Genomic DNA, 55,493 nt, shown 5'->3' with positions numbered 1-55,493 from the left:
AATCGCTCACCCCCAGGGTGGGCAAAACGGAACGAACCGTCAACAGCGCACCCGTCCGGGTGAGCTGACGCCCTCCCCGGGCACGGCCGCCGCCTCGGGCGTGCGGTCGACCTCGCACCAGATGCTCTTCCCGGCCCCCTCGGGCTGCCAGCCCCACCGGTCGGCGAGGCCGTCCACCAGCTCAAGGCCGCGCCCGTTGGTGTCCTCGCCGGCGGCGTGCCGGGGCCGGGGCGGCCGGTCGCTGCTGTCGGCGACCTCGACCCGCACCCCGCCCTCCGCCGCGAAGAGCATCCGCAGCACGGCGGGACAGCCCGTGTGCACCACCGCGTTGGTCACGAGCTCGGAGATGAGCAGCACCAGCGTCTCCGCCAGCGGCTCGTCCTCCCCTATCCCGGAGCCGGCCAGCCGTTTCCGGGCCCACCTGCGCGCACGCCCCACCTCCGCCGGGTCCGGCCCGACCTCCAACTGAACCTGAAGCACCTGCACCGTTCACACCATCCGAACCGGCGGACACACCTTTACGGAACGTGATTCCCTTGCGGGACAGCATGGTTGACGTACAGTCACCGCAACAAGCGCTTCGGGCATATTCCAGCGCGAAGGAGTACGCGTGGTCCATACTGTGCGACGCACGCGGCGGGGAGTCGAACGCGGGGCGCGACCCGGCCTCACAAGCACTCGCATCCCACGGAGAGTACCGGAGCGGGACGCCGACTCCGGCCCGTGACGACCCCCCGAAGGACACAACCCGATATCGACATTCCGCCCACGGGCACCGGGATTCGAACACGCTCCGTCACCAGTTCGGGGCCGGCGGCCCGGCTCAGAGGGCCGCGGCCACCTCCTCCGCGGCGCGATCCCCCGGCAGCACCAGCGCGGCCCGCACCCACGCCCGCTTCAGGTGCAGATGGACGTCCGCCTCCCAGGTGAACCCCATCCCGCCGTGCACCTGGAGACAGTCCCGCGCGTTGGCGACGGCCGCCTCGTCGGCGAGCAGCTTCGCCCCGGCGGTCTCCACCGGATCCCCGGTGACGGCGGCGGCGTGCACGGCCGCCCGGGCCAGCTCGGTCCGCACGAGCATCCCCGCGCAGAGGTGCTTCACCGCCTGGAAGCCGCCGATGACCTGCCCGAACTGCTCCCGCTGCCGCGCGTGGGAGACGGCGGCGTCGGTGCACCAGGCGGCGGTCCCGACCTGCTCGGCCGCGGTGAGCAGCACCGTCGCGCACGCTGCCGTGCCCCCGGCGCCGGGCACCCGGTGCAGGGGCGTCAGCGGGTCGACCGACCGCACGGGTAGGGCGCCGCCGACAGGCCCGACGACGACGTCGGCGGCGTCCAGCCAGGGCACCAGCCCCTCGGCGGAGACCTCCGTGACGACCGCCGTCCCCTCGGCCGCCCCCGGGACGGAGCCGGCCGCCACGTGCGTGGCGACGAGCGGCCCGGGCAGCAGCGCCCGCCCCGCCTCCTCGAAGACCAGCACGGCCTCCGGCGGCCCGAGCCCCACGCCGCCCTCGTCCTCCGGCAGGCACAGCGCGAAGAAGCCGGCCTCGCCGAGCTCCTTCCACAGCCCCCGGTCGAGGGCTCCGCCGCCCCCGTCCACGGCCGCCCGCAGCGCCTCCCGCCCGAAGCGCCCGTCGAGCAGCTCCCGCACCCCGCGGACGAGATCCCTCTGGTCCTGGCTCAGTCGGAAGTCCACGGTCCGGCTCACCGTCCCTTCGGCAGGCCGAGGATCCGCTCGGCGACGATGTTGCGCTGGATCTGGCTGGTGCCGGCGGCGATCGTGTACGAGAGGGAGGAGAGCCGGTCGAGGTTCCACTCCCGGTCGAGGTCGAGCGCGTCCGGGCCCAGGACCTCCGCGGCGGTGTCGTACAGCTCCTGGCGCGCGTGCGAGTAGTGCAGCTTGAAGACGGAGCCGCCGACGCCGGGGACGCCGCCGGTGGCCTGCGCCTCGCTGACGTTCCGCTGGGTGAGCCGCCACAGGGCCCGGAAGCCGGCGGCGAGCCGGCCGAGGCGGCGGCGCAGCGCCGGGTCGTCCCAGCGGCCGTTCTCCCGTGCCGTACGGGCGAGTTCGCCGAGGAGGCGGCGGCAGGCGACGACCTCGCCGACGAAGGCGGTGCCGCGCTCGAAGGAGAGGGTCACCATGGTGACCCGCCAGCCGTCGTTCTCCTCGCCGACGCGGTTGCCGACCGGCACCCGCACCTCGTCGAGGAAGAGCTCGGCGAACTCGGCGGATCCGGCGAGGGTCCGCAGCGGCCGCACGGTGACGCCGGGCGCGTCCATGGGCAGCGCGAGCCAGCTGATCCCCCGGTGCCGGGGCGCCTCCGGATCGGTCCGCACGAGGAGTTCGCACCAGTCGGCGACCTCGGCGTGCGAGGTCCAGATCTTCTGCCCGGTGACGACGTACGCGTCCCCGTCCCGTACCGCCCTGGTCCGCAGCGAGGCCAGGTCGGAGCCGGCGTCGGGTTCGCTGAAGCCCTGGCACCAGACCTCGTCGCCGCGCAGCACCGGCTCCAGCCAGCGGGCGCGCTGGGCGGGCGTGCCCTCGGCGGCGATGGTGGGTCCGGCGTGGAGGAGGCCGACGAAGTTCGCGCCGACGTAGGGCGCGCCGGCCCGCTCGGTCTCCTCCAGGAAGATCAGCCGCTGGGTGGGCGAGGCGTCCCAGTGGACGTGCCCGTACCCGGCGTCGTACAGGCGCCGCTGCCAGCCGCAGTCGTATGCCCTGCGGCCCGGCCAGTCGAGCGGGTCGGGCCGGTCCGGCAGGGTGGGCAGCGCGGCGGCGAGCCACTCCCGCAGTCCGGCCCGGAACCCCTCCTCCTCGTCGGTGTAGGAGAGGTCCATCAGACGATGCCCAGGCCGAGCATGCGGATGGCGTTGCCGCGCATCAGCTTGTAGACCGTCTCGTCGTCGAGGCCCCGGACGTGGTCGAGGGCGACCTCCTTGGTGTGCGGGAAGGTCGAGTCGACGTGCGGGTAGTCGGTCTCGAAGGTGGCGTTGTCCTGGCCGACGACGTCGAGCGAGGCGATGCCGTGCTTGTCGCGGAAGAAGCAGCAGAAGATCTGCCGGTAGTAGTACGTGGACGGCGGCTCGGGGATCAGGTCGCGAACCCCGCCCCACGCGCGGTGCTCCTCCCACACGTCGTCGGCGCGTTCGAGGGCGTACGGGATCCACCCCATCTGGCCCTCGCTGTAGGCGAGCTTGAGGCGGGGGAACTTCACGAGGACCCCGGAGAAGAGGAAGTCCATCATCGAGGCCATCGCGTTGTTGAAGCTGAGGCTGGCCTGGACGGCGGGGGGCGCGTCGGGGGACGCGGCGGGCATCTGGCTGCTGGAGCCGATGTGCATGTTCACCACCGTCCCGGTCTCCTGGCAGACCGCGAAGAACGGGTCCCAGTAGCCGGAGTGGATCGACGGCAGTCCGAGGTGGGTGGGGATCTCGGAGAAGGTGACGGCCTTGACGCCCCGGGCCGCGTTCCGCCGGATCTCGGCGACGGCGAGGCCGATGTCCCAGAGCGGGATGATGCAGAGCGGGATCAGCCGCCCGCCGCTGTCCCCGCACCACTCCTCGACCATCCAGTCGTTGTACGCGCGCACGCACGCGAGGGCGACCTCCTTGTCGTGCGCCTCGGCGAAGGTCTGCCCGCAGAAGCGCGGGAAGGTCGGGAAGCAGAGCGACGCCTCGACGTGGTTCAGGTCCATGTCCGCGAGCCGCGCCTTGGGGTCCCAGCACCCGCGCCGCATCTCCTCGCGGGTGATCCCCTCCAGGGTCATGTCGTCCCGGTCGAAGCCGACGGCCGCGATGTTCCGCTTGTACGGGAACCTGAGGTCCTCGTAGATCCACCAGTCGGTGGGGGGCCCGTCCGGGTCCATCGTGATCTGGTACTTCCCCCCGACGTACGCGAGCTCGCCGATCCCGGCGGTGAGCGCCCTGGGCCCCCGGTCCCGGTACTTCGCGGGCAGCCAGGTGTCGAAGAGGTGGGCGGGCTCGATCACGTGGTCGTCGACGCTGATGATGCGGGGCAGTTCGGTCATGACCCCTCCAGTTATCTGATGGATCGTCAGATCCCGATGAGGTCAGGCTAACCCCGGGGGTCTGGACCGACAAGGACCGGCCCTCTACGCTCTCCGCACGAACTGACGCTCCGTCAGGAATGGAGGCTCCGGTGACCGCCACCGATACCGCACGGGCCCGGGCGCTGGGCGAGTCCCGCACCCTCTGGGAGCTCGTCGAACGCCGCGCCGCCCTCACCCCCGACCGGCCCGTGCTGCTCCAGGAGGACCGCGTCCTCACCTTCGGCGGGCTGAGGGAGCGCGCCGAGCGGTGCGCCGCGGGGCTGTACGCCAGGGGAGTACGGCCCGGCACCGTCGTCGCCTGGCAGCTGCCCACCCGGATCGAGACGGCGGTGCTGTCGTTCGCGCTCGCCCGGCTCGGAGCCGTGCAGACCCCCGTCATCCCCTTCTACCGGGACAAGGAGGTCGGCTTCGCGCTGCGCGAGTCCAAGGCCGAGTTCTTCGCCGTGCCGGGGGTCTGGCGCGGCTTCGACCACACGGAGATGGCCCGCCGGCTCGGCGCGCGCGGGACCTTCCGGGCGTACGCCCCCGAGGACCTCCCCGACGGCGACCCGGAGACCCTCCCCGCCCCGCCCTCCTCCGGCACCGACGTCCGCTGGATCTACTGGACGTCCGGCACCACCTCGGACCCCAAGGGTGTCCTGCACACGGACCGTTCGCTGCTCGCGGGCGGCTCCTGCCTCGCCCACGCCCTGCGCCTCACCGCCGAGGACGTCGGCTCGATGGCCTTCCCGTACGCGCACATCGCCGGGCCCGACTACACGGTGATGCTGCTGCTGTACGGCTTCCCCGCCGTGATGCTGGAGCAGTTCGCCCTGCCCGGGTCGCTGGCCGAGTACCGGCGGCACGGGGTCACCGTCGCCGGCGGCTCCACCGCCTTCTACTCGATGTTCCTCGCCGAGCAGCGCAAGAACCCCGGCGAGCCCGTCATCCCCACCCTGCGGCTGCTCGCCGGCGGCGGCGCGCCCAAGCCGCCCGAGGTCTACCACGCGGTGCGCGCGGAGCTGGGCTGCCAGCTCACCCACGGCTACGGCATGACCGAGGTCCCCATGATCACCATGGGCGACCCCGAGGACACCACCGAGAACCTCGCCACCACCGAGGGCCGGCCGCCCGCCGCCATGGAGATCCGCGTCACCGACGGCGGGGAGATACGGCTCCGCGGCGAGGCCGTCTGCCGCGGCTACCTCGACCCGGCGCAGACCGCCGCCGCCTTCGACGAGGACGGCTTCCTCGTCACCGGCGACGTGGGACACCTCACCCCGAGCGGCCACCTCGTCCTCACCGGACGCGTGAAGGACATCATCATCCGCAAGGGCGAGAACATCTCGGCCAAGGAGATCGAGGACCTGCTCCACACCCACCCGGCCGTCGGCGACGCCGCCGTCATCGGCCTCCCGGACCCCGACCGCGGCGAACGGGTCTGCGCGGTCGTCGAACAGCCCGAGGGCGCCGCGCCGCTGACCCTGGAGGGCGTGACGGCCTTCCTGCGCGCGGCCGGGCTCTCCGTCCACAAGCTGCCGGAACAGCTGGAGGTGGTGGACGCCCTGCCGCGCAACGAGACCCTGCGGAAGGTGCTGAAGTACCGCCTCAGGGAGCGGTTCGGGGCAGGGGGGCGATAGGCGGCGGGGGCATCGTCGGGCTCGTCACGGGCTCGGGGAACAGTTCGGGGGCCCGCCCGGCGACGGCGGCCGGCACGTCCTCGTAGACCTCGAAGAGACGGGTGACGCCGAGCGCGGAGAAGACCCGCGCGACATGCCCGTTCCCGTTCCCGTTCCCTTCGCCGCCGTCGTGCCCGCTTCCGTGCCCGTGCCCGCTTCCGTGCGCGTGCCCGTCTCCGTGCGCGTGCCCGTCCCAGGCCCCGGCCCCGGTCCGCTCGCCGGGGAGGACCAGCCGCAGCCGGCCGCCGCAGGAACGCAGCAGCCGGCGGGCGGCGACCAGCACGCCGACCCCGCTGGAGTCGCAGAACCGCACGCCGGACAGGTCGACGACCAGGTCGTGCCGGCCCGCGGCGACGGCGTCGTGGACCCGCCGCCGTATCAGTGGCGAGGTCACCAGGTCCAGCTCCCCGCGCAGGCGCAGCACCGTCCATCCACCGCGGTCGTCCTCGTCGGCCTCGATCGTCGTCACGGACGGGCGCCTGCCCCCGAGGGCCTGGCCGAAACCCCCCGAGCCGGGTATGACGCTTTCCTTACCATCCGCTCCTGCGTGAAAACCGCACTTGCGGCAAACAGGCGTGCGTTGTCGGCCCCTCGCACTAGTTTGGGGAAGAGGACAGGACAGGACGGGACAGGAACCGACAGCGAACGAGCGGGCGCGGGACGCGGAAGCGGAAGGTGGAGGGCTCGAATGGCGACGGACACACCACCGCGCTGGGACCGCAGGATGCAGCAGCGCCTCGCGCGCGGCGAGGCCGCCGCCCTCGGCGAGCTGTACGACCGCTACGCCTCCCTCGTGCACAGCCTCGCCCACCGGGTCCTCGACGACGACCAGGCGGCCGACCAGGTCACCCGGGAGGTCTTCGGCTACATCTGGGAGAACCCCGAGGCGTACGACCCCCGGCAGGGCAACCTGCGCTCCTGGGTGGCCGGGCTGACCCAGCGCACGGCCGTGCACCGGCTGCGGCAGACCGAGGCGACGGCGTACGCGGAGACCGGCGTCGGCTCCGCCGAGGAGCTGGAGGCCAAGGTGCGCCGGGCCGCCGTCGCGGCCCGCGCCGACTACATCGTCACCTCCATGCCGGCCCCGCTCCGCAAGGCGCTCGAACTGGCGTACTTCCAGCGGCGGGACTACCGCCAGACCGCCGCCGACCTCTCCATCAGCCACGAGGAGGCCAGACGCCGGCTGCGGCTCGGCCTCCAGCTCCTCTCCACCGCCAACACCCGTCCGCTGGACGGGCCGCCGGGCGGCTACGGACGGGCGCTGTGACGGGGGCGAACGGCGAGGGCGACGACCTCGCACGCGCCCCGTGGATACCGGCCCCGAGGGAGTCGGCGGACGACCACGCGAACCTGTCGGAACCCCTCGCCCTCTCCCACACCGTGCTCAAGTCCCTCCTCGGGGCCTGGGCGCTTTCGGCGTGTTCGGCCGGGGAGACGCGGGCGGTCGAGGACCACCTCACCGTGTGCGCGCCGTGCGCGGACGAGGCGCTGCGGCTGCGCGACGCGGTGAGCCTCCTCCACGAGGACCGGGACCTCGACCTCGACCCCCTCCTGCGGTCCCGGGTCCTGGAGAACTGCCTGGGCCGCCGCCCGGCCCGCATCCCGGTGCCCGCGTGGGCGACGCCGTACGACGCGGAGACCGCCCGGCTCGACGCGCTGCTGCGGGACATCGGCGAGTCGGAGTGGCACGCCCCGGTCCGGCTCAAGTGGTACGAGGACGACCGCCCCGTGCGGCGGAAGTCGACGGTCGCGGGGGTCATCGGCCATCTCCTCGCCGTCGACGGCCTGGTGTCCGGCGCGCTCGGCCTCGCCGACCCGCTCGGCGTGGACGTGCCGGAGCTGTCCCCGGCGCAGCGGACGGAAGCCTTCTGGGAGTCCCTCACCCGCCCGCCGAACCGCTCCCTCCGGGTCCCCTGGCGGGACCAGAGCCACACCCTGATCCGCACGGTGTCCTTCGCGGGCCGCGGGGTCTCGGACCTGACCGTCACCTACGGCGACTTCGCCCTCCCCATGAAGGACGCCCTGCTGGAACGGGCCTTCGAGTGCTGGCTCCACGCGGACGACATCGCGAACGCGGTGGCCTACCCGTACGACCCGCCGAGCGGCCCCCACCTCCACGGCATGATCGACCTGGCGGCCCGTCTCCTGCCCGCGGCGGTCGCCCACCGCCGCCGCGCGGGCCGCGCGGCACCGCCCCGCCACCTCGTGGCGGCGGGCGCGCCGGGCCGCTCGCTCCACCTGGAGGTGGAGGGCGCGGGCGGCGGTCACTGGTACATCGCGCTCGACTCCCCGGCGGCGCTCGGCTCCCCCGACCACACGGTCGCGCAGGTCGCCATGGACGGCGTCGAGTTCTGCCAGCTCGTGGCCGGCCGCATCTCCCCCGAAGAGGCCGCCGCCGGCCAGGACGGCGACCGGGAGGCCATCAAGGACGTCCTCTCGGCAGCGGCCTCCCTCAGCCACCTGTAAACCCCTGCGGCGGCGGGCCCGCGGGGCGGACCCGCGGCGCCCCCGACGGAGCCGCGGGGCGGCGCCGTGGATCGGGTCAGGTGAAGATGACGGTGCGGCGGCCGTTGGGGAGGATCCGGCGCTCGGCGTGCCACTTGACGGCCCGCGCCAGCGCCTGGCACTCCACGTCGCGACCGATCGCCACCAGCTGGTCGGGGGTCACCTCGTGCCCCACCCGCTCGACCTCCTGCTCGATGATCGGGCCCTCGTCGAGGTCCGCCGTCACGTAGTGCGCCGTCGCCCCGATGAGCTTCACGCCGCGCGCGTGCGCCTGGTGGTACGGCTTCGCGCCCTTGAAGCTCGGCAGGAAGGAGTGGTGGATGTTGATGATCCGCCCGGAGAGCTGCTTGCAGAGGTCGTCCGACAGCACCTGCATGTAGCGCGCGAGGACGACCAGCTCGACGTTCGACTCCTCGACGAGCGCCAGCAGCTCCGCCTCCGCCTCCGCCTTCGTCTCCTTCGTCACGGGAATGTGCCGGAAGGGGATGTCGTACGACGCGACGAGCTCCGCGAAGTCCGTGTGGTTGGAGACGACCGCGACGATCTCGACCGGCAGCGCCCCGATGGACGACCGGAAGAGCAGGTCGTTGAGGCAGTGGCCGAACTTCGAGACCATCAGCACGACCCGCATGCGCTCCTCGGCGCGGTGGATCTGCCACTCCATCTGGAAGGAGTCGCCCACGGCCGCGAAGCTCGCCCGCAGCTTCTCCACCGTCACCGGCGCCTCCGCCGAGAAGTGGACCCGCATGAAGAAGAGACCCGTGTCCCGGTCTCCGAACTGCTGACTGTCCTCGATGTTGCATCCGGTGATGAAGAGGTAGCTCGACACGGCGTGCACGATGCCCTGCTTGTCCGGGCACGAGATGGTGAGGACGTACTGGTCGGTCATCGGGACAGCGTGCCACACCGCACGGCTCCGTCCGTACCCCCGTCCGCCCTCCGGAACGCCCCGCGGACGGCGGCTCCCGAAGCCACGCCGAACCCCACGGGGGACCCGGCGCGGGGCGTCACGCGCGCGTGAGGATCCTCAGCACGTCCAGCGAGCGCGGCGGCACGTCGGGGTCGTCCCCGTCGGCCGTCGCGAGCCGCACGTGCGCCTCGCGCGCCGCGTGGACCGCCTCGGGCCAGCCCGGGTGCTCCTGGTAGGCGGAGACGGGCGCGTCGGGACCGACCTGGTGCAGGATCCGCAGCACCCGCAGGACCGCGACGTCGACGAGTTGCGCCTCCCCCGAGTCGCGGAAGATCGAGCCGACGTACTTCTCGGCGGACCAGCTGTCGAGCCAGGTGTCCTCGACGAGCCGGTAGACGGCGTCGGTCACGTCCCCGTACCCCTCCTGGCCGGCGAGCCAGACGGACTGGTGGAACCCGGGGTCGGAGAGCATGTGCAGCGCCGAGCGCACATTGGTGCGCCAGCGCCACCACGGCATGTCGTTGAGCGGCATGCCGCCCATGGTGGAGGAGCGACGGCCGCGACGGGAAGAGTTAACCGAACCGGGGACGGTACTGGACATCGCTCGATCGTACGGTTCGCCACCGACAACCGGACCCGCACCCTCCTCTTAGGCCCTCCGACCCCCGCAATTCACCTTCATGTCACCATCCGTTGAACGGCGCTCACTCCCGCGTTACCCGTGGGGCGGAATCGTGCGTGCCCATGACCGGTAGGCGACTGTCCACTCTCCTCGCGTCCGTCACCGCCGCGGCGGCCGGCGCGTCGCTCCTCACCGGGTGTGGCGTGCTCCCTGGTGCCACGGGGGGCTCCAGGGAGCCCGTCACGGTGATGACCTGGGCCCCCGACCAGACCCGCGCGACCAACATGCCCGGCATGCCCGCCATGGCCCAGACGTACGCCCGCTGGGTGAACTCCCAGGGCGGCATCGACGGGCACGAACTGCGCGTCCTCACCTGCAACGAACAGAACACCCCGTCCGGCGCCGCCGCGTGCGCCCGCCGCGCGGTGCGCGAGAAGGCCGTCGCCGTCGTGGGCTCGTACAGCCAGAACGGCCGCGCCTTCATGGCCCCCCTCGAAGCCGCCGGCATCCCGTACATCGGGGGCTACGGCATCACCGAGGACGAGTTCACCAGCCCCCTCTCGTACCCCGTCAACGGCGGCCTGGCCTCGCTCCTCGCCGGGCACGGCATGCAGCTCGCCGCCGACTGCCACAAGGTCTCGCTGGTCCGCCCCGACACCCTCGCCGGCGACCGGCTGCCCAAGCTCCTCGACGCCGGCCTGAAGAAGGCGAGCAGGCGCGGCGCCGTCGACATCCCGGCCGTCGAGGACGCCACCGAGTACACCGCCCAGGCCGCCCGCGCCCGGGACAAGGCGGGCAAGGAGGACGGCTGCGTCGCCGCCGTCCTCGGCGAGCGGACCCAGACCTTCTTCGACTCCTTCCGCCGCCTCCCGGAGTCGACCGACGGCTCCCGGCCGGAGGGCGCCGACGACGAGGGGACCGGCCGGATCCGGATCTCGTCCGTCCTCGGCAGCGTCGGCCAGCCCGTCATCGACCGCACCGGCGGCACCCGCAGCCCCTTCGAGGGCGCCTACGTCACCGGCTGGTACCCGGAGGCGGGCGACAAGAGCTGGGGGCCGATGCGGAAGGTCATCCAGGAGCACGCCTTCGCCGACAACCGGGTCGACCCGAGCGACACCGGCGTGCAGACCACCTGGATCGCGTACACCGTCCTGAAGGAGGTCGTCGAGTCCCTCGGCACCGACACGATCACCCCCTCGCGCATCACCGAGGCCCTCGACCACGGCACCCGCGTGGAGACCGGCGGCCTCACCCCGCCGCTGCGCTGGATGTACGAGGACCTGCTCGGCGCCCCCGGCTTCCCGAGGATCGTCAACCACGAGGTGACGTTCCAGGTGGTCAGGAAGGGCCGGCTCGTCGCCCAGAAGCCCGGCTTCGTCGACGTCGGCCCCACCGTCACCAACAGGGGCTGACCGCCCCCGGCCCGCCTCCTACAGCTGGGTGGCGGACCGCTTCGTCAGTCCGTACTTCCCGGCGGTCGGGTTCCACAGCCCGGCCGCCTCCTTCTTGGCCGCGGTCGCCTCGACGCTCTTCTCGTTGGCCGCCTTGAAGCGGTTGGTCGACTTGGCCTGGCCGCCCTTGCAGGCGTTCTTGGCCTTCATCTGGTCCGCCCAGCCCGCGTAGTGGTCGTCGGCCGCCGCGGACGCCTGCCACGCGCGCGTGAGGGCCGCCGTCAGCGCCCCGTGGTCCGTGAGCTTGTCGACGCTCAGCGACTGGAGCTTGGTCACCAGGCTCCGCCGCTGCTCGGCCGCACCGCGCAGATCGGCGGCCGCCTTGTCGAGGTTCTTGCACTGCTTGATCGACTCGACCGAGCTGATCACCGTGTCCCGGCTGTCGTTGCTGGTGGCGAGGAGCTTGTCCAGCTCCTTCGCCTGCGGCTCGGCCGGGTCGTCCTTCTTCTCCGGCGCCGGGGAGGCGCCGTCGCCGGTCGCCGACGGCGCGGAGCTCGGGGCGACGCTCTGCCCGGCCTTGGGGTCCTTCTCCTCGTCGCCGCCGCTCAGCAGGGCGCCCACGCCGAGGCCGACGACCGCGCAGCCCACCACCACGGCCGCGATCAGCGCGACCGGCGACTTCCGGCGCGCCGGCTCCGGCTCGTCGTCGTAGTAGTACGCGTCCTGGTGGCCGCCGGGCGCCTGGTAACCGCCCCCGCCCTGGTAGCCGTACTGCTGCTGCGGCTGCGGCGGCTGGTGGTGCTGCTGCGGGTGCTGCTGGTGCTGCGGGTGCTGCTGGTACGGAGCCGGGGCCTGCTGCTGGTACGCCGGGGGCGCGGGCTGCGCCGGCGCCGAGTCCCGAAACAGGCTGTCGAACTCGGCGGGCGGCTGCGACGGCCCGGCGCCGCCGGGTATGGCCCCGCCCGGCACCGGTCCTCCGCCCGGTACGGGCGCGATGTACTGCGTCGCGTCCGAGGCCCCCGCCGGCGCCGGCGGCTGCGGCAGCCGGCCGGTCCCCAGGAACTGCGTCTGCGAGCCGTCGCCGGGGCCGCCCTGCGGCGGGACCGGCGCGATGTGCTGGGTGGCCTGCATGTCCGCGACCGGGGCGGCGGCCGGCGGCGGGTAGCCGTACCCGGCGGGCGGGCCCATCGGCGGCACGCCCCCCGGCACGGGCGCGATGTGCTGCGTCGCCTGCATGTCGCCGCCGTGCGCGGCGACCGGCGGCGGGTAGCCGTACCCGGCCGGCGGACCGGCGGGCGGCATCGCCCCGGGCGCGCCCTGCGGCTGCGGCGGGATCGGCGCGATGTACTGCGTGGCCTGGAGATCACCGGCGGCCGGCGCCTCGGGGGGCAGCGGCTGCGCGGGGGGCAGCGGCTGCCCGCCGGGCTGGGGCCGGCCGCCCGCGGGGCCCCAGGCACCGCCCCACGCCTGCGCGCCCCCCTGCTCCGGACCCTGTCCGTTCTGCGTCACCGGGACTCCTACTGATGGACCTACGGAATCGTCGGCTCACGCTACCGGGTGCGTCCGCCGCTCCGCACACACGTGTGAGCCCGGTAACACCCTTCGCACGGAACCCGGACGGCCCGCGGACCGTCCGCTCACGCCGCGTGCACCTCCAGACGCGCGTCGAACTCCCTGACCACCGCCTCGCCCGCGAACGGCTCCAGGCGCTCCCTCAGGTCCTCCAGGTACTCCGCTCCGCGCGACGACCGCAGGGTGCCGAGGAGTTCGAGCGCGCGCGTGCCCGTGCGGCAGGCCTCCTCCACCTCGCGCTGCTGTACGCGCGCGTGCGCCAGGAGCGCGAGCCCGATCGCCCGCCGTCGCGCCCGCCCCTCCGGATGCCCGGCCAGCGACTCCTCCGCCGCCCGGACCGCCGCGTCGGCGCGCCCCAGGTCCCGGTAGCAGTGCGCCAGTTCGTCCGCGAGGTAGGCCTGGTCGAAGTGGGCGATCCACGCCGGGTCGTCGCCGGACTCCGGATCGGCCGCCTCCAGCGCGCGTACGGCACGTCCCGCCGCCGATTCGAAGGCCCGCGCGTCGCCCATCAGCGCGTGCCCGCGCGCCTCCGCCGCCAGGAACATCGCCTCGGCCCGCGGCGGCACCCCGCCCCGGGTCCCCTCCTGCGCGGCGCGCGCCAACTGGGCGATCTCCCGGGGGTTGCCGAGCTCCGCCGCGAGGTGGCTCATCGACGCGGCCAGCACGTACCCTCCGTAGCCGCGGTCGCCGGCCGCCTGCGCGAGCCGCAGCGCCTGGATGTAGTACCGCTGCGCCAGGCCCGGTTCGCCCGTGTCGACGGCCATGTACCCGGCCAGCTCGGTCAGTCGGGCCACCGCGCCGAACAGCTCCCGGCCCACCGCCTCCCGGTAGGAGCCCGACAGCATCCCGGAGACCACGCTGTCGAGGTAGTGGACCACCACCGGGCGGACGTGCCCGCTGCCGAAGCGCCGGTCGAGGTCGACGAGCGCCGCCGTCATCTCCCGGACCGCCGCCACGTCGGCGCGGCCGACCCGGGCCCCGGCCGCGCGCGCCACCTGCGCGTCCGCGCCGGTGATCAGCCAGTCGCGGCTGGGCTCCACGAGCGCGGAGGCGGCGACCGCGGAACCGGTCAGGAACTCCCGGCGGCCCACGTCGCTGCGGTAGAGCTCGCAGACCTGCTCGATCGCGCCGAGCACGGTCGGCGCGAACTGGAGGCCGACGCCCGCCGCGAGGTTCCGGCCGTTGGCCATCCCCACCTCGTCGATCGTCACCGTCCGCCCCAGCTTGCGGCCGATGGCCTCCGCGATGATGCCGGGCGCCCGGCCGCGCGGCTGCTGGCCGCGCAGCCAGCGCGCCACCGAGGTCTTGTCGTACCGCAGGTCGAGGCCGCGCTCCGCGCCGACCATGTTGACCCTGCGGGCGAGCCCGGCGTTGGAACACGCGGACTCCTGGATGAGCGCCTGGAGCCGTTCGTTGGGCTGTCGCGGCACGAGTGGCCTGGCTGCCATGAGTGGAACCCCCAGACGGGACGGGTACGGACACGGACACGGAGTGATCACTGCCCTGCGGATATCAGGTCAATGCCGATGTGAACACGCGAAACCGGACAGACCGGTGGGCGGTTCCGCGGCACCCCGCCCCGCCCCGTGCCGTGTCCGCCCCGCCCTCTTCCGTACCCCTCACCCGCTCCCCGGTCCCCCGCGCGCCCCCGCGCGTGCACCCATGCGCCCCGCATGCAGGATCGATGCCTCACTCCCGGCGCCGCCGCGCCCGTAACCCCAGGTGACGGGGGCAGTTGTCTTCGACGTGGATGAGACCATCGGAGTCACGACGGAAGCCGCACAGATCCCCAAGCAGCGAGGCGAGCAGCTGCTCGACAGCGCCGTGCGGTATGCGGAAGAGCGGCACTGGGACGTGTTCCCGGGGACCTGGCTGGAAGCCGTCGAGGGCCGGGAGCGCTGCTCCTGCGGCACCGCCGACTGCCCCCTGCCCGGCGGACACGCCGTGAAGCCCGACTGGGCGACGCTGGCGACCGGGAGCGGAGTCGGCGCCCGGCGCATGTGGTCGAAGCAGCCGAAGTCCTCGATCCTCCTCCCCACCGGCCGCACCTTCGACGCGATCGAGGTGCCGGAGGCGGCTGGTTTCCTCGCGCTCGCCCGCATGGAGCGGATGGAGCTGACGCTGGGTCCCGTGACCTGCACCCCGGACCGCCGGATGTTCTTCTTCGTGCTGCCGGGCGCCTCCGCCAAGGTGCCCGACCTGATCCGCAAGCTCGGCTGGACCCCCGCCTCGCTCGACCTCACCACGCGTGGCGAGGGTCATTACGTGGCGGCGCCGCCCACCCGGATCGGCGGCCGGGGCGCGGTGCAGTGGGCGCGGCGCCCCACGCCCGCCAACCGCTGGCTGCCGGACGCGGAGGAGCTGATCAGCGCGCTCGCGTACGCGTGCGGGCGCGAGGCGGCGGAATCACGGTCCCGCCGTCAGTGACCTGGGGGTTTCTCCGGGTGGCCCCTTAGGCTGGCCCGAATGGCGCGAACAGCGCCGTACGGGGACAACCGAAGGGTTGACGGACCATGCCCGACCAGGCATTTGACGGGACGTTCGAACCGACGGGCGCCGCACTGGATACCTCCGGTGCGGCGCCCGCGGTGCAGGTGGAGGGGGTGTGGAAGCGGTTCGGGCAGCAGATCGCGGTCCACGGGATCGATCTGGTGCTGCCCGCGGGGAAGTTCATCGGGCTCGTCGGGCCCAACGGCGCCGGGAAGACCACCACCCTCTCCATGATCACCGGCCTGCTGCGGCCGGACGCGGGCCGGATCCGCGTGGCGGGCCACGACGTGTGGCAGGACCCCGAGTCGGTGGCGCGGGTGAAGGCCCGGATCGGCATCCTGCCGGAGGGGCTGCGGCTCTTCGAGCGACTCTCGGGCCGTGAACTCCTCGCGTACAGCGGGCGGTTGCGGGGGCTGCCGGGCGCGGAGGTGGACAAGCGGGCCACCCAGCTCCTGGACGTGCTGGACCTGGCGGGTTCGCAGCACAAGCTGGTCGTCGACTACTCGACCGGCATGCGGAAGAAGATCGGTCTGGCGGCGGCGCTGCTGCACAACCCGGACGTGCTCTTCCTCGACGAGCCCTTCGAGGGCGTCGACCCGGTGTCGGCGCAGACCATCCGCGGCGTCCTGGAGCGGTACACCTCCTCCGGCGCCACCGTCGTCTTCTCCAGCCACGTCATGGAGTTGGTGGAGTCGCTGTGCGACTGGGTCGCGGTGATGGCCGGCGGCCGGATCCGGGCGCAGGGTCCGCTGGCGGAGGTGAAGGGTTCGGCCGCCACCCTCCAGGAGGCGTTCCTGGAGCTGGTGGGCGCCCACGACCGGGCGGCGGCGGGCGACTCGCTGGACTGGCTGGGCGGCGGCGCCCCGGGAGACCGCTCGTGAGCGCCCTGGCCTCCGGGCCGTCGGCACCGGTGGGCGCCACCGCCGCCGAGCCGTCGCTCACCCCGATCTTCGTACGGCTGAAGCTGTCGCTGATGCGGAACGCGCTGCGGCAGTCGGGCGGGCGCACGGCCGCGTTCGTCGCCTCCCTGGTGGTGGTGCTGCTGATCGCCGCCTTCATGGTGCTGGGTTTCCTGCTGCTGCGGGGGCACGAGGCGGCCGGGGCGGTCGCGGTGCTGACGGTCGGCGTCTTCGGGCTCGGCTGGGCGGTGATGCCGCTGTTCCTGCCGAGCGGCGACGAGACGCTCGACCCGTCGCGGCTCGTGATGCTGCCGCTGCGGCCGCAGCCCCTGGTACGGGCGCTGCTCGTGGCCTCCCTGGTGGGCATCGGCCCGCTGTTCACGCTCTGTCTGGCCGTCGGCGCCGTCGCGGCCGTCGCGCACGGGACGGCCGCGACGGTGTTCGCGGTGCTCGCGGTGCCGCTGGTGCTGCTGGTGTGCGTGGCGCTGTCGCGGGCGATCGCGACGGCGAACGTCCGGCTGCTGACCTCCCGCAAGGGCCGGGACATGGCGCTGCTGAGCGGTCTGGTGATCGCGCTGGGCATCCAGGCGGTCAACTTCGGCGCCCAGGCGCTGGGCCGCGCGAAGGACCTGTCGGTGCTCGACACGGTGGCGTCGGCGGTGGGCTGGCTGCCGCCGGCCTCGGCGGTGGCCGCGGTGCGGTCGGCGGCCGACGGTGACCTCGTGCTCGCCGTGGCGCGGCTGCTGCCCGCGGTGGCGGCCCTGGTGGCCCTGCTGTGGTGGTGGCGGCGGAGTCTGGTGCGGCTGATGGTCGAGCCGGACGGTTCGACGATCGGCGCGGCCCCGGAGACGGTCAAGGACCCGGCGGCGGGGCGCGGGCTGCTGGCGCGGCTGCTGCCCGGAGGGCGTACCGGCGCGGTGATGGAACGTTGCTTCCGCTACATCTGGCGCGATCCGAAGACGAAGGCGGCCTGGGTGTCGGCGCTGGCGGTCGGCGCGCTCGTCCCGCTGTTCAACGCCTTCCAGGAGAGCGGCTCGGTCTTCTGGGCGTGCTTCGCGTCGGGGATGCTCGGCGTGCAGATGTTCAACCAGTTCGGGCAGGACTCGTCGGCGTTCTGGATGGTGGCGCAGACGATCGCGTCACCGGCGGACGCCTACGCGGAACTGCGCGACCGGGCCTACGTGATGATCGCGATCACCGTTCCGTTCACGGTGGTCGTGGCCGTGGCGACGGCCCTGGTCACCGGCGGCTGGACCCAGCTCCCCGAGGTCTTCGGCCTGGCGTTCGCCCTGCTCGGGGCGATGCTGGCGCTGGGTGTGGTCGCGTCGGTGAACTACCCGTACGGGATCCCCCAGGACTCGCGGCGCAACGTGGCGCCCGGTCAGGGCGGCATGGCGGTCGCGGCGATCTTCGGCGGCATGTTCGGCGGCCCGCTGCTGTGCGCCCCGCTGATCGGCCTGCTGGTCTGGCTGCGCGTCTCCGACCACCACGGCCTGCTGTGGCTGCTGCTCCCGCTGGGCGTGACCTACGGCGCGCTGCTGCTGTGGGGGGCGCTGCGGCTGATGTCGGGGCGGATGGTGCGGCGGCTGCCGGAGATCCTGGCGGCGGTCGGCAGGAGCTGACGGCACCGCGACCGATGCGGAAAGGGGCGTCCACGCGCGCGTGGACGCCCCTTTCCGTGGGTGCGGCGGTCAGAAGACGCCGTTGAGGCCCCACCACTCGCCGTCGCGGCGGTCGGGGGAGGCGAGGCCGCCGTCGCCCCGGCCCTCGTAGGTGAGGAGCCAGCCCGGGTTGCCGCGGTGGCCGTCGATGACGTAGTCCGCGTTGGTGACGGCGGCGAGGTCGGCGCGGCCGTCGCCGCTGCGGTCGCCGACGGCGAGGAGGGTCTCCATCGCGTTCCAGCCGCCGGAGCCGACGAGCTTGCGGGCGCCGAGGCCGCCGGAGACCGTACCGGGGTAGAGCCACAGCTTCCCGGTGGACTTCTCCACCGTGAGGAGGTCGGCGCGGCCGTCGCGGGAGAGGTCGCCGACGGCGGCGATCCGGGACATGCCGTTCCAGCCGCCGGAGCCGATCAGCTTCCGGGCGCCCAGGCCGCCCGTGCCCGTACCGGGGTAGAGCCACAGCTTGCCCGTGGACGCCTCGCGGCCGATCACGTCCTCCTTGCCGTCGCGGCTGAGGTCGCCGTGCCGGACGAGGACGTCCATGGCGTTCCAGCCGCCGGAGCCGACGAGCCGGCCGGTGCTGTCGCCGGGCGTGAACCACAGACGGCCCGCCTTGTCGCGGACGAGCAGGTCGGCCCTGCGGTTGCCGTCGAGGTCACCGAAGCCGGCGGCCTTGGGCGAGGTCTGCGACGACCAGTCCGGGTAGGCGTTCCGGGAGCACTCGCGGTCCGTCCGGACGAACTTGAGCGAACTCATGCCGAACATGGGGCCGGTGGTCCAGGAGCCGTTGACGGCCGGCTTCTCCGACCAGTAGCCGTTCCAGGGGTAGTAGTCGGCCGACGTGTACATGCAGACGATCGCCGAGGTGCGGTTGATGTACGAGCCGAACCGGGTGCCGTACGCGCCCATGGTGGGCATGTTCGTACGGGTCTTGAGCATCGTGCCCTGGGCGTCTTCCTTGGTCCAGGCGCAGAAATAGCCCGCGGGGCAGTCCGAGACCGCCGCCTGGGCGGGCGCGGCTCCGGCCAGCCCGGCGGCCCCCAGGGTCACGGCCCCCAGAAGGGACGCCAGGCTTCTTCTGATGGCAGCGCGCAAAATCGATACTCCTACGGACGGGACGAGGTGCGTGTTCCGGCGCCGACCGTATCGGCCGTCCTGATCAGCGGAACGTGTGGGTCACGGTGATCGGGCCGACGATGTGCGCGTTGAACTCGTCGAGCTCCTCGGCCGGCACCCACAGCTCCAGGATCGTGCGGCCGCCGGCCTGCCGGACGGGGTAGCGGGCGAGGAACGCGGAGTCGACCTCGAAGCGGGTGACGTGACCGGAGCCGCTGTGCTTCACGTTCCAGTCGCGGGCTATGCGGATCGCGTAGTCCTCGTCGAGCACCGGGTAGAAGATCGGCTGCTCGGGCAGGCGGGGCGGCCAGCCGCGCCAGCCGAGCTCGCGGACGAGCGCGAGCTCCTCGGGGCCGGTGGGGCGCCAGAGGGTCGTCGTCGGCCGGGTCTGCGGGCTGGGGGCGGGGCTGGTCATGGCGGAGACCGTATCCGGGCGGGGAAGACGGCCGCGAAGGGTTTTCCACAGGCCGTCGTCCACAGGGGTGTCGGGGCGGCGAGAGCGGGCCATGATGCTGGCGAGGGGTACGGGACGGGTCACGACTGGGGGAGGTTCGCATGGGGTTCTTCGGCCGGCGGAAGAGGAAGGGCGCGGAGGAGGAGGCGGAGACCGTGGCACCGGCGGTGGCGCCGGGCGTGGACCGGGAGCGGCTGACCCGGCTGACACAGGAGGCGTACGAGGAGGGCGTCAGGCACCAGGTGCTGCCGAGCCGGGCCCAGGCGGCGCTCGACGCCTTCGACCGGTCGGCCGGGCATCTCGACGAGCTGTTCCGGGCGGCTCCGGACGATCCGCAGCTGTGGCACATGCGGGGCGCGCTGCTCTACTCGCGGGCCTCCACCCGGATCGCGCTCGGACGGCACGGGGCGGCGGCGGAGGACCTGGGCGCGTGCGTCGACGCCTACGGGAGGAGCCGGCTGCCGAACGCGCCGCTGCTGGCGGCCGACGCGCTGATACGCCGGGCCCGGGCGTACGGCGAGGCGGGACGCCCGATAGCGGCGCTGGTGGACGTGGACCGGGCGATCGGCGCCTATGTGGAGGAGGGGGCGTACGACTCTCCGCATCCGCTGCTCGCGGACTTCGCCCGGATCCTGGCACTGGCGGCGACGGTGCAGCTGAAGGTCGGGGACGTGGACCAGGCTCTGGCCTGCGCCCGGCAGTCGCTCGCCCGCTACCAGGACCTGACGCGGCAGCAGGGCGGTCTCGGGCGGGAGGAGGCCGGGTACATGGCGGACGCGGCCGGGGACACCGCGTCCCGGCTGGAGGCGGCCCACGGCAACTGGGACGCCGCGCTGGCGGTGAACCAGGTGGTCCGGGAGGCCGCCGAGGCGGGCGTCGGCGGCCTCGGCCAGGCACTGGCCAGAGAGGGCCTGCATCTGCGGCTGGCCGGCCGGACGCGGCAGGCGGAGCCGGTGCTGGCCCGCGCGGAGGCGGTGGCGCCGGGTTCGGTGGCCCGGGAGGAGGAGCTGGCCGCGCTGCCGCTGCCGCCGTCCCTCGCGCAGGCCCTCACGGCGGGCGAGTCGCTGCTGCGGGACCGGAAGGACGCGCCGCTGCCGCTGGACGAGATGGTGCGGCTGCGGAAGGAGCTGACGGAACACGAGTCGTACTCGGCCTCGGTGCGGGTGCGGAGCGGGTCCACCTTCGCCGCGAAGGCGGCCTCGCTGACGGCGATGGCGGACCTGCTGCTGCGGGAGGGGCAGGTGGCGGAGTCCTGGCGCGTCGCGCTGGAGACCCACCTCATATGCGACTCCATCGTCCGCCGCGCCCGTGACCTGGCCGAGGACCTGCTGCCCGCCCTCGCCGAGCCGTGGCGCGACGCCCTGGCGGTGGCCTCCCGCGCGGCGCTCACCTCGGGCCGGAGCTCCTTCGTGGAGGACGTGACGGCCGCCTCGACGGCCTTGCGCGCCACGCTCGCGAAGGTCTGACGGCACGGTCAGCGCCCCGGCGGACCCGCATCCGGGTGGGCGGGGCCGTCGATCCGGTCGCGAAGCCAGGCCGGGTCGGGGTTGGTGTGATGACGCCCGTCCAGGAGCACCGTGGGCACGGTCTCGTTCCCGCCGTTCACCGCGCGGACGGCGGCCGCGCCCTCCGGATCGCGCCAGATGTCCACCCAGTACGCCTGACGGGCCCGGACGCCGAGCCGGGCCCGGAGCCGCATGCAGAACGTGCAGCCCGGCCGCCAGTAGACCACCGGTCGGCCGTCGGTCCCACTACGGCGCAGAGCCTCCGCCGCACCGATCGACCTCGGAAAGAAGGCGGGTGAGGCGACGAAGGCGAGAAGGAGAAGGACTGCCAGGAGGACCAGGCCGACGCCCCACCCGCCATCCGCCGCACGACTCCCCGCGGCGAGCAGCCCCGCGAGGACCAGGAGGGTCGGCGTCAGCCAGGCACGTATCACCCGGCCAGGCTAGTGGGCGGCGCATGCGTCAGGGCCTCCGTCCCGGTCGGGGCGGAGGCCCTGCGTCGTGCCACGGGCTCCTAGAAGACGGCGTTCATGTCGTCCCAGTTGTAGTCGCTGTCGTGGCCGGCGCCCGCGTTCAGGCCGCCGGTGCCCTTGCCCGTGTACACCATCATGCAGCCCGCTCCCTGACAGGAGTTGCCCGTGAGGGAGGTCGAGGCGCCGCTGCCGGTGATGGTCAGCAGGTCGTTGGGGTCGCCGTACTCGATGTTGCCGATGCCGACGAACGTGGTCATCACGTTCCAGCCGGCGCCGACGAGGGCCCTGGAGCCGAGGCCGCCGGTCTTGGTCGGGTAGCGCCAGAGCTTGCCGGTCGACGCCTCGCGGGCGAGGAGGTCGTCCCGGCCGTCGCCGTTCAGGTCACCGGGGGCGACCAGCGCGTTCATCGAGTTCCAGCCGCCCGCGCCGATCAGCTTGCGGGCGCCGAGCGCGCCCGTGGCCGTACCGGGGTACAGCCACAGCTTGCCCGTGGACTTCTCCACCGCCAGGAGGTCCGAGCGGCCGTCGCCGGTCATGTCGCCGATGGCGGTCAGGCGGTTCATGGAGTTCCAGCCGCCCGAGCCGATCAGCACGCGCGAGCCGACGGAGCCGGTGCCGGAGCCCTTGTACAGCCACAGCTTGCCGGTGGACGCCTCGCGGGCGATCACGTCCTCCTTGCCGTCACCGGAGAAGTCGCCGTGCCGGGTCAGGGCGTTCATGACGTTCCAGCCCGAACCCACCAGCTTGCCGGTGTCGTTGCCCGGGAGGAACCAGAGGCGGCCGACCTTGTCGCGGACCAGGAGGTCCGCCGAGAGGTTGCCGTCCAGGTTGGCGAAGGAGGACCGGGTCGAGGCGTCGGAGAAGACGTACCAGCTCGGGTACGCGGGACCCTCGCACTCGCGATACGTGGGAACGAGCTTGATCGAGCTCACCGAGCTCATGCCGAAGCCGCCCCACTCCGTGCCACCCGGGTCGGGCTCCCGGGTGCCGACGCTCCAGTACGAGGTCTTGTAGTTGGGCTCGTCGTAGCCGCACGCGTACATGTTCGTGCGGTTGGAGACCGACTGGATCTTGTTGTCCCAGGTGCCGAGCGTCGGCATGCTCTTGTCGGTCTTGAGCATCGTGCCCGTGGCGTGCGCCGTCGTCCAGGCGCAGAAGTAGCCCTTCGGGCAGTCGCTCGGCTCCGCCTGGGCGGGTGCGGCCGTCGCCACTCCGAGGGCTCCCAGGGTGGCCAGGCCCAGCAGGGACGCCAGGCCCCGTCTCATCGTCTTGCGCATCTCTTCCCTCCCCGGGCCCTGGGTGCGAGGGGCGGCGGCCGCCCCTCGCACCCGGGGTCCCCATGCGTGGTGTGTCAGAACTGGCCGTTCAGGCCGTGCCACGACTCGCTCTCCAGGGCGCCCGTCTGGAAGCCGTTCGTGGACCGGCCGTCGTAGCTGACCAGGTTGCCCTCGCCCTGGCCCAGGTTCGACCAGTAGCTGCTGTTCGTGATGGCGGCCATGTCGGTGTAGCCGTCGCCGGAGTGGTCGCCGACCGGGAGGAAGGAGGCCATCGCGTTCCAGCCGCCGCCGATGAGCACCCGGCTGCCGACGCCGTCGACCTTGCCCGGGTACAGCCACAGCTTGCCGGTGGAGGGCTCGCGGGCGAGGAGGTCGGCCTTGCCGTCCTTGGTCATGTCGCCGAAGCCGATGAGAGCGTTCATCGAGTTCCAGCCGCTGGAGCCGATCAGCTTGCGGGCGCCGAGCGGGCCCGTGGCCGTACCGGGGTAGAGCCACAGCTTGCCCGTGGACTTCTCGACCGCCAGGAGGTCCGAGCGGCCGTCGCCGGTCATGTCGCCGAAGGCGGTGAGGTGGTTCATGGAGTTCCAGCCGCCCGTGCCGATCAGCACGCGCGAGCCGACGGAGCCGGTGCCGGAGCCCTTGTACAGCCACAGCTTGCCGGTGGACGCCTCGCGGGCGATCACGTCCTCCTTGCCGTCACCGGAGAAGTCGCCGTGCCGGGTCAGGGCGTTCATGACGTTCCAGCCGCCGGAGCCGACCATCGTGCCGCTGCCGTCGCCGGGGAGGAACCAGAGGCGGCCGGCCTTGTCGCGGACCAGGACGTCGGCCGTCTTGTCCGCGTTCAGGTCGCCGAACGCGGGCGCGGTGGCCTGCGGGTTGGCGTACCAGTAGGGGTACGGCTCGTAGCCGCCGCACTCGCGCTCGGTGGTGACCAGGCGGACGGAGCTGACGCTGGTGCTGCCGGGTCCGCCCCACTCGGTGCCCGAGGGGTTGGGGGCGACGGCCCCGATGTTGCCGTTGTAGCCGTAGTTCGCGTCGTCGTGGAGGCAGGCGAACTTGCCGGTGCGGTTGGAGACCGTGCGGAACTGGTTGTCCCAGGTGCCGAGCGTGGAGACGTCCACGTTCGTCTTGTACATGGTGCCGGTGGCGTTGTCGGTCTTCCAGGCGCAGAAGTAGCCCGCGGGGCAGTCCGCGGGTGCCGCCTGGGCGGGCGCCGCGCCCGCGCCGAGGACGCCGAGCGTGGTGAGGCCGAGCGCCGTGGCCGCGGTGGCCAGGCGGTGGCGCAGAGATATGCGCATGCGTTCCCCTGATGTTCCCTCGTGATGGGCGGCGCGGAGACGTACCGCTCGACGCGCCGTGGGAGGGACCGTACCGCGTCCGGGGCGAAGGAATACAGAGGGGTCCCCTTCCGGCGCCCGGACTCGGGACGCGCCCTCGCTCGGACGCCACCCGCGCTCGGACGACACCCGGGCTCAGGACGTGCCCGGGCTCGGACGACACCCGGGCTCGGACGGCCCCGCGCTCAGGCCGCGCCGGGGTCCTCGTCGCGCAGGCCGGGGAATCCGTAGCCCTCCGTCTCGTCCCAGTCGACGTCGAGGTCGTCCATGTGGACGTGCCAGTCCGCGCCCGGCAGGGCGCGGCGCAGTTCGGTGACGGAGTCCAGGACGTGGATCATCACCGGGACCACGCGGTCCGTGTCGAGGGGCAGCTTCGTGGAGCCGGCCACGATTCCGTCCGGTTCGTGGTCGGCGTCCTCGTACAGGCAGAGGCTCTCGGTGTCGTCGTACGGGAACGCCGACAGGTGGGCGGCGACGACCCGGTCGACCGCCGCCCGTTCCGCGGCGGTCAGCGGTTCCGGGCGGCGCGCGGAGTAGTAGAGGGAGACGCTCATGGCCGCACGGTACGGGAGGGGTGCGACAGAGCGGGGCCGATGGCCGGCGGGTTACGGGGTCAGGACGCCGGTCAGGAAGGGTTCCACCGCTTCGGCCCAGGCCTCCGGGTGGGTGTAGTGGAGGAGGTGGCCGGCGTCGGGGATCTCCGCGTAGGCGCCGTGGGGGAGGACGCGGACCATCTCCTGGGCCTCGGCACGGCCCAGTTCGCCGTCGAGGCCGCGGACGACGAGGGTGGGGCAGCGGACCTGGGCGAGGGAGTCCCAGTGGGCGTCGTGGACCCAGGTCTCGCGGGAGGTGAGCATCTGGCCGGGGTCGAAGACCGGGTGCCAGCCGTCGGGCCGCTCGGTCATCACCTCGGCGAAGAACGCGCCCCGCGCCGGGTTGGGCGTCTCCACCCACGCGTCGTCCGCGCCGAACCAGCGGTGCACGGCCTCCAGGTCCGGGAAGGGCGCCGGCCAGCCGCGGAACCAGTCCTGCCAGGCGCGCTGCGAGGCCGCGCCGAGCGCGGAGGCCCGCATGTCGCAGATGACCAGGGCGCGGACCAGGTCCGGGCGCTCGGCGGCCAGTTGCCAGGCGGTGAGCGCGCCCATGGAGTGGCCGACGAGGGTGACGGGGGCGAGTCCGAGCCCTTCGATGACGGCCGCCGCGTCCGCCACGTACGCCTCGCGCGTGAAGGGGCCGGCGGGCGGCTTCTCGCTCGCGCCGTGGCCGCGCTGGTCGAGCGCGAGCGTGCGGTGCCCGCCGGCGAGGAGGCCCGCGGCGGGGGCCCAGTGGCCCGCGTGGCCCATCAGGCCGTGGAGCAGTAAGACCGGGGCCGCCGACCGCTCGGCGTCCGGCACGGGCGGGGCCGTGGCGGACGCCGAGCGGGCACGGTCCTCCGGCGCGGTGGGCTGGCGGGCGATGCTCACGGCGGGTGTACGCGTGGGCGTGCGGGCCTCGGGTGCGGTCCCGTCGTGGACCGTGCCCTCCACCGTGAAGTCCCAGGCCGCCAGCCGGATGCCGTCGGCTCCGGTGACGTCGAGTCGTCGCGCCATGTCTGGCACCCCCTCTTTCCCGTCGAACCCCGCCAGACTATCGAACCAACATTCGAAAATGCGCTTCTGCCACCCAACACCCCTCGTTCGAGTGACGGGCCTCAAGGATTGGCGCGCGCCGCCGAGGGGAGATCTTCAACGGGAGGCGGACCGCTCGGGGAAAACGGTCCGGAGGGACCGACCTTGGGAGCTCGGGGCTCCAGGTCGGAACAGGGGAGGGCAGGCCCCGGCGCCGCGAGGCGCCGGGGCCCTCTGCCGTTTCGGACACTCCGTCAGGAAGGTTCCCCGGGACGTGCGGCAGCCGGCACGCGGCCCCCGCGGACCGCTCCCCGGCGGGCCGCGTGGCCCTTGCCGATCGCATGGCCCTCGTAGGTCGCATGGCCCTCTTCGGTCGCATGGCCCCACCCTTCCGCGCATCACGCAGCGCACGCAGCTCGTTTCAGCCTGGCACGCCGAGAGCACGCGCGGGGCCATTCCGGCGTAAAACGGGGCGCACGCCGAACCCGTCGCACGACCGTGGCCCATTCGTGACCGCCGACACCGCAACCTCCCGGGCGGCTCGGTGGTCGTCCCGGTCATGCGCAGTCCCCAAGTCCTGTCCAAGGGCGACCACACCGCGATCCTGAGGGACGATCACCTGACGATCGAACAGGACCGGATCGTCACGACCGTGCCGCTCGCCGCCGTCGAGGAGGTCCGGCAGACCGGCGCGACCACGCTCGCGCTCGTCCTGACCGACGGCGTCACCCGCCCGCTCCCCGAGGGCAACACGTACTCCGCGCCCGCCTTCCGCACCGCCGTGACCGAGGCCCTGCCCAGGCGGCGCGACCCCGCGGGCAGCGCCCTCCTCACCACCACGGAGGGCAGGGGGTCGATCCCCCGGTGGGCGGTGTGGCTGGGTGTCCTCGGCTTCCTCGGCGCCTACACGGCGTACGTGTGGTGGACCGGCGCCGCCCACGGCGGGGCGATGGGGGCGGCCGCGTTCGGCGCGGTTCCCGGCCTGCTCATCGGCGGCCTCGGCGCGGTCGGCGCCGTCAACAGCGCGCGGGACCGGACGCTGCTCGCCCGCCGGGGCATCACGGTCGTCGCCACCCGCGCGTACTACCCCAACGGCAAGCGGGCGGGTCACTACACGTTCACCGACGCCAGCGGCAACGAGCTGACCACCCACTACGGCTCCGGCCGGGCCACGAACGAGATCCACGTGGTGTACGACCCCGAGGCCCCCTCGCGGCGGCACGCCGCCTCCGAACCGGCCTACGCGACCGTCGTGAAGCACGCCCTCGGCCTGCTGACCGCCGGCGCCGTCCTCGCGCTCGGCCTGTGGGGCGCGCTCGCGCCCTACCTGTGACGGGGGCCTGGCCTCGGCGCCACGCGTGACGGGGCCCGGCCTCAGCGCCACCTGTGACGGGGGCCCGGCCTCGACGCCACGCGTGACGGGGGCCGACCTCGGCGCCACGTGTGACGGGGGCCCGGCCTCAGCGCCGGGCCCGGGCCCCGCGTCCCCGGCTCAGCGCTTCGCGACGAAGACGTGCGCCGCGATCTCGGCGTCCAGCTCGGCCGCCTCGCCGCTGCTGCCGACGAGCACGCCGCCCGCCGACTCCGACACGGAGACGACCGAGCCGGGCTGCACGCCGGCACGACGCAGCGTGTACATGAGCTGGGCGTCCGTCTGGATCGGCTCGCCGATGCGGCGGACGATCACCGTCTTGCCCTCGCCCGCGTCCAGGTCCGCCAGCGACACCATCGAGTCGTCGAGGAAGGACTCGGCCTCGGCCTTCTCGCCCAGCTCCTCCAGGCCCGGGATCGGGTTGCCGTACGGCGACTCGGTCGGGTGGCGCAGCAGCTCCAGGACGCGGCGCTCCACGGCCTCGCTCATCACGTGCTCCCAGCGGCACGCCTCCGCGTGGACCTGCTCCCACTCCAGGCCGATCACGTCCACGAGCAGGCACTCGGCGAGGCGGTGCTTGCGCATCACGCGGGTCGCGAGCCGGCGTCCCTCCTCGGTCAGCTCCAGGTGGCGGTCGCTCGCCACGGCCACCAGACCGTCCCGCTCCATGCGGGCGACCGTCTGGCTCACCGTCGGTCCGCTCTGGTCGAGCCGCTCGGCGATCCGGGCACGCATCGGGACCACACCTTCCTCTTCCAGCTCCAGGATGGTGCGGAGATACATCTCCGTGGTGTCGATCAGTCCGGACATTCGTGCCCCTCGATGAGTCGTGCGCTGGCCCTGCCCCAATTCTTGCGCATCGGGGCGACAACCGGGCGGCCCCCGCCCCGGAGCGGGAGAAGTGAGGGTGCCGGGGCGGGGGAGGCGGTATTGACAGAGCAATGGTCCAGACCGCACCGTGATCGGCGACCTCGACGAGAAGGAGCTTCCTCACATGGGCGAGAGCAAGCTGGCCGGACAGTTCTTCGACGCCGCGATCGGGCTGCTTCAGGAGGTGCGCGACGGGGACTCCGCCGAGATCGCCGCCGCCGGGGCCGCCGTCGCCGAGGCGGTAGCGAACGGCAACCGCCTGTTCACCTTCGGCGCCGGGCACTCCTCGCTCCCCGCCCAGGACGTCGTCTACCGGGCCGGCGGCCTCGCCCTGATGAACCTGCTCGCCGTCCCCGGCGTCGTCGGCGTCGACGTCATGCCGGCGACGCTCGGCTCCGCCCTGGAGCGCGTCGACGGGCTCGCCGGGGCCGTCCTCGACTCCTCGCCCGCCTCCGCTGGCGACGTGCTCTTCATCATCTCGCTCTCCGGCCGCAACGCCCTGCCGGTGGAGATGGCCATGAACGCCCGCGCGCTCGGCCTCACCGTCATCGGCGTCACCTCGCTGGCCTACGCGACGGAGACGAAGTCCCGGCACGTCTCGGGGACGTACCTCAAGGACCACTGCGACATCGTCCTCGACTCGAGGATCGCGGTCGGCGACGCGGAGCTCACCCACGAGGGCATCGAGGCGCCGTTCGCCCCGGCCTCCACCGTCGTCACCAGCGCCCTCATGCAGGCCGCGATGGCCGCCGCCGCCGAGGAGTTGGTCCGGCGCGGGATCGAGCCGCCGCTGCTGCGCTCGGGGAACGTCGACGGCGGGCACGAGTGGAACGGCCGCGTGATGACCGAGTACGCGGACCGGATCTTCTACCGGCACTGATCCGTCCACCGGGCGCCCGGCACGCGCGCGTGAGACGACCGGGCACGCACAGGCGCGCGTGCGGAGGCCGGACCGGGTCTCAGCCGAGCGGCGGTACGTCCAGGGCCGCCGCCACCCGGGCCGCGACCGTCTCCGCGTAGAGCGCGTCCTGGCGGTCGAAGCCGCCCCGGGCGGCCGTGCGCAGGAAGGTGAGGACGCCGACGGTACGGCCCCGGGAGCGCAGGGCCGTGCACAGCGCGTGCGCCGTGTCCGACGGCCAGAGGCGGGCCGCCGCCCACTCCGCCGCGTCCCGGCCCGCCCCGACCCGCACCGAACCCGCCCGGTCCCACGCCTGGAGGGCCGGGTGATCGGAGCCGTACCGCTGCGGGAAACCGCCCTCGAAGCCGCCGGCGAGGCCGTCGCCGTCCGGCGCGCCCGCCGGGGAGGCCACCGCGCGCGTCAGCCGCCGGTCGCCCGCCACCCGGTCCACCAGACCGTGGTCGGCGAACCCGGCCAGCGCGAAGTCGAGCAGGACGGCCACCGCCTCCGCCGGATCCGCGTACTCGGCCGCCGCGACGCCCGCCCGGTGCAACTGGCTCCAGCGGAAGCGGGTCCGGTCCGCCTCCCGCGCGGCGAGCCGCTCCGCGGTCACGTCCTGGAACAGCCATGCCACGCCCAGCGGCACCGGCTCCTCCGTCATCGGCGAGGAGAGCCGCACGAAACCGCTGCGCCAGCACCGCCGCCGCTCCCCCGCGCCCGCAGACGCGCCCGACGCCGTGCCCGACGCCGTGCCCGAGGCCGTGCCCGACGCCGTGCCCGAGGCCGTCGTGAGCGTCACCCACAGGTCCGCCGGGGCCGGCGGGGCGCCCTCGGCCAGCACGTGCTGGAGCGCGCCCTCCAGCTCCTCCACGCCCCGGGCGACGACATCGCCCAGGGGACGGCCCAGCAGGGTCGTACGGCCCGTGCCGATGGCCTTCGCGGCGTAGCCGTTGACGACCGCCGGGCGCAGGTCCGCGTCGATCAGGACGACGCCCCAGGGCGCGTCGTCGAAGAGGGCCTCGCTGAGCGCGATCGACCGCTCCAGGTCGATCTGCACATGCACCTCGCTGAAGGCGCAGTAGACGCCGGCGGGCCGCCCGTCGGCGCCCCGCACCCCCGCGGACTGGCTGCGCACCAGCACCCGGCCGCCGTCCTTGCGGAGCAGCGCCAGCTCGTGCACCTGCCGCCCCGGCGTCCGCATCGCCCCCATCAGGCGGGCGAGCGTCTCCTCCGCGTCGGCGCTGCGCGCCGCCCAGCCGTCGAACCCGCGCCGCCCCACGGCCTCCGCCGCCGGCCAGCCGAGGATCCGTTCGGCCTCGCGGTTCCAGTGCGTCACCGTCCCGCCCGCGTCCAGCGCGCACAGCGCCGCGTCCATCCCGTCGAGCAGCGCGGCGAGCAGATCGCCGCCCGCGCCCGGCACGGAAGCGGTGTCCCTCGCGGACCCCGTGAAGGCACTCACCTGGCACTCCCCCCGGTAACCCCCCTGATGCAGGCCATTCAACTGGAACGTGACCCAGAACACACCGGGTTCGGCGAAACGGATTCCGAGCGGCGGGGTCAGGTCGGGGAGACGAAACCCGATTCGTAGGCGGCGATCACCGCCTGGGTGCGGTCCCTGGCGCCGAGTTTCGCGAGGATCGCGCTCACGTGGGACTTGACGGTCTCCGTGCCGACGATCAGCCGGGTCGCGATCTCCGCGTTGGACAGGCCCCGGGCCATCAGGCGCAGGACGTCCTCCTCGCGGTCCGTCAGATTCGCCCGGACCAGGGCCTCGTGGGCCTCGTTGGCGGGGTGGTCCCGGCCGTAGGAGGCGGCCAGGTCGCGGACGGCCGCCGGGAAGAGGAGCGAGTCGCCCTCCGCGACCAGGCGGACCGCGTGGACGATCTCCGCCGGCCGGGCCCGCTTGAGGAGGAAGCCGTCGGCGCCGGCGCGCAGCGCCCCGTACACGTACTCGTCGTTCTCGAAGGTCGTCACGACGAGGATCTTGGGCGGGGAGTCGACCGTGCGCAGGACCGCCCGGGTGGCCTCGATGCCGTCCATGAGCGGCATGCGGACGTCCATCGCGACCACGTCGGGGCGCAGGCCGCGGACGAGCGGGACGACGGCGGCGCCGTCCGCGGCCTCGCCGACCACCTCGATGTCCGGCTGGGCCTCCAGGACGGCGCGCAGGCCGGCCCGTACGAGGGGTTCGTCGTCTACGAGGAGGACCTTGATCGTCATCCGGTCAGCCTAGTCAGGTGTGTTCCCGCGCCCGGTCAGCGCAGCGGGAGGACGACGGCGACCCGCCATTCGCCGTCCTTCACACCGGACTTCGCCTCGCCGCCCAGCAGCGCGGCCCGCTCGCGGATGCCGCGCAGGCCGCTGCCGGAGCCGGGGACGGCGGGGGGACGGCCCTCGGGCACGGGGTTGGTGACCAGGAGGCGGAGCCGGCTCCGCTCGGCCGTCACGCGGACCTCGACGGGGACTTGGCCCGCGTGGCGCAGCGCGTTCGTCAGGGCCTCCTGGAGCATCCGGTACGCCTCCCGGGAGACGGGCCCCGGGAGCTCCTCCACGGGGCCGGTGATCTCGGCCTCCACCTGGGCGCCGGAGGAGCGGGCCGAGTCGAGGAGACGGGCGGCCTCGTCCAGCCCGGGGCTCGCGCCGGCCGGCCGGCGGCCGGTCTCGCGGAGCAGCAGCAGGACCCGCTCCAGGTCCTCCAGGGCCGCGCGGCCGGTCTCCTCGATGGTCGCGAGGGCCCGGTCGGTGAACTCGGGGTCCTTCGCCGCGCGGGCGGCGCCGGCCTGGACCACGGCCAGGGTGAGGGCGTGGCCCAGCGAGTCGTGGAGCTCGCGGGCGATCCGGTTCCGTTCGAGAAGGCGCTCCGTGCGCTCCTCCAGGCTCGTCATGCGCTCCTTCACCGACGGTCCGAGGAGGCGGCGGGCGACCCGGGTGTCGAGCCGGCCGCCCGCGACGATCACGGCGAGGAGGGCGAGGAACGGCAGCGGGGCCAGGGCCACCGAGCCCAGGCCGGGCGGCGGGGTCAGGGACCCCACCACGGGCTCCTCGACCGAGGTGTCGAGCAGCACCAGCGTGCACTGGAGCAGCCAGATCGTCAGGAGCCAGGCCAGCAGGCCCGCCTCCATCCGGAAGACCATCCACAGGGCCGTCCTGCCCCGGTCCGCCCAGGAGGCGGACGGGGTCGCCGAGATGCCGGTGGCCGCGCCGTCGGCGTACGCCGTGCTCCGCACCCGGGCGTGCTTGCCGGGGAAGAGCATCAGGCGGGCCTGGAGGCCCTCGGCGCGGCGGGCCGAGGGGATCAGGGCGACCGCCGCGACGAGCGGGACCGGCAGCGCGGCGGCGATCAGCCAGTCCCCGAGGGTCGGGGAGGAGAGTCCGGGATAGATCAGTCCGGCGGCGAGCGGCACGATCGCGCCGATCACCAGGTGCAGCCAACGGGTGTACGTGACCGCCCGGATCAGGGGGCGCAGGAACATCCCTCCATCCTCGCAGCGGCGGCCCGCCCCCGGCTCCCCCGCACGGGGGAGACGGTCCCCCCGGGCAGGGGATGGCACGGAGGGCTCCGGCCGCGAGGCTTGAGCCATGACCAGCATCGACATCACGAACCTCACGAAGCAGTACGGCGGCCGGCACACGACCCGGGCCGTCGACGGGCTGACGTTCCGTGTCGAGCCGGGGCGCGTCACCGGCTTCCTGGGGCCCAACGGGGCCGGGAAGTCCACCACGATGCGGCTCGTCCTCGGCCTCGACCGGCCGACCTCGGGCACCGCCACCATCGGCGGCCGGCCGTACGCGACGCTCGACGAGCCGCTGCGGACGGTCGGCGCGCTCCTCGACGCGCAGGCCGCGCACCCGGCCAGGACCGGCCGTGACCACCTCCGCTTCCTCGCCGCGAGCAACGGCCTGCCGGACCGCCGGGTCGACGAGGTGCTGGAGGAGACGGGCCTGACGTCCGCGGCCCGCCGCCGGATCCGCGGCTACTCGCTGGGCATGCGGCAGCGGCTCGGCATCGCCGCCGCGCTCCTCGGCGACCCGGGGGTGCTGATGCTGGACGAGCCGGCCAACGGCCTGGACCCGGAGGGCATCGTCTGGATCCGCGGGCTGCTGCGCCGGCTGGCCGCCGAGGGCCGCGCGGTCCTGGTCTCCAGCCACCTCATGAACGAGACGGCGACCTTCGCCGACCACCTGGTGGTGCTGGGCCGGGGCCGGCTCCTGGCGGACGTGCCGATGCGGGAGTTCATCGACGCCCACAGCCACGCGCGGGTGCGGGTGCGGACGGGCGATCCGATACGGCTGCGGGCCACGCTGCTCGCACGGGGGTGGACGGTCGGGGACACCGCCGACCGGGACGGCCGGTGGACGGTGGAGGGTGCCTCCGCCGAGGAGATCGGCGCGGTCACCGCCCGCGAGGGCATCCCCGTCTTCGAACTCGCCGACGAGCGCGCCTCGCTGGAGCAGGCGTATCTGGCCCTCACCTCGGACGCCGCCGAGTTCACCGCCCTTACCCCGCAGGAGGTCTGACGTGTCCGCGCTCTCCCCCACCGCCGTGATCCGCTCCGAGTGGATCAAGATCCGGTCGATCCGGTCGAGCCTCGGCTCGCTGCTCGCCGTCCTCGTCGCCGCGGCGGCGATCGCCCTGGCGGTCTTCCCCGCCATCGGGCAGCCGGAGGCGGAGACCGGCGAGATCGACCCGCTGTTCTGGATCTACTACCCGATGAACTTCGTGCAGATCGCCGCGATCTCCTTCGGCGCCACCGCCGCCTCCTCCGAGTTCCTCAACGGCGCCCTGCGGAACTCCCTGGCGGCCGTGCCGCGCCGGGGCCTGCTCTACGGGGCGAAGACGGCGGTCGTGGGGACGGCCGCGCTCGCCATGGGTGTGGTGGCCGGCTTCGTCATGTTCTTCACGGCCAACGCGTTCCTCGGGAAGTACGCGATAGGGATCGGCGATCCGGGCGCCCTGCGGTCCTGCTTCGGCGCCGGGCTCTACCTCGCGCTGATCACGCTGTTCTCGATGGGACTGACCTTCGTGCTGCGCAGCGCGGCGGCGGTGCTGAGCATCCTGATCCCGTTCATCCTCATCGTGTCCTTCGTCATCGGCGGGGTCTCCGAGGGCGTCGCGACCTGGCTCCCGGACCGCGCCGGGCAGCAGATCCTCTTCCAGGAACCCCTCGGGACGCTCGGCGCCTGGAGCGGGCTCGGTGTGACCGCGCTGTGGACGGCGGCCGCGCTCCTCGCCGGGTGGTGGTCGCTCCGGCGGCGGGACGCCTGAGGACGACGGCCCGAAGGCCCCCGGGAACGCAGACGACCCGTGGGCCTTGGTCCCGTCCGCCTAGGTTCGGACGGGAGCCGGCCGGACTTACCGGCGGCCCACGGGTCGGGTGACTGCTTGGGTTTCGGCAGCTGGCCTGCCGAGGTGCACATCGTGCGACGGCAGGCCTTAGCCCGCAGTCACCTCACGAGTCCGAAAAGAAACCATGTTTTCGGATCACCTCCTTTCGCGTGTACCCACACCCTACGAACCGCCCAGGAGGGCCACAAGCGATTTATTCGCCGGGCCGAGGCGGCCCGTGCGCGGGGTCCCGGCCTCGCCGGGCCCGGGCATCAGGGCGGCGGCGAGCGGGAGGAGCGCGCCGGCGCCGTGGGCACGTGAGGCTCCGGGGGGAATCACCGACTGGCGAGTGAGTTTCTATCGGGGACTGCCGCGGTGGCGCAGGATGGACCCGTCGAACCCGAAGGAGGCGAGAGCCATGGCGCGAGCCGTACCCGATCGCGACACCGCCTGCGCCATCGCCCAGGCGGCCGCCGTCATCGGCGACTGGTGGAGCCTGCTGATCGTCCGCGAGGCCGCCCGCGGCCGGCACCGCTTCGACGAGCTCCAGCGCGAGCTCGACATCTCCCGCAAGGTCCTCACCGAGCGGCTCGGCCACCTCGTCGACAGCGGCGTGCTGGAGAGGGTCCCCTACCAGCGGGGCCCCGTCCGGCACGAGTACCGGCTCAGCGCCGCCGGCCGCGACCTGCTGCCCGTCCTGGTCTCCATGCAGGACTGGGCCGACCGCTGGGTCCTCGGCGACGGCACCCTCACCGCCACCGCCGACGCGGACGGCGCCGAGGCGCTGCGCGTCCACACCCTGCCCGGCACCCGGCTGCCCCGGATCACCCTCCCCGCGCACACCGGCGGCGCGCTCGACCCGGTCGACCCGGCCGCCGCCGTCACGGTCCTCTTCTGCTATCCCGCCACCGGACGCCCCAGCCCCCTGCCCGAGGGCTGGAACGACATCCCCGGCACGGTCGGCTGCACCCTGGAGAACCGGCTGTTCAAGGAGGCGTACGGGGCGTTCACGGCGGCCGGGGTCGCCGTCCGCGGCGTCTCCACGCAGCGCCCCGACGAGCAGCGGGCCTTCGCGGACGCCGAGGCGATCCCCTTCCCGCTGCTCTCGGACACGGACACCCGGCTCGCCGCCGCGCTGCGGCTGCCGACCTTCCGGGCCGGGCAGCTGCTGCGGCTCAAGCGGCTGGTCCTGGTCCTGGACCGGGAGCGGACCGTGCGGCACGTCCAGTACCCGGTCACCGACATCCCGGCCGCCGTCCGGACCGCGCTGGCCCTGGGCCGCGCCCTCGCGGAGCCGCCGGACGGGGCGGGAGACGCGGACTGAGCGGCGGCCCCGGACCGGACGGGGACCACGGACCGCGGACCACTGACCGCGGACCACTGACCGCGGACCGCGGACCACTGACCACGGACCACGGACCACGGACCACGGACCACGGACCGCGGCGCCCCGCGGCGGCTAGGGCGCCAGGCGCTCGACCCGCCAGGAGCCGTCCTCGCGGACGTACCGCAGGCGGTCGTGGAGGCGGTTCTCGTGGCCCTGCCAGAACTCGACGGTCTCCGGGACGACCCGGAAGCCGCCCCACTCGGGCGGGATCGGGACCTGCTCGGAGTCGGGGTAGCGGGCGGCCAGCTCCTCGTAGCGGGTGAGCAGCTCCTCCCGGGAGGCGATCACCGAGGACTGCTCGCTCGCCCAGGCGCCCAGCTGGGAGCCGTGCGGGCGGGTGCGGAAGTAGGCGGCGGTCTCGTCGCGGCCGGTGCGGGAGGCGCGGCCGGTGACGATGACCTGGCGGGCCAGCGGGTGCCAGGGGAAGAGCAGCGCGACGTACGGGTTGGCGGCCAGCTCGGTGCCCTTGCGGGAGCCGTAGTTGGTGAAGAAGACGAAGCCGGCGTCGTCGTAGTGCTTGAGCAGGACCGTGCGGGACGACGGGCGTCCGTCGGGGGTCGCGGTCGAGACGACCATCGCGTTCGGTTCGTGGATCGCCGGGCTGGCGGCGGTCTCCTTGAACCAGGACGCGAACTGCCGGATCGGATCGGGGGCGAGATCGGCGGCGGTCAGTTCCTTGGTGCGGTACTGCTCGCGCATGTCGGCGGGGTCCAGGGCGTCGGTCACGGGGCCATCCTGCCGCAGCGGCCCATTCTGCCCGCCACGGCGGGGCACCAATCCTTCGTCGCCGGATCGGCGCAGTGTGCCGGATGTCACGCTTCCCCGCATCATCGGAACCGTACAGACTCATCGGCTGGACGACTGTTGAGTCTCTCCAGCCGCCATCTCGGTTGATCGATCATCGATAGAAGGAGCCGCCTGATGTCCGAGTTCGTACCGGGCCTCGAAGGAGTCGTCGCGTTCGAGACCGAGATCGCCGAACCCGACAAGGAAGGCGGCGCGCTGCGCTACCGCGGGGTCGACATCGAGGACCTCGTCGGCCACGTCTCCTTCGGCAACGTGTGGGGTCTCCTCGTCGACGGCGCCTTCAACCCCGGTCTGCCGGCCGCCGAGCCCTTCCCGATCCCGGTCCACTCCGGTGACATCCGCGTCGACGTGCAGTCCGCGCTCGCCATGCTCGCGCCCGTCTGGGGTCTCAAACCGCTCCTCGACATCTCCGCCGAGCAGGCCCGCGACGACCTCGCCCGCGCCGCCGTCATGGCCCTCTCCTACGTCGCCCAGTCCGCGCGCGGCCAGGGCCTCCCGATGGTCCCGCAGAGCGAGATCGACAAGGCCGAGTCCGTCGTCGAGCGGTTCATGATCCGCTGGCGCGGCGAGCCGGACCCGAAGCACGTCAAGGCCGTCGACGCGTACTGGACCTCGGCCGCCGAGCACGGCATGAACGCCTCCACGTTCACCGCCCGCGTCATCGCCTCCACCGGCGCCGACGTGGCCGCCGCCCTCTCCGGCGCCGTCGGCGCCATGTCCGGCCCGCTGCACGGCGGCGCGCCCTCCCGCGTCCTCGGCATGATCGAGGAGATCGAGCGGACCGGCGACGCCACGGCCTACGTGAAGCAGGCCCTCGACAAGGGCGAGCGCCTGATGGGCTTCGGCCACCGCGTCTACCGCGCCGAGGACCCCCGCGCCCGGGTGCTGCGCCGCACCGCGAAGGAGCTGGACGCCCCGCGCTACGAGGTGGCCGCCGCGCTGGAGAAGGCCGCCCTGGAGGAGCTGCACAACCGCCGTCCGGACCGGATCCTCGCGACGAACGTCGAGTTCTGGGCGGCCATCGTCCTGGACTTCGCCGAGGTCCCGGCGCACATGTTCACGTCGATGTTCAGCTGCGCCCGTACGGCCGGCTGGTCGGCGCACATCCTGGAGCAGAAGCGCACCGGCCGCCTGGTCCGCCCCTCCGCCCGCTACACGGGCCCCGGCAAGCGGGACCCGCGTGAGATCGAGGGCTACGCGGACATCTCGGGCTGACGGCCTGACGGCCGGCCGGCGGCTATGCCGGCAGGTCCTGGCGGAGGAGGAGGTCCGCGTGGTGGCGCGCCGCGACCAGCGGATGCGCGCGGACCTTCCCCTTCAGCTCGTTGCGCCCGTACTCGGCGAAGAGCGGGTTCGCCGGGTCGACCGTGACGCCCGGCGCCCGGTCGGCGAACGGGAAGTCGAGCGGGGCGATCCGGGCGTCGAGCCGCGGGTTGTAGAAGAACGGGACGGAGAACCGTTCCGTCGCACCGGGCGGGGAGACGACCCGGTGGTTGGTGGCGATCAGGTAGCCGTTCGTCGCGACTTCGAGGAGTTCACCGAGGTTGACGACGAAGGCGCCGGGCAGCGGCGGCACGTCGTGGAACCTCCCGTCCTCCCGCTGCACCTGGAGCCCGCCGACCTGGTCCTGGAGCAGCAGGGTCAGGAAGCCGTAGTCCTTGTGGGCGCCGACGCCCTGGTCGTCGCCGTCGCCACTGCTGCCCGGGTAGCGCACCAGCTTGAGGTGCGGGTGGGCGCGGGGCCCGAAGATGTCGGCGTAGAAGTCCTCGCGCGCGCCGATCGAGGCGAGCAGCTCGCGCAGCAGCCTCTCGGCGACGCCGCTGAGCCGGTCGATCCAGTGCAGGGCCGCCGTACGCAGCTCGGGCAGGGCCTCGGGCCACTGGTTCGGCCCCTCCAGCCACCAGTACGGCGGCTCCCACGGCGCGGGCACGCGGGCGGGCCGCTCGGCGCCGATGTCGAGCTGGTCGCGCCAGTCCCGGGCCCCCTGGGTGCGCTCGTCGCCGACCCGGGTGTAGCCGCGGAAGTGCGGGGAGTTGAGGTTGTCGACGGCCCGCCGGTCCGCCTCGGGCAGGGCGAAGAAGGCGTGCATGGCGTCGGTGAGCGCCCGGATCTCGCCCTGGGTCACACCGTGCCCGACCAGCTGGAAGAACCCCACGTCGTGGGCGGCCGAGTGCAGCTGGGCGTGGAGCAGCCGACGGGCGTCGGGACCGCGGTCGGCGGCGGAGAGGTCGACGATCGGGAGCTGCGAGGCGTACGAGAGGGAGGGGGCGGTGGTGGTGGCGCTGAGGCTCATGGATGCGTCCGCGGATGTACGGGTCCCGGGGCGGCCGCCGGGGTGGGGCGGGGGCCACGGGTGCCGGTCGACAGGGGTCGGTTGAGGGACCCGTCGGGGCGTGAGGGTTGCTGCCCCTGGGGTCAGGCGGCGCGGCGACAGCTCATGCTCGTGACGCGGACGAAGTCCACGTGACGGCGGCGAACGAGCAGAGGCATGCGACCAGCGTACTGCGCCCCGCCCACTCCGCCTGTGGCCCGGACCACAGGCGGCGACGGAGAGAGGCCGGAGTCCCGGACGCCCGGAGACCCGGAAGCCCGGAAGCCCGGAGACCCGGAAGCCCGGAGACCCGGAAGCCCGGAGACCCGGAAGCCCGGAGGTCGAGGGGACCCCGGGCAGAGGGGACCCGGGCCGAAGACAGGCCCGGGGCCGAAGGGGCTCGCCCGCGCCTCGGTCCGGCCGGTGGTTCGGTGCCCCCGGGGCGGTCTGGCGGCGGGCGGGAGGGGTTGTGGTTCGCGTCACAGCCGGGGGCGGCGGGAGGGGCCTGTTCAGGAAGGCGGTTCGTACGCGAAGATCGGCGCCTCGCATGTCACGCGCATGCCAATCATCTCGTCGCCGCGTCCCCGCGCAGGAGGATGTCCATGACCGCCCGCCGCACCCCCCGCCGCCTCCTGGCCGCCGCAGCCGTCACCCTGGCCGCCGCCGGAGCGCTCCTCCCCTCCCCCGGAGCCACCGCCGCGACCGCGCCCCAGGCCCGGGTCTTCATGGTCAACCCGGTCCAGGCCACCGGCGACCAGACCCTCGCGGACCACAAGGACGCGCCCGGCGACGTCCCCGCCTCCGCCTACGCCCTCGCGACCCTCCGCAACCTCGACGCGAGCGGCGGGCTCTCCGGGAAGTGGGTCTCCGTCCGCTCCGAGACCGGCAAGCCCGCGACGGTCGCGCAGGCCGCCTCGTACGGCCGCTCCGACGACAGGTTCGAGCAGGTCATGGCGTACTTCTGGGTCAACGAGGGCCAGGAGTACCTCCAGAGCCTCGGCTTCGGCACCGAGCTGCCCGGCGCCAACGACCGCGTCCAGCCGGTCCGGCTCAACCAGTGGGGCGCCGACAACTCCTTCTTCACCGACAAGAAGGCCGAGATCCGCTTCGGCAAGGGCGGCGTCGACGACGCCGAGGACGCGGAGGTGATCCTCCACGAGTACGGCCACGCCGTGCACCACGCCCAGGTCCCCGGCTTCGGCTCCTCCGCCGAGGCCGGCGCGATCGGCGAGGCCTTCGGCGACTACCTCGCCGTCGCCGTCGGCACCCACGCGGTCCAGAAGTACGGCTGGCCCATGAAGGCCGAGCAGGCGTGCGTCGCCGACTGGGACGCCACCGGCTACAGCGCCGCCCCGCACTGCCTGCGCCGCCTCGACGGCACCAAGACCTACGCCGACCGCGAGGGCGAGGTCCACGCCGACGGCGAGATCTGGTCCCGCGCCCTCTTCGACATCCGCCAGGCCCTCGGCGCCCGCACCGCCGACCGGATCGTCGTGAACGCCCAGTTCGGCTTCGCGCCCGACACCTCCTTCGAGGCCGCCGCCCGGACGACCGTCGAGACCGCCCGCCGGATGTACGGCGCCGACGCGGAGGCCGCCGTCCGGGACGCCTTCCGGGCCCGGGAGATCCCCGGCGTCTGACCCGCCGACCGGTGCGGCGCCGGCCGGTGCGGCCCGGCGCCGCCCGGCCCTGTCCGGGTCGGCCCTGTCCGGGCTGGCCCTGTCCGGGTCGGCCCTGTCCGGGTCGGCCCTGTCCGGGCCGCGGAGGCGTACGGCACAGTGGACGGTGTGCTGATCACCGTCGCGGACGTCGAAGCCGCAGCCGAACGCCTCACCGGACACGTCGTCCGCACCCCCACCCTGCCCAGCCCCGGGCTGACCGCCCTCCTCGGCACCGCCGCCGACGTCACCGTCAAGCTGGAACTCCTCCAGCGCACCGGCTCGTTCAAGGCCCGGGGGGCGGTCGCCAAGCTCCTCGCCCTGGACGAGGCCGAGCGGGCCGCCGGTGTCGTCGCCGTCAGCGGCGGCAACCACGGCATCGGGCTCGCCGTCATGGCCGGGGCGCTCGGCGTCCGGGCGACCGTCGTCATGCCGCGCACCGCGCCCGCCCGCGCCGTGGAGACCGCGAAGGCCGCCGGGGCGGAGGTCCTCCTCGCCGACACCATGCCCGGAGCCTTCGCCCTCATGGAGGAGCTGCGGGCCGGCGGTCTCACCCTCGTCCACCCCTTCGACGACCCGGTCGTCGTCGCCGCCCAGGGCACCGTCGGCCTGGAGCTCGCCGAGGACGCCGGGGAACTCACCGACGTCCTCGTCAGCATCGGCGGCGGCGGTCTGATCGCCGGCGTCGCCACCGCCCTGCGCGCCCGCCGCCCCGGCGTGCGCGTCTGGGGCGTCGAGACCGAGGGCGCCCACGCCATGGCGGCGGCGCTCGCCGCGGGCGGACCGGTGCCGGTGGAGCTCTCCTCGGTCGTCACGACGCTGAGCGCCCCCGCCGTCTCCCCGCTCACCTACGCGCACGTCTCCGCGCTCGTCGAGGACGTGCTCACGGTGACCGACGCGGAGGCCGTCCAGGGCACCCTCGACCTGGCCGAGCACGCCAAGGTGTGGGCCGAGCCCGCGGCCGGTTGTCTGCTGCCGGCCGCCCGCCGTGTCCTGGACCGCGTCGGCCCCGACGCCCGCCTCGGCCTGGTCGTCTGCGGCGGCAACGCGACCACCGCCGACGTGGCCGCCTGGGCGGACCGCTTCGGCCTGCGCTGACCCGCCGCCGCACCGGGAACGGCGGCGCGTCGAGGGCGTCGGCAGGTCGAGGGCGTTCCCGGCGCGTCGAGGGCGTCGGCAGGTCGAGGGCGTTCCCGGCGCGTCGAGGGCGTCGGCAGGTCGTGTCGGCAGGTCGAGGGCGTCGGCGCGTCGAGGGCGTCAGCGCTCCGAGAGCGCCTCGTCGATCAGCCGGGACCACTGGGCCACCACACGGTCCCGGCGGCCCGTGTCGTCCGTCAGGAGGGTCGCGAGCCCCAGGCCCCGGGCCATGTCCAGCAGGCCCTGGACGGTCTCGCGGACCCCGGGCCGCGACTCGTCGGCGCCGAGCAGTTCGACGGCGATCCGATGGGACTCGCGGCCGACGCGGGCCTCCAGCTCGGTGACCCGGTCACGGAGCTGTTCCTCGTTCGAGGCCGCCACCCACAGCTGGAGGGCGGCCCGGAACAGGGGGCCGGTGAAGAGGCCGACGAGCCCGGCGACGGTCTGCGTCCGGTCGTCGGTCGGCAGCGCCCGCAGCGCCTGCGAGCGCTCCTCGGCCACGTACTCGACCGCCGCCGTGAACAGGTCCTCGCGGGTCGGGAAGTGGTGCTGGGCCGCGCCCCGCGACACCCCCGCCCGCTCGGCGACCACGGCCACGGTCGACCCCGCCCAGCCGTACTCGGCCAGGCAGGCCACCGCGGCCTCCAGCAGCCGCTGCCGCGTGACCCGGCTCCGGTCCTGCTTGGGCCCCCGGTCGGGGGCCGCGTGCCCGTCCCGTCGCGGGCCCCGGTCACGGGCCGCCTGCCCGTCCGCCCTCCGGTCCCCGTCGGGGGCCGGAGGTCCGTCCTGTCGGTGTGCGGTCACAGCCGCCATTCGGGGTCCCGTCGTTCGAGGAAGGCCGTCATGCCCTCGCGCGCCTCGGCGGAGGCGAAGAGCGTGGCCGATCGCTGCACGAGCTCCTCCGCGTCGCGCTCGAAGGCCTCCAGGACTCTAGCGGTGACCAGCCGTTTCGCCTCGCGCAACCCCTGCGGCGAGCCCGCCCGCAACCCGTCCAGGACCGCCCCGAGCTCCTCCTCCCCGGCCGTGACGAGCCCCATCGCCCGCGCCTCGGGCACGCCGAACCGCTCGCCCGTCAGATAGTGGCGGGCCGCCGCGCGCGGCTCCAGCCTCGGCAGCAGGGTCAGCGAGATGACCGCCGGCGCGACCCCGATCCGTACCTCCGTGAGCGCGAAGTCCGCTCCCTCCCCCGCCACCACGATGTCGCAGGCGCCCAGCAGCCCGAGGCCGCCCGCCCGGGCCCGGCCGCCGGCGGTGACGTGCCCGACGACCGGTTTCGGCAGCTCCACGACCTGCCGGAGCAGATCGACGAAGGCGTACGGGCTCGGCGGCGCCTTCAGGTCGGCTCCCGCGCTGAACGTGGAGCCGGTGTGCGTGAGCACCACCGCCCGCACGGCGGGGTCCTTCCCGGCCGCCGCGAGCGCCTCGGCGAGTTCGGCGACGAGAGCGGCCGAGAGGGCGTTGCGGGTGTCCGGGGAGTCGAGGGCGAGGGTGGTGATCCCCCGCTCCTCGGTGACGGCGATCAGACTCATGAACGGCCCCTCGGCTCTCTCTCGGCTCGTACCCGTACCCGCGCTCGTACCCGTATGCGCGCTCGTACCCGTATGCGTGCTCGTACCCGTATGCGTGCTCTGACGTGTGGCTCCCCCTCGGACCGGCGCCCGGGCTCGGGCGCCCGGCGCCCGCGCTCAGCCGCCCCGCAGCTCCCGCCGCAGGATCTTCCCGGAGGCCGCCCGGGGCACCGCGTCGACGAACTCCACGGCCCGGACCCTCTTGTACGGGGCGACCCGCGCGGCCACGTGTGCCATGACGTCCTCGGCGGTCAGCCCGGGCGCGGCCGGCTGCCGCACCACGAACGCCTTCGGGATCTCCGTCCCCTCCGCGTCCGTCACCCCGATGACGGCCGCGTCGGCGACGCCCTCGTGGGTGAGGAGCAGCGCCTCCAGCTCGGCCGGGGCGACCTGGAAGCCCTTGTACTTGATCAGCTCCTTGACCCGGTCCACGACGTACAGCCAGCCGTCCGCGTCGACCCGCCCGATGTCGCCCGTGTGCACCCACCCGTCGGCGTCGATCATCGCGGCGGTCGCCTCCGGCCGCCCCAGGTACCCCTTCATCACCTGCGGTCCCCGGATGGCGATCTCGCCCTCCTCCCCCGGCGCCGCGTCCTTCGCGGGGTCGTCGAGCGAGAGGATCCGCATCTCGGTGGAGGGCAGCAGCTTGCCGACGGTGCCGGGCGGGGGGTTCTCGGCGCTGAGCGGCGTGACGTGCGTCCCCGGCGACAGCTCGGTCATGCCGTACGCCTGCCGCACCGGCGGCAGCCCGAGCCGCGCCGAACACGCCGCCGCGAGCGCCGCGTCGAGCGGGGCGGCCGCGCTGACGATGTACTCCAGCGAGGACAGGTCGTACGCGGCGACCGCCGGGTGCTTGGCGAGCGCGAGGACGATCGGCGGAGCCACGTACAGGCCGTTGATGCGGTGCTTCTGGATCGCGCCGAGGAAGGTGTCGAGTTCGAAGCGCGGCAGGACGACGACGGTGGCGCCCTGCCGCAGCGGGGCGTTCATCAGGGCCGTGAGCCCGTAGATGTGGAAGAAGGGGAGGACGGCGAGGATGCGGTCCCCCGGCCCCATCGGGATGAACGGCTCCAGCTGCGCCAGGTTGGTGGCGACGGAGGCGTGGGTGAGCATCACGCCCTTGGGGACGCCGGTCGTGCCGGAGGAGTACGGGAGGGCGGCGACGTCCTCGCCGGGGTCGAAGTCGAGCGCGGGCTCGGGGGCCGTGGACCCGAGGAAGGCCTGGAGCGAGCGCACCCCGGCCCCCTCCGGTGCCGCGTCGCAGACGAGGATCTCCTCGATCCCGCCCGCGAGTTCGGCGGCGGCCCGGGCGGCCGGCAGCAGCGGCGAGACGGTGACGATCCAGCGCGCCGCCGAGTCCCGCAGCTGCTTCGCGAACTCCTCGGGGGTGGCGAGCGGGTGGATGGTGGTGACGGAGGCGCCGGCCCGGGTGGCGGCGTAGAACGCGACCGGGAACAGCACGGTGTTGGGGCTGTGCAGCGCGAGCACGTCCCCCTTCCGGACCCCCGCCTCGGCGAGTCCGGCGGCGACCCGCCGGTGGAAGGCGTCCACCTGCGCGTACGACAGGGTCAGTTCGCCGGCGCCGTCGACCAGCGCGGGCGCGTCCCCGTACTCGGCGGCCCGGCCCAGGACGGCGTCGTGGATGGGGAGGGAGAGGGTGGGAACGGGCTCGTACTCGCTGTGGAACACCATGCGTGGCCCCCTGGAGAGAGGTGGAAGGTGGTCGCCAGGATCGCTCGTGCGGGTACCGCTTGGGGAGACCCCGTCAGCGCTCGGGGAGACCTTGTCAGCCTCCCGCAAAACAATCAAGCATGCGTGCTTTGTTTATTCGCCGACCGCGGGGCGGGCCGGGGGTCCGGACCCTCCGGACCCCCGGCCCGGGCCGTCAGTTCTCGCAGCCGACGCCGTCACCGTCGCGGTCCAGCCGGCGGCTGTACCCCGGGTCGCCGGCGTGGATGGGCGCGGCGCCGGCCGCGCGGACCGCGTCGCAGTTGGCGTAGTACGCCTCCGGCTCGGGCTCGGCGGTCTCCGGCGGCTGCGTCGTCTGGACCGGCTTCGGCTTGGGCTTGGGGGTGGTGGGCGCCGGCTTCGGGGCCTGGGTGGTCGGCTTCGGGGCCGGGGTGGTCGGCGCCTGGGTGGTCGGCTCGGGGGTCCGCGTGGTCGGGGCGGCCGTGGTCGGCTCCGGGGTGGGCGTCGGCGTCTCGGTCGTCGGCTCGGGCGTCGGCGTCGGGCTCTCGCTCGTCGGCTCGGGCGTCGGGGTCGCCGTGGCCGTCACCGTCACCGCCGGCTTCGGGTCGTCCGCGTCCTTCTCCGCCGGCGGGTCCATGAGCATCACCACGACGAACCACAGGGCGGACAGGACCGTCGCCACGGTCTTCGTCCGGTTGGTCCACAGGCCCAGCCAGGCCAGGACTATGCCCGCCGGCGGGAAGAGGACGAGCAGGGTGACGATCAGCGCCGGATGCTGCCACCAGCGTCTGGGGGGCTGCCACGCCGGGGCGGGCTGGTACGGGTTCGACTGCGGGTACACGCGCGGCTCCAAGGTCCTGAAGGGGGACGGCGGCACCGAGCGGAGTGCCGTGGCCGTGGATCGTACACAGGACCTTCACAACCCGTGGGCCGCATCGGCGGTTCGCGGCCTCGGGCGCCACGGGAGGCGCCCGGAGGCGGCGGGCCACCGGGGCGCGAGGGGGGCCGCCGCGCTCCCGGAGGAGCGCGGGGGACCCCGCCTCGAACCGCCGGTTCAGTACGACTTGGGCAGGCCCAGGGTGTGGGCGGAGACGTAGTTCAGGATCATCTCCCGGCTGACCGGGGCGATCCGGGCCACCCGGGAGGCGGTGACCAGCCGGGCGAGGCCGAACTCCTTGGTGAGGCCGTTGCCGCCGAGGGTGTGCACGGCGGTGTCCACGGCCTTCACGCAGGCCTCGGCCGCCGCGTACTTCGCCATGTTGGCGGCCTCGCCCGCGCCGAGGTCGTCGCCCGCGTCGTACAGCTTCGCCGCCTTCTGCATCATCAGCCGGGCGAGTTCGAGCTCGATGTGGGCCACCGCGAGCGGGTGCGCGATCGCCTGGTGGGAGCCGATGGGCGCCTTCCAGACCTGCCGCTCCTTGGCGTAGGAGACGGCGCGTTCGAGGGCGTGGCGGCCCATGCCGATCGCGAAGGCGGCCGTCATGATCCGCTCCGGGTTGAGGCCCGCGAAGAGCTGGAGGAGGCCCGCGTCCTCGTCGCCGACGAGCGCGTCGGCGGGCAGGTGGACGTCGTCGAGGGTGAGCTCGAACTGCTTCTCGTCCGCGTCGAGTTCCATCTCGATGTGGCGCCGGCCGAAGCCGGGGGTGTCGCGGGGCACGACGAAGAGGCACGCCTTGAGGTTGCCGGTGCGGGCGTCCGAGGTGCGGCCGACGATCAGGGTCGCGTCGGCGATGTCGACGCCCGAGACGAAGACCTTGCGGCCGTTGAGGACCCAGCCGTCCTCGGTGCGGGTGGCGGTGGTGGTGATGCGGTGGGAGTTGGAGCCGGCGTCGGGCTCGGTGATGCCGAAGGCCATCGTCTTCGAGCCGTCCGCGAGCCCGGGCAGCCACGCCTCCTTCTGCCCGTCCGTGCCGAAGCGGGAGATGACCGTGCCGCAGATCGCGGGCGAGACGACCATCATCAGGAGCGGGGCCCCGGCGGCGCCGGCCTCCTCCAGGACGATGGACAGCTCGGCCATGCCGCCGCCCCCGCCGCCGTACTCCTCCGGCAGGTTCACGCCCAGGTAGCCGAGCTTGCCGGCCTCCGCCCACAGGGCCGCCCGGTCGAACCCGGGACCGTGACGGCGTCCGAGGGCGGAGACGGCGGCACGGAGCTCGGTGTGCTCCCGGGGCTCTACGTCGGTGCTCATACGGTGTCTTCCTCCTGGTCTTCGGCCTGTACGTCTTCGGTCTGTACGACGGCGAGCAGGGCGCCGACCTCGACCTGGCGGCCGGGGGCGGCGTGGAGCGCGGTGAGCGTGCCGGAGGCGGGAGCGGTGACGCGGTGCTCCATCTTCATCGCCTCCAGCCAGAGCAGCGGCTGTCCGGCCTCGACCCGCTCGCCGACGGCGAGGCCGTCCGCGAGCCGGACGACGGTGCCGGGCATCGGCGCGAGGAGGGACCCGGGGAGGGTCCGCTCGCGCGGGTCGGTGAAGCGCGGGCGGGCCACGAGGCGGTGGGGCCCGACGTGGACGGTGCCGTCGCCGTACCCGGTGACCTCGAAGTCCCTTACCACCCCGTCGACTTCGAGCCGGACGCGATCGGGCGCGACGGCCACGGCCCGCACGCCCCCGGGCGCGAGGACCTCGAAGCCGCCGTCCCGGGCCGGCCGGTAGCGCACCTCCACGTCCCCTTCGTACGTCCGGACCTCGTCCTGCGAGCGGAGGTTCCGCCAGCCGCCGCCGAAGCGGCCCCGGCGGGCGGCGGCCCCGGCGAGCGCGGCGGCGACGGCCGCCACCTCGGCCCCGTCCGGAGCACGGCTCAGGGACGGGAGGTCGCGGTCGTAGAAGCCGGTGTCGAGGGCGGCCGGGTCGGTGAAGCCGGGGTGCCGCAGCGAGGCGACGAGCAGGTCCCGGTTGGTGACGGGCCCGTGCAGCCGGGCCCGTTCCAGGGCGTGGGCGAGCTTGCGGACGGCCGCCTCGCGGGTCGGCGCGTGCGCGACGACCTTGGCGAGCATGGGGTCGTAGTGGACGCCGACCGCGTCCCCGGAGACGTACCCGGTGTCGACGCGGACACCGTCGGGGAACTCGAACCGGCGCAGCACCCCCGTCTGCGGTGCCCACCCCGCCGCCGGGTCCTCCGCGTAGAGCCGGGCCTCCACGGCGTGGCCGTGCGCGGCGGGCGGCTCGGGGGGCAGGGCGCGGCCCTCGGCGACGGCGAGCTGGAGGGCGACGAGGTCGACGCCGTGGACGGCCTCGGTCACCGGGTGCTCGACCTGGAGGCGGGTGTTCATCTCCAGGAAGTGCGCCCGCCCGTCGGCGACCAGGAACTCGACCGTGCCCGCGCCGACGTAGCCGACGGCCTTCGAGGCCGCCACCGAGGACCCGTACAGCTCCTCGACGAGCGCGTCCGGCAGGCCGGGCGCCGGGGCCTCCTCGACGACCTTCTGGTGCCGCCGCTGGAGCGAGCAGTCGCGGGTGCCGAGCGCCCACACGGTGCCGTGGGTGTCGGCGAGGATCTGCACCTCGACGTGGCGCCCGTTCTCCACGTACGGCTCGACGAACACCTCGCCGTCCCCGAAGGCGCTCTCCGCCTCGGCCGACGCCGCCTTCAACTCGCCTTCCAGTTCTGCGAGTTCATGGACGACCCGCATGCCGCGCCCGCCGCCGCCCGCCGCCGCCTTCACCAGCACCGGCAGGGCGTCGGCGGTGACGTCCGCCGGGTCGAGGGGCGCGATGCCGAGGAGCTCCTTGGCGCGGGTCTTCGACGCCATCGCCTCGATGGCCTCCGGCGGCGGACCGATCCAGCACAGCCCGGCCTCCGTCACGGCCCGGGCGAAGCCGGCGTTCTCGGAGAGGAAGCCGTACCCGGGGTGCACGGCGTCCGCGCCCGCCGCGAGCGCCGCCGCGACGATCAGCTCCCCGCGCAGGTACGTCTCCGAGGGCGCCGCCCCCGGCAGCCGTACCGCCGCGTCCGCCTCCCGCACGTGCAGGGCGTCCGCGTCGGCGTCCGAGTACACGGCGACGGTCGCGATGCCCAGCTCCCGGCAGGTGCGGAAGACCCGGCAGGCGATCTCACCACGGTTCGCGACCAGTACGGTCGAAATCATCAGGGCCTCACATTCGGAAGACGCCGAAGCCGCCGCGCGCGCCCTCGACCGGTGCCGTGTGGATCGCGGACAGGCACAGCCCGAGGACCGTGCGGGTGTCGCGGGGGTCGATGACCCCGTCGTCGTAGAGCAGTCCGGAGAGGAAGTGCGGCAGCGACTCGGACTCGATCTGCGCCTCGACCATGGCCCGCAGCCCGGCGTCGGCCTCGGCGGCCTTGTCGTCGTACGGCAGCCCCTTCGCCGCCGCCGCCGCCCGCGTCACGATCGACAGCACGCCGGCGAGCTGCTGCGGTCCCATGACGGCGGACTTGGCGCTCGGCCAGGCGAAGAGGAACCGGGGGTCGTACGCCCGCCCGCACATGCCGTAGTGCCCGGCGCCGTAGCTCGCCCCCATGAGGACGGACAGGTGGGGCACGCGGGAGTTCGACACCGCGTTGATCATCATCGCGCCGTGCTTGATGATGCCGCCCTGCTCGTACTCCTTGCCGACCATGTAGCCGGTGGTGTTGTGGAGGAAGAGCAGCGGGATGTCACGCTGGTTCGCCAGCTGGATGAACTGGGCGGCCTTCTGCGACTCGGCGGAGAAGAGCACCCCCTGCGCGTTCGCGAGGATCCCCACCGGATAGCCGTGCAGCCGCGCCCACCCCGTGACCAGCGACGGCCCGTACAGCGGCTTGAACTCGTCGAAGTCGGAGCCGTCGACGAGCCGGGCGATCACCTCGCGCGGGTCGAACGGCGTCCGGAGGTCGCCGGGGACGATCCCGAGCAGCTCCTCGGCGTCGTGCTTCGGCGGCTCCACGGCGAGCGGGTCCGGATCCGGGTGCGCCTTGCGGTGGTTGAGGCGGGCGACGATCCGGCGGGCCTGCCGGATCGCGTCGGCCTCGTCGACGGCGTAGTGGTCGGCGAGCCCGGAGACCCGGGCGTGCATCGCCGCGCCGCCCAGGGACTCGTCGTCGCTCTCCTCGCCGGTCGCCATCTTCACCAGCGGCGGGCCGCCGAGGAAGACCTTCGACCGGTCCTCGATCATCACCGTGTGGTCGGACATGCCGGGCACGTACGCCCCGCCGGCCGTCGAGTTGCCGAAGACGACCGCGATCGTCGGGATCCCGGCGGCGGAGAGCCGGGTGAGGTCGCGGAAGAGCGCCCCGCCCGGGATGAAGATCTCCTTCTGGGAGGGCAGGTCGGCGCCGCCGGACTCGACGAGCGAGATGACCGGGAGCCGGTTGGCGTACGCGATCTCGTTGGCCCGCAGCGCCTTCTTCAGCGTCCACGGGTTGGAGGCGCCGCCCCGCACGGTGGGGTCGTTGGCGGTGATCAGGCACTCGACGCCCTCCACGACCCCGATGCCGGTGACCAGGGACGCCCCTACGGGGTAGGCGCTGCCCCAGGCGGCGAGCGGCGACAGCTCCAGGAAGGGCGAATCGGGGTCGACCAGCAGCTCGATCCGCTCCCGGGCGAGCAGCTTGCCGCGCTCGCGGTGCCGGGCGGTGTACTTCTCGCCGCCGCCGGCGAGCGCCTTGGCGTGCTCGGCGTCGAGGGAGTCGAGCTTCTCCAGCATCGCGGTGCGATGGTCCTGGTAGTCGGTGCCGCCGGTGTCGAGGGCGGAGGCGAGGACGGTCACAGCAATCCCTCCGGGATGTCCAGGTGCCGGCTGCGGAGCCATTCGCCGAGCGCTTTGGCCTGGGGGTCGAAACGGGCCTGGGAGGCGACGCCCTCGCCGAGGATCCCGGCGACGGTGAAGTTCACCGCCCGCAGCAGCGGGAGCACATGCCGGGTGACGTCCGACCCGGCCGTCTCCGGCAGGAGTGCGCGGAACCTCTCGACGGTGAGCGTGTGGGCGAGCCAGCGCCACTCCGCCTCCGTCCGCACCCACACCCCCACGTTCGCGTCCCCGCCCTTGTCGCCGCTGCGGGCCCCCGCGATCCGCCCGAGGGGGGCACGGACCGTGGGTCCCGGCGGCAGCGGCTCGGGCAGGGCCGGTTCGGGTACGGGTGCCAGGGCGCGGGCCGCCGGCGGCACGGGGACGGCGACCCGGGCGCCGTCGGGCAGCACCGCCGTGTGCGGGACGTCCCCGGCGGGCACGTACGCCGTCTCGAAGACCCCGTAGGGGGCGCCCTTGCCCGGCGGGGCGGTCACATGGAAGCCCGGGTAGCTGGCCAGGGCCAGCTCGATGGCCGCCCCCGTCAGGGTCCGCCCCACCTTCTCGGGGTCCCGGTCGCGGACGACGAGCCGCAGCAGCGCGCTCGCGGTCTCCTCGGTGGCGGCGTCCTCCCGGTCGGTGCGGGCCAGCTCCCAGCGCACCTCGGCGGGCGGCGCGGCGGCGAGCGCGGCACCGACCTGCTCCCGGACGAGCGCGGCCTTGGCCTCCACGTCGAGACCGGTGAGGACGAAGACGACCTCGTTGCGGTGGCCGCCGAGCCGGCAGCGCCCCACCTTGAGCGTGGCCGGCGGCGCCTCGCCCCGCACCCCGTCGATCCGCACCCGGTCCGGCCCGTCCTGCGTGAGCCGCACCGAGTCCAGCCGGGCGGTCACGTCGGGCCCCGCGTACCGGGCGCCGGAGGTCTCGTACAGCAACTGGGCGGTGACGGTGCCGACGTCGACGACCCCGCCGGTGCCGGGGTGCTTGGTGACGACCGCCGACCCGTCCTCCTCCACCTCGGCCAGCGGGAAGCCCGGCCGCAGCAGGAGCTTCGGGTCGTGGTCGCGGAAGAACGCGTAGTTCCCGCCGGTGGCCTGCGTGCCGCACTCCAGGACGTGCCCGGCGACGACCGCCCCGGCGAGCCGGTCGTACTCCTCCGGGCCCCACCCGAAGTGCCACTGCGCGGGCCCGGTGACGAGCGCCGCGTCCGTCACCCGCCCGGTGACGACGACGTCCGCGCCGGCCGCGAGACAGGCCGCGATCCCGGCACCGCCCAGGTAGGCGTTGGCGGTCAGGACGCCCGCCTCGCCCGGCAGCCGGTCGCCCTCGACGTGCCCGACCCGGGTCGGGAGGCCCAGCCGCGCGGCCAGCGCCCGCAGGGCGTCGGCGAGCCCCGCCGGATTGAGCCCGCCGGCGTTGACGACGATCCGCGTGCCCCGGTCGTGGGCGAGCCCCAGTCCCTCCTCCATCTGCCGCAGGAAGGTCTTCGCGTACCCGGCGGACGGGTCCTTCAGCAGGTCCCGCCCGAGGATCAGCATGGTCAGCTCGGCGAGGTAGTCGCCGGTGAGCACGTCGAGCCGGCCACCGGTCAGCATCTCGCGGACGGCACCGAACCGGTCGCCGTAGAAACCGGAGGCGTTCCCGATCCTCAGCGGCGTCACCGCGTGCCCTCCCGCGGCGCGCGCCCCGCCCCCGCCGGCCCGGCGAACGCCTGGGCGATGCCGAGCCAGTGCTCCGCGTCCGCCCCCTCCGCGCGCAGCCCGGTGTCGTCCCGGTGCGCCCGCTGGGTCACCAGGAGGCAGAACTCCAGCGCGTCCCCGCTGACCCGCTGGGCGGCGTCCTCGGGTCCGTACGTCCACGACTCCCCGTCCGGCGCGACGAGTTCCACCCGGAAAGGCTCGGCGGGCGGCTGCTCCCCCCGCACGAGGTACGCGTAGTCACGGGCCCGGTGCCCGATCCAGGCCACGTGCCGCAGCCGCGCGGTCGGCTCCCGTACGACCCCGAGGGCGTCGGCGACGTCCTGCCCGTGCGCCCAGGTCTCCATCAGCCGGGCGGTGGCCATCGCCGGGGCGCTCATCGGCGGCCCGTACCAGGGGAACCTCCCGCCCGGGGGCACCGCGAGCAGCGCCTCCCGCAGCAGCCGCCGCCCCTCCCGCCACCCCGCCAGCAGCTCGCCGGGCGGCAGCGCCGCCCCCTCCTCGGCACCGTCGTCGACGAACCGCTCGGGCGAGGCCAGCGCCTTCTCCACCTCCACGGCGAATCCCCCGGCGTCGGTCACCGCGAGCAGCGCGGCCCGGTCGGTCCAGGCGAGGTGGGCGATCTGGTGGGCGATGGTCCAGCGCGGCGCGGGGGTCGCCCGTCGCCACTGCTCCTCGCTCAACTCCTTGACGATCGCGTCGAGTTCGTCGCCTTCGGCACGGAGATCGGCGAGAAGGTCGGCGGGGTCGGACACGGTGCGCTCCCCTCGGGAGGACGGGCCTGAGGAGTCGGAGCATGGCAGCGATCCAGGAAACAATCAAGCACGCTTGCTTGGAAAATCGTCCGGACGGGGCCGATGAGTTTCGCCGGCGCCCCCGGTCCTAGACCATGAAAGCGAGACCGGAACCGGCACCTTCCAGCAGACGAGGACCACCGACATGCGCACTCTCATCAGCTCCGCCTTCGTCTCCCTCGACGGCGTCGTCGAGGCCCCCGGCGGCGAGGAGGGCTACCGGAACGCGGGCTGGACCTTCAAGGACGTCGAGTTCGTCCCGGAGGCGTACGAGATCAAGGGCCGCGAGCAGGGGGAGGCCACCGCGATGCTCCTCGGCCGGACCAGCTACGAGGCGTTCAGCCCCGTCTGGCCCGGCATGGCGGACTTCGCCGACTACAAGGAGATGCCGAAGTACGTCGTCTCCACCACGCTCACCGACGACGACCTGGTCTCCGACTGGGGCCCGACGACCATCCTCCGCACCCTCGACGAGGTCGCCGCCCTCAAGGAGACCGAGGGCGGCCCGATCATCGTCCACGGCAGCGCGACCCTGAACCGCGCCCTCTCCGACGCGGGCCTGATCGACCGCTACCACCTCCTGGTCTTCCCCCTCCTCCTGGGCGCCGGCAAGCGCCTCTTCAGCGCCACCGACAAGGACGCCCAGAAGCTGAGGCTCGTCGAGCACGAGACGTACTCCAACGGCGTCCAGAAGCAGGTCTTCGACGTCGTCCGCTAGCGGACGCGCCGGTACGTCTCCCTCGACCCCTCGCCCGAGTCGTTGGTGAGGATCAGCTTCTCCTCGCCGTCCTCCTCGCCGAGCCGCAGCGGGGCCAGCTGCCGGCCGGCCCAGCCGCAGTCCGCGTCCGCCAGGAAGTGGCGCCAGGTCTTGTCCGCCTCGGAGGGAACGGCCCGCACCGTGCCCTCGCAGGTGTCGCTCCCGTCACTGGTCCAGAAGGTCCCGTCCCCGGAGATCCGGATGGTCCAGGGGGTGTCCCCGGAGACGGCCTCCTTCCACTCCCCGACGACCAGCGCCAGATCCGTGCCGCCCGCACCGCCCGGCATCCCGTCCGGCATCCCGTCCTGCGGTGCCGGGTCCTGGGCTGCCCCGTCCTGCGGCTTCGCGTCCTGGGGTTTCACCGCGACGTCCGACGTCTCACAGCCCGTCAGCAGGAGCACCGCACACGCGGCGGCCCCCGCCACTCCTCGCGTCCATATGTTCATGGGGCCTCACCGTACCGGCCCCAAGTCAAGGGCTCCGTGGAGCCCTTGACGTCACACCGCGCGGCGCGGGCGGGGCAGCAGCTCGCCGCCGCAGTTGGGGCAGGTGCCGGACATCTCCTCCGTGCAGGGCACGCAGAAGGTGCACTCGTACGAACAGATCCGGGCCTCCCCGTCGGCCGGCAGCTTCGTCGTCTCGCAGCGCTCGCAGTGGTCGCGCATCTCCAGGGCCATGGCGGTCCCCCCTCGTTCCGTGTCCGTCGGTGGATTTCCGCCTCCATGATCGGTGAGGGCGGGACGCCCCGAAACAGAGGACCGGCCAGAGTTCGAAGGAATCTGGCCGGTCCGGGTCTTCTTCGGTTCGGGGCACTTCGGTGGGTGACTACCTGGGGTCCTTGCCGAAGGTCTTGGCGGACCAGAGGTAGCCGAGGACCGTGAGGCCGGCGCACCAGGCGATCGCGATCCAGCCGTTGTTGCCGATCCCGGTGCCGAGGAGGAGGCCGCGGAGGGTCTCGACGGCGGGGGTGAAGGGCTGGTACGCGGCGACGGGCTGGAACCAGCCGGGCATCTGCTCGATCGGCACGAAGGTGCTGGAGACGAGCGGCAGGAAGACCAGCGGAAAGGCGTTGTTGGAGGCGGCCTCGGCGTTGGGCGAGACCAGGCCCATGCCGACCGCGATCCAGGTGAGGGCGGTGGCGAAGAGGACCAGGAGGCCGAAGGCGGCGGCCCATTCGAGGGCGGTGGCGCCGGACGGGCGGAAGCCGATCGCGACCCCCACCGCACCGACGAGGACCACGCTCGCCACCGACTGGAGGACGCTGCCGACCACGTGCCCGACGAGGACCGACGGGCGGTGGATGGCCATGGTCCGGAAGCGGGCGATGATCCCCTCGTTCATGTCGTTGGCGACGGAGACCGCGGTGCCGATGACGGTGGAGCCGATGGTCATCAGGAGCAGTCCGGGCACGAGGTAGGCGACGTAGGCGTCGCGGTCCGCGCCGCCCATCCCCGCGCTCATCGTGTCGCCGAAGACGTAGACGAAGAGCAGGAGCAGCATCACCGGGGTGAGCAGCAGGTTGAGGGTGAGGGAGGGGTAGCGGCGGGCGTGCAGGAGGTTCCGGCGGAGCATCGTGGACGAGTCGCGGACGGCGAGGGACAGGGTGCTCATCGGACAGCCTCCTTCGGCTGGGCGGGGACGGTGGTGGAGCCGGTGGTCGATCCGGTGAGGGCGAAGAAGACGTCGTCCAGGTCGGGGGTGTGGACGGTGAGTTCGTCCGCCTCGACGCCGGCCGTGTCGAGCCGGTCGATCAGCGCCCGCAGGGCGCGCTGGCTGCCGTCGTTCGGGATCCGGAGGGTCAGCGCCTCGTCGTCCCGGGCCGCCTCGCGCAGCGCGTCGGAGGCGCTGCGGTAGGCGTCGGGGTCGGTGAAGCGGAGGCGGATGTGTCCGCCGGGGATCCGGCGCTTGAGCTGGTCGGCGGTGCCTTCGGCGACGATCCTGCCGCCGTCGAGG

At 73.8% G+C, this 55,493-nt stretch carries 52 protein-coding genes; 17 read left to right on the top strand and 35 right to left on the bottom strand.

The annotated features are described in order from the left end of the window. Positions 1–39: 39 nt before the first annotated feature. From ACFQ8C_RS06330 to ACFQ8C_RS06315, 4 genes are all read right to left on the bottom strand, one after another. The gene (locus ACFQ8C_RS06330) at positions 40–486 is read right to left on the bottom strand and encodes an ATP-binding protein (protein WP_383452827.1); all 447 of its coding nucleotides are present in this window, start codon (positions 484–486) and stop codon (positions 40–42) included. Between the two features lie 337 nt (positions 487–823). After that, positions 824–1,693, bottom strand: a complete 870-nt coding sequence (locus ACFQ8C_RS06325) for an acyl-CoA dehydrogenase family protein (protein WP_383452826.1) — start codon at positions 1,691–1,693, stop codon at positions 824–826. 8 nt (positions 1,694–1,701) lie between these two features. Beyond that, positions 1,702–2,835 carry an acyl-CoA dehydrogenase family protein gene (locus ACFQ8C_RS06320; RefSeq protein WP_383452824.1) on the bottom strand — a complete coding sequence of 378 codons (1,134 nt, stop codon included), beginning with the start codon at positions 2,833–2,835 and terminating at the stop codon, positions 1,702–1,704. Further along, positions 2,835–4,025, bottom strand: coding sequence for an amidohydrolase family protein (locus ACFQ8C_RS06315; protein WP_383452822.1), 1,191 nt, complete (start codon positions 4,023–4,025; stop codon positions 2,835–2,837). Before ACFQ8C_RS06315 ends, ACFQ8C_RS06320 begins: the two co-directional genes overlap by 1 nt. 131 nt (positions 4,026–4,156) lie before the next feature. On the opposite strand from ACFQ8C_RS06315, the gene ACFQ8C_RS06310 reads away from it, so the two are divergent. Beyond that, the gene (locus ACFQ8C_RS06310; protein ID WP_383452820.1) at positions 4,157–5,686 is read left to right on the top strand and encodes a class I adenylate-forming enzyme family protein; all 1,530 of its coding nucleotides are present in this window, start codon (positions 4,157–4,159) and stop codon (positions 5,684–5,686) included. Here ACFQ8C_RS06310 and ACFQ8C_RS06305 read toward each other — a convergent pair. Next, positions 5,655–6,194, bottom strand: a complete 540-nt coding sequence (locus tag ACFQ8C_RS06305; RefSeq protein ID WP_383452818.1) for an STAS domain-containing protein — start codon at positions 6,192–6,194, stop codon at positions 5,655–5,657. The two genes, ACFQ8C_RS06310 and ACFQ8C_RS06305, sit on opposite strands and share 32 nt — an antisense overlap. Positions 6,195–6,413: 219 nt before the next feature. On the opposite strand from ACFQ8C_RS06305, the gene ACFQ8C_RS06300 reads away from it, so the two are divergent. Beyond that, a complete protein-coding gene (locus ACFQ8C_RS06300) occupies positions 6,414–6,992 on the top strand; it encodes a sigma-70 family RNA polymerase sigma factor (protein ID WP_383452816.1) in 579 nt (192 codons plus the stop codon). Beyond that, complete coding sequence (locus ACFQ8C_RS06295; RefSeq protein WP_383452814.1) at positions 6,989–8,191, top strand: maleylpyruvate isomerase N-terminal domain-containing protein; 1,203 nt, start codon at positions 6,989–6,991, stop codon at positions 8,189–8,191. Before ACFQ8C_RS06300 ends, ACFQ8C_RS06295 begins: the two co-directional genes overlap by 4 nt. A 76-nt stretch (positions 8,192–8,267) precedes the next feature. Here the strand turns inward: ACFQ8C_RS06295 and purU are convergent, their stop codons facing one another. Beyond that, positions 8,268–9,119 carry a formyltetrahydrofolate deformylase gene (gene purU / locus ACFQ8C_RS06290; protein WP_383452812.1) on the bottom strand — a complete coding sequence of 284 codons (852 nt, stop codon included), beginning with the start codon at positions 9,117–9,119 and terminating at the stop codon, positions 8,268–8,270. 118 nt (positions 9,120–9,237) lie between these two features. Beyond that, positions 9,238–9,741: a hypothetical protein gene (locus ACFQ8C_RS06285; RefSeq protein WP_383452810.1), complete on the bottom strand. Its 504-nt coding sequence runs from the start codon at positions 9,739–9,741 to the stop codon at positions 9,238–9,240. A 143-nt stretch (positions 9,742–9,884) separates the two neighbouring features. Between ACFQ8C_RS06285 and ACFQ8C_RS06280 the strand changes: the two genes are divergently transcribed. After that, positions 9,885–11,174, top strand: a complete 1,290-nt coding sequence (locus tag ACFQ8C_RS06280) for an ABC transporter substrate-binding protein (protein ID WP_383452808.1) — start codon at positions 9,885–9,887, stop codon at positions 11,172–11,174. A gap of 18 nt (positions 11,175–11,192) precedes the next feature. Here the strand turns inward: ACFQ8C_RS06280 and ACFQ8C_RS06275 are convergent, their stop codons facing one another. Together ACFQ8C_RS06275 and ACFQ8C_RS06270 are read right to left on the bottom strand one after the other, a co-directional pair. Then, on the bottom strand, positions 11,193–12,662 hold the full coding sequence (locus ACFQ8C_RS06275; protein ID WP_383452807.1) for a hypothetical protein: 1,470 nt from the start codon (positions 12,660–12,662) through the stop codon (positions 11,193–11,195). Between the two features lie 128 nt (positions 12,663–12,790). Beyond that, a complete protein-coding gene (locus ACFQ8C_RS06270; protein WP_383452805.1) occupies positions 12,791–14,173 on the bottom strand; it encodes a transcriptional regulator in 1,383 nt (460 codons plus the stop codon). 298 nt (positions 14,174–14,471) lie between these two features. Between ACFQ8C_RS06270 and ACFQ8C_RS06265 the strand changes: the two genes are divergently transcribed. From ACFQ8C_RS06265 to ACFQ8C_RS06255, 3 genes are all read left to right on the top strand, one after another. Further along, entirely contained in the window at positions 14,472–15,152 is a 681-nt protein-coding gene (locus ACFQ8C_RS06265; protein ID WP_383452803.1) for a bifunctional DNA primase/polymerase, read from the top strand. A gap of 86 nt (positions 15,153–15,238) precedes the next feature. Next, entirely contained in the window at positions 15,239–16,096 is an 858-nt protein-coding gene (locus tag ACFQ8C_RS06260; RefSeq protein ID WP_383452802.1) for an ABC transporter ATP-binding protein, read from the top strand. After that, a complete protein-coding gene (locus ACFQ8C_RS06255) occupies positions 16,093–17,736 on the top strand; it encodes a transporter (RefSeq protein ID WP_383452801.1) in 1,644 nt (547 codons plus the stop codon). Before ACFQ8C_RS06260 ends, ACFQ8C_RS06255 begins: the two co-directional genes overlap by 4 nt. 69 nt (positions 17,737–17,805) lie before the next feature. On the opposite strand, the gene ACFQ8C_RS06250 is transcribed toward ACFQ8C_RS06255, so the two are convergent. Both ACFQ8C_RS06250 and ACFQ8C_RS06245 read right to left on the bottom strand, forming a co-directional pair. Next, positions 17,806–18,870: an FG-GAP-like repeat-containing protein gene (locus ACFQ8C_RS06250; protein ID WP_383452799.1), complete on the bottom strand. Its 1,065-nt coding sequence runs from the start codon at positions 18,868–18,870 to the stop codon at positions 17,806–17,808. 64 nt (positions 18,871–18,934) lie between these two features. Beyond that, entirely contained in the window at positions 18,935–19,306 is a 372-nt protein-coding gene (locus ACFQ8C_RS06245) for a hypothetical protein (protein WP_383452797.1), read from the bottom strand. Between the two features lie 140 nt (positions 19,307–19,446). Between ACFQ8C_RS06245 and ACFQ8C_RS06240 the strand changes: the two genes are divergently transcribed. Next, complete coding sequence (locus ACFQ8C_RS06240) at positions 19,447–20,811, top strand: hypothetical protein (RefSeq protein ID WP_383452795.1); 1,365 nt, start codon at positions 19,447–19,449, stop codon at positions 20,809–20,811. An 8-nt stretch (positions 20,812–20,819) separates the two neighbouring features. On the opposite strand, the gene ACFQ8C_RS06235 is transcribed toward ACFQ8C_RS06240, so the two are convergent. The 5 genes from ACFQ8C_RS06235 to ACFQ8C_RS06215 all read right to left on the bottom strand — a co-directional run bounded on the left by ACFQ8C_RS06235 (position 20,820) and on the right by ACFQ8C_RS06215 (position 25,526). Then, a complete protein-coding gene (locus ACFQ8C_RS06235; protein WP_383452793.1) occupies positions 20,820–21,284 on the bottom strand; it encodes a glutaredoxin domain-containing protein in 465 nt (154 codons plus the stop codon). 80 nt (positions 21,285–21,364) lie between these two features. Further along, positions 21,365–22,600 carry an FG-GAP-like repeat-containing protein gene (locus tag ACFQ8C_RS06230; protein WP_383452791.1) on the bottom strand — a complete coding sequence of 412 codons (1,236 nt, stop codon included), beginning with the start codon at positions 22,598–22,600 and terminating at the stop codon, positions 21,365–21,367. A 74-nt stretch (positions 22,601–22,674) separates the two neighbouring features. After that, positions 22,675–23,898 (bottom strand): FG-GAP-like repeat-containing protein, encoded by a 1,224-nt coding sequence (locus ACFQ8C_RS06225; RefSeq protein WP_383452789.1) that lies wholly within the window; start codon positions 23,896–23,898, stop codon positions 22,675–22,677. Positions 23,899–24,122: 224 nt separating this feature from the next. Beyond that, a complete protein-coding gene (locus tag ACFQ8C_RS06220) occupies positions 24,123–24,491 on the bottom strand; it encodes a hypothetical protein (protein ID WP_383452787.1) in 369 nt (122 codons plus the stop codon). A 51-nt stretch (positions 24,492–24,542) separates the two neighbouring features. Then, positions 24,543–25,526: an alpha/beta fold hydrolase gene (locus ACFQ8C_RS06215; protein ID WP_383452785.1), complete on the bottom strand. Its 984-nt coding sequence runs from the start codon at positions 25,524–25,526 to the stop codon at positions 24,543–24,545. A 577-nt stretch (positions 25,527–26,103) separates the two neighbouring features. Here ACFQ8C_RS06215 and ACFQ8C_RS06210 point away from each other — a divergent pair. After that, complete coding sequence (locus tag ACFQ8C_RS06210; protein WP_383452783.1) at positions 26,104–26,877, top strand: hypothetical protein; 774 nt, start codon at positions 26,104–26,106, stop codon at positions 26,875–26,877. A 159-nt stretch (positions 26,878–27,036) separates the two neighbouring features. Here the strand turns inward: ACFQ8C_RS06210 and ACFQ8C_RS06205 are convergent, their stop codons facing one another. Then, entirely contained in the window at positions 27,037–27,726 is a 690-nt protein-coding gene (locus tag ACFQ8C_RS06205; RefSeq protein ID WP_383452781.1) for a metal-dependent transcriptional regulator, read from the bottom strand. A 184-nt stretch (positions 27,727–27,910) separates the two neighbouring features. Here ACFQ8C_RS06205 and ACFQ8C_RS06200 point away from each other — a divergent pair, with 184 nt between their 5' ends. Beyond that, complete coding sequence (locus ACFQ8C_RS06200) at positions 27,911–28,666, top strand: SIS domain-containing protein (RefSeq protein ID WP_383452779.1); 756 nt, start codon at positions 27,911–27,913, stop codon at positions 28,664–28,666. Between the two features lie 79 nt (positions 28,667–28,745). Here ACFQ8C_RS06200 and ACFQ8C_RS06195 read toward each other — a convergent pair whose 3' ends face one another. From ACFQ8C_RS06195 to ACFQ8C_RS06185, 3 genes are all read right to left on the bottom strand, one after another. Next, positions 28,746–30,143: a PAS domain-containing protein gene (locus ACFQ8C_RS06195; protein WP_383452778.1), complete on the bottom strand. Its 1,398-nt coding sequence runs from the start codon at positions 30,141–30,143 to the stop codon at positions 28,746–28,748. 98 nt (positions 30,144–30,241) lie between these two features. Further along, positions 30,242–30,904: a response regulator gene (locus ACFQ8C_RS06190; protein WP_383452776.1), complete on the bottom strand. Its 663-nt coding sequence runs from the start codon at positions 30,902–30,904 to the stop codon at positions 30,242–30,244. 35 nt (positions 30,905–30,939) lie between these two features. Beyond that, complete coding sequence (locus tag ACFQ8C_RS06185) at positions 30,940–32,157, bottom strand: sensor histidine kinase (RefSeq protein ID WP_383452775.1); 1,218 nt, start codon at positions 32,155–32,157, stop codon at positions 30,940–30,942. 106 nt (positions 32,158–32,263) lie between these two features. Here ACFQ8C_RS06185 and ACFQ8C_RS06180 point away from each other — a divergent pair, with 106 nt between their 5' ends. The 3 genes from ACFQ8C_RS06180 to ACFQ8C_RS06170 all read left to right on the top strand — a co-directional run bounded on the left by ACFQ8C_RS06180 (position 32,264) and on the right by ACFQ8C_RS06170 (position 35,334). After that, positions 32,264–33,202 (top strand): ABC transporter ATP-binding protein, encoded by a 939-nt coding sequence (locus tag ACFQ8C_RS06180; protein WP_383452774.1) that lies wholly within the window; start codon positions 32,264–32,266, stop codon positions 33,200–33,202. 1 nt (position 33,203) lies between these two features. Beyond that, positions 33,204–33,950 (top strand): ABC transporter permease, encoded by a 747-nt coding sequence (locus ACFQ8C_RS06175; RefSeq protein ID WP_383452772.1) that lies wholly within the window; start codon positions 33,204–33,206, stop codon positions 33,948–33,950. Positions 33,951–34,428: 478 nt separating this feature from the next. After that, positions 34,429–35,334: a winged helix-turn-helix transcriptional regulator gene (locus ACFQ8C_RS06170; protein WP_383452770.1), complete on the top strand. Its 906-nt coding sequence runs from the start codon at positions 34,429–34,431 to the stop codon at positions 35,332–35,334. 135 nt (positions 35,335–35,469) lie between these two features. Here ACFQ8C_RS06170 and pdxH read toward each other — a convergent pair whose 3' ends face one another. Continuing rightward, the gene (gene pdxH / locus ACFQ8C_RS06165; protein ID WP_383452867.1) at positions 35,470–36,096 is read right to left on the bottom strand and encodes a pyridoxamine 5'-phosphate oxidase; all 627 of its coding nucleotides are present in this window, start codon (positions 36,094–36,096) and stop codon (positions 35,470–35,472) included. Positions 36,097–36,318: 222 nt separating this feature from the next. On the opposite strand from pdxH, the gene ACFQ8C_RS06160 reads away from it, so the two are divergent. Continuing rightward, positions 36,319–37,419 carry a citrate synthase 2 gene (locus tag ACFQ8C_RS06160; protein ID WP_383452768.1) on the top strand — a complete coding sequence of 367 codons (1,101 nt, stop codon included), beginning with the start codon at positions 36,319–36,321 and terminating at the stop codon, positions 37,417–37,419. Between the two features lie 22 nt (positions 37,420–37,441). On the opposite strand, the gene ACFQ8C_RS06155 is transcribed toward ACFQ8C_RS06160, so the two are convergent. Next, positions 37,442–38,497, bottom strand: a complete 1,056-nt coding sequence (locus tag ACFQ8C_RS06155) for an isopenicillin N synthase family dioxygenase (RefSeq protein ID WP_383452766.1) — start codon at positions 38,495–38,497, stop codon at positions 37,442–37,444. A gap of 620 nt (positions 38,498–39,117) precedes the next feature. Between ACFQ8C_RS06155 and ACFQ8C_RS06150 the strand changes: the two genes are divergently transcribed. Beyond that, the gene (locus ACFQ8C_RS06150; RefSeq protein WP_383452764.1) at positions 39,118–40,155 is read left to right on the top strand and encodes a M4 family metallopeptidase; all 1,038 of its coding nucleotides are present in this window, start codon (positions 39,118–39,120) and stop codon (positions 40,153–40,155) included. 150 nt (positions 40,156–40,305) lie between these two features. Beyond that, a complete protein-coding gene (locus ACFQ8C_RS06145; protein ID WP_383452865.1) occupies positions 40,306–41,271 on the top strand; it encodes a threonine/serine dehydratase in 966 nt (321 codons plus the stop codon). A gap of 159 nt (positions 41,272–41,430) precedes the next feature. Here the strand turns inward: ACFQ8C_RS06145 and ACFQ8C_RS06140 are convergent, their stop codons facing one another. The 9 genes from ACFQ8C_RS06140 to ACFQ8C_RS06100 all read right to left on the bottom strand — a co-directional run bounded on the left by ACFQ8C_RS06140 (position 41,431) and on the right by ACFQ8C_RS06100 (position 52,744). After that, positions 41,431–41,961: a TetR/AcrR family transcriptional regulator gene (locus tag ACFQ8C_RS06140; RefSeq protein ID WP_383452863.1), complete on the bottom strand. Its 531-nt coding sequence runs from the start codon at positions 41,959–41,961 to the stop codon at positions 41,431–41,433. 149 nt (positions 41,962–42,110) lie between these two features. After that, a complete protein-coding gene (locus ACFQ8C_RS06135) occupies positions 42,111–42,839 on the bottom strand; it encodes an enoyl-CoA hydratase family protein (protein ID WP_383452762.1) in 729 nt (242 codons plus the stop codon). 156 nt (positions 42,840–42,995) lie between these two features. Further along, the gene (locus ACFQ8C_RS06130; RefSeq protein WP_383452760.1) at positions 42,996–44,570 is read right to left on the bottom strand and encodes an AMP-binding protein; all 1,575 of its coding nucleotides are present in this window, start codon (positions 44,568–44,570) and stop codon (positions 42,996–42,998) included. Between the two features lie 193 nt (positions 44,571–44,763). Further along, on the bottom strand, positions 44,764–45,408 hold the full coding sequence (locus ACFQ8C_RS06125; RefSeq protein ID WP_383452758.1) for an excalibur calcium-binding domain-containing protein: 645 nt from the start codon (positions 45,406–45,408) through the stop codon (positions 44,764–44,766). Positions 45,409–45,621: 213 nt separating this feature from the next. After that, positions 45,622–46,755, bottom strand: coding sequence for an acyl-CoA dehydrogenase family protein (locus tag ACFQ8C_RS06120; RefSeq protein WP_383452756.1), 1,134 nt, complete (start codon positions 46,753–46,755; stop codon positions 45,622–45,624). Further along, positions 46,752–48,653, bottom strand: a complete 1,902-nt coding sequence (locus ACFQ8C_RS06115) for an acetyl/propionyl/methylcrotonyl-CoA carboxylase subunit alpha (protein ID WP_383452754.1) — start codon at positions 48,651–48,653, stop codon at positions 46,752–46,754. The genes ACFQ8C_RS06120 and ACFQ8C_RS06115 overlap by 4 nt, the downstream gene beginning before the upstream one ends. 7 nt (positions 48,654–48,660) lie before the next feature. Continuing rightward, the gene (locus ACFQ8C_RS06110; RefSeq protein ID WP_383452752.1) at positions 48,661–50,274 is read right to left on the bottom strand and encodes an acyl-CoA carboxylase subunit beta; all 1,614 of its coding nucleotides are present in this window, start codon (positions 50,272–50,274) and stop codon (positions 48,661–48,663) included. Next, on the bottom strand, positions 50,271–51,953 hold the full coding sequence (locus ACFQ8C_RS06105; RefSeq protein WP_383452750.1) for an acyclic terpene utilization AtuA family protein: 1,683 nt from the start codon (positions 51,951–51,953) through the stop codon (positions 50,271–50,273). Before ACFQ8C_RS06105 ends, ACFQ8C_RS06110 begins: the two co-directional genes overlap by 4 nt. After that, entirely contained in the window at positions 51,950–52,744 is a 795-nt protein-coding gene (locus tag ACFQ8C_RS06100) for a TIGR03084 family metal-binding protein (protein ID WP_383452748.1), read from the bottom strand. The genes ACFQ8C_RS06105 and ACFQ8C_RS06100 overlap by 4 nt, the downstream gene beginning before the upstream one ends. Positions 52,745–52,928: 184 nt before the next feature. Between ACFQ8C_RS06100 and ACFQ8C_RS06095 the strand changes: the two genes are divergently transcribed. Beyond that, positions 52,929–53,501 (top strand): dihydrofolate reductase family protein, encoded by a 573-nt coding sequence (locus tag ACFQ8C_RS06095; RefSeq protein ID WP_383452746.1) that lies wholly within the window; start codon positions 52,929–52,931, stop codon positions 53,499–53,501. Here ACFQ8C_RS06095 and ACFQ8C_RS06090 read toward each other — a convergent pair. The 4 genes from ACFQ8C_RS06090 to ACFQ8C_RS06075 all read right to left on the bottom strand — a co-directional run. Continuing rightward, on the bottom strand, positions 53,498–53,986 hold the full coding sequence (locus ACFQ8C_RS06090) for a hypothetical protein (RefSeq protein ID WP_383452744.1): 489 nt from the start codon (positions 53,984–53,986) through the stop codon (positions 53,498–53,500). The two genes, ACFQ8C_RS06095 and ACFQ8C_RS06090, sit on opposite strands and share 4 nt — an antisense overlap. Before the next feature lie 51 nt (positions 53,987–54,037). Next, positions 54,038–54,217 (bottom strand): DUF1272 domain-containing protein, encoded by a 180-nt coding sequence (locus ACFQ8C_RS06085; protein ID WP_383452742.1) that lies wholly within the window; start codon positions 54,215–54,217, stop codon positions 54,038–54,040. 148 nt (positions 54,218–54,365) lie between these two features. Beyond that, positions 54,366–55,151: an ABC transporter permease gene (locus tag ACFQ8C_RS06080; RefSeq protein ID WP_383452741.1), complete on the bottom strand. Its 786-nt coding sequence runs from the start codon at positions 55,149–55,151 to the stop codon at positions 54,366–54,368. Next, positions 55,148–55,493: DUF4162 domain-containing protein (locus tag ACFQ8C_RS06075; protein ID WP_383452740.1), on the bottom strand; the 346-nt coding region annotated here is incomplete at its 5' end. The genes ACFQ8C_RS06075 and ACFQ8C_RS06080, both read right to left, overlap by 4 nt.

This window comes from Streptomyces sp. NPDC056503 (assembly GCF_042794995.1).
GTDB lineage: Bacteria > Actinomycetota > Actinomycetes > Streptomycetales > Streptomycetaceae > Streptomyces.
The sequence above is the reverse complement of the archived record's forward strand: the minus strand, read 5'-3'. Positions and strand labels throughout refer to the sequence as shown.

Excerpts from the sequence above, each read along its gene's own strand:
- ACFQ8C_RS06160 (WP_383452768.1), top strand. The coding sequence starts at position 36,319 with ATGTCCGAGTTCGTACCGGGCCTCGAAGGAGTCGTCGCGTTCGAGACC.
- ACFQ8C_RS06180 (WP_383452774.1), top strand. The coding sequence starts at position 32,264 with ATGACCAGCATCGACATCACGAACCTCACGAAGCAGTACGGCGGCCGG.
- pdxH (WP_383452867.1), bottom strand. The coding sequence starts at position 36,096 with ATGCGCGAGCAGTACCGCACCAAGGAACTGACCGCCGCCGATCTCGCC.
- ACFQ8C_RS06095 (WP_383452746.1), top strand. The coding sequence starts at position 52,929 with ATGCGCACTCTCATCAGCTCCGCCTTCGTCTCCCTCGACGGCGTCGTC.
- ACFQ8C_RS06300 (WP_383452816.1), top strand. The coding sequence starts at position 6,414 with ATGGCGACGGACACACCACCGCGCTGGGACCGCAGGATGCAGCAGCGC.
- ACFQ8C_RS06320 (WP_383452824.1), bottom strand. The coding sequence starts at position 2,835 with ATGGACCTCTCCTACACCGACGAGGAGGAGGGGTTCCGGGCCGGACTG.
- ACFQ8C_RS06240 (WP_383452795.1), top strand. The coding sequence starts at position 19,447 with ATGGGGTTCTTCGGCCGGCGGAAGAGGAAGGGCGCGGAGGAGGAGGCG.
- ACFQ8C_RS06170 (WP_383452770.1), top strand. The coding sequence starts at position 34,429 with ATGGCGCGAGCCGTACCCGATCGCGACACCGCCTGCGCCATCGCCCAG.
- ACFQ8C_RS06115 (WP_383452754.1), bottom strand. The coding sequence starts at position 48,653 with ATGATTTCGACCGTACTGGTCGCGAACCGTGGTGAGATCGCCTGCCGG.
- ACFQ8C_RS06225 (WP_383452789.1), bottom strand. The coding sequence starts at position 23,898 with ATGCGCATATCTCTGCGCCACCGCCTGGCCACCGCGGCCACGGCGCTC.
- ACFQ8C_RS06315 (WP_383452822.1), bottom strand. The coding sequence starts at position 4,025 with ATGACCGAACTGCCCCGCATCATCAGCGTCGACGACCACGTGATCGAG.
- ACFQ8C_RS06220 (WP_383452787.1), bottom strand. The coding sequence starts at position 24,491 with ATGAGCGTCTCCCTCTACTACTCCGCGCGCCGCCCGGAACCGCTGACC.
- ACFQ8C_RS06185 (WP_383452775.1), bottom strand. The coding sequence starts at position 32,157 with ATGTTCCTGCGCCCCCTGATCCGGGCGGTCACGTACACCCGTTGGCTG.
- ACFQ8C_RS06085 (WP_383452742.1), bottom strand. The coding sequence starts at position 54,217 with ATGGCCCTGGAGATGCGCGACCACTGCGAGCGCTGCGAGACGACGAAG.
- ACFQ8C_RS06270 (WP_383452805.1), bottom strand. The coding sequence starts at position 14,173 with ATGGCAGCCAGGCCACTCGTGCCGCGACAGCCCAACGAACGGCTCCAG.
- ACFQ8C_RS06285 (WP_383452810.1), bottom strand. The coding sequence starts at position 9,741 with ATGTCCAGTACCGTCCCCGGTTCGGTTAACTCTTCCCGTCGCGGCCGT.
- ACFQ8C_RS06280 (WP_383452808.1), top strand. The coding sequence starts at position 9,885 with ATGACCGGTAGGCGACTGTCCACTCTCCTCGCGTCCGTCACCGCCGCG.
- ACFQ8C_RS06200 (WP_383452779.1), top strand. The coding sequence starts at position 27,911 with ATGGGCGAGAGCAAGCTGGCCGGACAGTTCTTCGACGCCGCGATCGGG.
- ACFQ8C_RS06080 (WP_383452741.1), bottom strand. The coding sequence starts at position 55,151 with ATGAGCACCCTGTCCCTCGCCGTCCGCGACTCGTCCACGATGCTCCGC.
- ACFQ8C_RS06230 (WP_383452791.1), bottom strand. The coding sequence starts at position 22,600 with ATGCGCAAGACGATGAGACGGGGCCTGGCGTCCCTGCTGGGCCTGGCC.
- ACFQ8C_RS06215 (WP_383452785.1), bottom strand. The coding sequence starts at position 25,526 with ATGGCGCGACGACTCGACGTCACCGGAGCCGACGGCATCCGGCTGGCG.
- ACFQ8C_RS06155 (WP_383452766.1), bottom strand. The coding sequence starts at position 38,497 with ATGAGCCTCAGCGCCACCACCACCGCCCCCTCCCTCTCGTACGCCTCG.
- ACFQ8C_RS06090 (WP_383452744.1), bottom strand. The coding sequence starts at position 53,986 with ATGAACATATGGACGCGAGGAGTGGCGGGGGCCGCCGCGTGTGCGGTG.
- ACFQ8C_RS06260 (WP_383452802.1), top strand. The coding sequence starts at position 15,239 with ATGCCCGACCAGGCATTTGACGGGACGTTCGAACCGACGGGCGCCGCA.
- ACFQ8C_RS06120 (WP_383452756.1), bottom strand. The coding sequence starts at position 46,755 with ATGAGCACCGACGTAGAGCCCCGGGAGCACACCGAGCTCCGTGCCGCC.
- purU (WP_383452812.1), bottom strand. The coding sequence starts at position 9,119 with ATGACCGACCAGTACGTCCTCACCATCTCGTGCCCGGACAAGCAGGGC.
- ACFQ8C_RS06130 (WP_383452760.1), bottom strand. The coding sequence starts at position 44,570 with ATGGTGTTCCACAGCGAGTACGAGCCCGTTCCCACCCTCTCCCTCCCC.
- ACFQ8C_RS06205 (WP_383452781.1), bottom strand. The coding sequence starts at position 27,726 with ATGTCCGGACTGATCGACACCACGGAGATGTATCTCCGCACCATCCTG.
- ACFQ8C_RS06135 (WP_383452762.1), bottom strand. The coding sequence starts at position 42,839 with ATGAGTCTGATCGCCGTCACCGAGGAGCGGGGGATCACCACCCTCGCC.
- ACFQ8C_RS06210 (WP_383452783.1), top strand. The coding sequence starts at position 26,104 with ATGCGCAGTCCCCAAGTCCTGTCCAAGGGCGACCACACCGCGATCCTG.
- ACFQ8C_RS06190 (WP_383452776.1), bottom strand. The coding sequence starts at position 30,904 with ATGACGATCAAGGTCCTCCTCGTAGACGACGAACCCCTCGTACGGGCC.
- ACFQ8C_RS06150 (WP_383452764.1), top strand. The coding sequence starts at position 39,118 with ATGACCGCCCGCCGCACCCCCCGCCGCCTCCTGGCCGCCGCAGCCGTC.
- ACFQ8C_RS06245 (WP_383452797.1), bottom strand. The coding sequence starts at position 19,306 with ATGACCAGCCCCGCCCCCAGCCCGCAGACCCGGCCGACGACGACCCTC.